The organism is Synechococcus sp. PCC 6716 (assembly GCF_022570815.1).
Classification (GTDB): Bacteria; Cyanobacteriota; Cyanobacteriia; order Thermosynechococcales; family Thermosynechococcaceae; genus Thermosynechococcus; species Thermosynechococcus lividus.
On record NZ_JAKLTU010000023.1, the window covers coordinates 57,672 to 115,183 of the forward strand.

At 54.4% G+C, this 57,512-nt stretch carries 51 protein-coding genes and 1 tRNA gene (1 of these 52 only partly in view); 28 read left to right on the top strand and 24 right to left on the bottom strand.

Annotated features, from left to right (window positions below):
• Positions 1-244, top strand: partial view of an ABC1 kinase family protein gene (locus L5220_RS10060; protein ID WP_499573371.1) — the end only. It extends 1,403 nt beyond the left edge of the window; only the last 244 of its 1,647 coding nucleotides appear in the window; the start codon falls outside the window, past its left edge; its stop codon occupies positions 242-244.
• Here the strand turns inward: L5220_RS10060 and L5220_RS10065 are convergent.
• From L5220_RS10065 to petC, 8 genes are all read right to left on the bottom strand, one after another.
• Positions 236-2,335: a M3 family metallopeptidase gene (locus tag L5220_RS10065; protein WP_499573373.1), complete on the bottom strand. Its 2,100-nt coding sequence runs from the start codon at positions 2,333-2,335 to the stop codon at positions 236-238. The genes L5220_RS10060 and L5220_RS10065 overlap by 9 nt on opposite strands.
• A gap of 63 nt (positions 2,336-2,398) precedes the next feature.
• Positions 2,399-2,926, bottom strand: a complete 528-nt coding sequence (gene mreD, locus L5220_RS10070; protein WP_499573375.1) for a rod shape-determining protein MreD — start codon at positions 2,924-2,926, stop codon at positions 2,399-2,401.
• Positions 2,892-3,656 carry a rod shape-determining protein MreC gene (gene mreC, locus L5220_RS10075; RefSeq protein WP_099799237.1) on the bottom strand — a complete coding sequence of 255 codons (765 nt, stop codon included), beginning with the start codon at positions 3,654-3,656 and terminating at the stop codon, positions 2,892-2,894. The genes mreD and mreC overlap by 35 nt, the downstream gene beginning before the upstream one ends.
• A 13-nt stretch (positions 3,657-3,669) precedes the next feature.
• Complete coding sequence (locus L5220_RS10080) at positions 3,670-4,710, bottom strand: rod shape-determining protein (RefSeq protein WP_448515341.1); 1,041 nt, start codon at positions 4,708-4,710, stop codon at positions 3,670-3,672.
• 130 nt (positions 4,711-4,840) lie between these two features.
• Positions 4,841-6,571, bottom strand: coding sequence for an ABC transporter ATP-binding protein (locus L5220_RS10085; RefSeq protein ID WP_499573377.1), 1,731 nt, complete (start codon positions 6,569-6,571; stop codon positions 4,841-4,843).
• A gap of 4 nt (positions 6,572-6,575) precedes the next feature.
• Complete coding sequence (gene mnmE / locus L5220_RS10090; protein WP_448527358.1) at positions 6,576-7,982, bottom strand: tRNA uridine-5-carboxymethylaminomethyl(34) synthesis GTPase MnmE; 1,407 nt, start codon at positions 7,980-7,982, stop codon at positions 6,576-6,578.
• A gap of 24 nt (positions 7,983-8,006) precedes the next feature.
• Entirely contained in the window at positions 8,007-8,942 is a 936-nt protein-coding gene (gene petA, locus L5220_RS10095) for a cytochrome f (protein ID WP_099799240.1), read from the bottom strand.
• 17 nt (positions 8,943-8,959) lie between these two features.
• Positions 8,960-9,502 (bottom strand): cytochrome b6-f complex iron-sulfur subunit, encoded by a 543-nt coding sequence (gene petC / locus L5220_RS10100; RefSeq protein WP_448526026.1) that lies wholly within the window; start codon positions 9,500-9,502, stop codon positions 8,960-8,962.
• 135 nt (positions 9,503-9,637) lie between these two features.
• Between petC and L5220_RS10105 the strand changes: the two genes are divergently transcribed.
• The 6 genes from L5220_RS10105 to L5220_RS10130 all read left to right on the top strand — a co-directional run bounded on the left by L5220_RS10105 (position 9,638) and on the right by L5220_RS10130 (position 14,040).
• Positions 9,638-9,955 (top strand): DUF3067 family protein, encoded by a 318-nt coding sequence (locus L5220_RS10105; protein ID WP_099799242.1) that lies wholly within the window; start codon positions 9,638-9,640, stop codon positions 9,953-9,955.
• A gap of 236 nt (positions 9,956-10,191) precedes the next feature.
• A complete protein-coding gene (apcA, locus tag L5220_RS10110) occupies positions 10,192-10,677 on the top strand; it encodes an allophycocyanin subunit alpha (protein WP_099799243.1) in 486 nt (161 codons plus the stop codon).
• 56 nt (positions 10,678-10,733) lie between these two features.
• Entirely contained in the window at positions 10,734-11,219 is a 486-nt protein-coding gene (gene apcB / locus L5220_RS10115) for an allophycocyanin subunit beta (protein ID WP_099799244.1), read from the top strand.
• Positions 11,220-11,363: 144 nt separating this feature from the next.
• A complete protein-coding gene (locus L5220_RS10120) occupies positions 11,364-11,567 on the top strand; it encodes a phycobilisome linker polypeptide (protein WP_099799245.1) in 204 nt (67 codons plus the stop codon).
• Between the two features lie 139 nt (positions 11,568-11,706).
• Complete coding sequence (locus L5220_RS10125) at positions 11,707-13,389, top strand: hypothetical protein (protein WP_448527338.1); 1,683 nt, start codon at positions 11,707-11,709, stop codon at positions 13,387-13,389.
• Positions 13,390-13,530: 141 nt separating this feature from the next.
• The gene (locus tag L5220_RS10130) at positions 13,531-14,040 is read left to right on the top strand and encodes a pentapeptide repeat-containing protein (protein ID WP_499573381.1); all 510 of its coding nucleotides are present in this window, start codon (positions 13,531-13,533) and stop codon (positions 14,038-14,040) included.
• Here the strand turns inward: L5220_RS10130 and gltX are convergent.
• Positions 14,037-15,494: a glutamate--tRNA ligase gene (gene gltX, locus L5220_RS10135; protein ID WP_448527339.1), complete on the bottom strand. Its 1,458-nt coding sequence runs from the start codon at positions 15,492-15,494 to the stop codon at positions 14,037-14,039. The two genes, L5220_RS10130 and gltX, sit on opposite strands and share 4 nt — an antisense overlap.
• A gap of 146 nt (positions 15,495-15,640) precedes the next feature.
• On the opposite strand from gltX, the gene L5220_RS10140 reads away from it, so the two are divergent.
• Positions 15,641-17,239, top strand: coding sequence for a trypsin-like peptidase domain-containing protein (locus tag L5220_RS10140; protein ID WP_499573383.1), 1,599 nt, complete (start codon positions 15,641-15,643; stop codon positions 17,237-17,239).
• Positions 17,240-17,293: 54 nt separating this feature from the next.
• Positions 17,294-18,322, top strand: a complete 1,029-nt coding sequence (gene fni / locus L5220_RS10145) for a type 2 isopentenyl-diphosphate Delta-isomerase (protein WP_227517353.1) — start codon at positions 17,294-17,296, stop codon at positions 18,320-18,322.
• Here fni and L5220_RS10150 read toward each other — a convergent pair.
• Positions 18,319-19,029, bottom strand: a complete 711-nt coding sequence (locus L5220_RS10150; RefSeq protein WP_499498791.1) for a DUF2232 domain-containing protein — start codon at positions 19,027-19,029, stop codon at positions 18,319-18,321. The genes fni and L5220_RS10150 overlap by 4 nt on opposite strands.
• A 107-nt stretch (positions 19,030-19,136) precedes the next feature.
• Between L5220_RS10150 and egtC the strand changes: the two genes are divergently transcribed.
• The 7 genes from egtC to L5220_RS10185 all read left to right on the top strand — a co-directional run bounded on the left by egtC (position 19,137) and on the right by L5220_RS10185 (position 29,615).
• Positions 19,137-19,991, top strand: a complete 855-nt coding sequence (gene egtC, locus L5220_RS10155) for an ergothioneine biosynthesis protein EgtC (RefSeq protein ID WP_499573385.1) — start codon at positions 19,137-19,139, stop codon at positions 19,989-19,991.
• A 441-nt stretch (positions 19,992-20,432) separates the two neighbouring features.
• Positions 20,433-22,034 carry a ferredoxin--nitrite reductase gene (locus tag L5220_RS10160; protein WP_448515449.1) on the top strand — a complete coding sequence of 534 codons (1,602 nt, stop codon included), beginning with the start codon at positions 20,433-20,435 and terminating at the stop codon, positions 22,032-22,034.
• 63 nt (positions 22,035-22,097) lie between these two features.
• Complete coding sequence (locus L5220_RS10165) at positions 22,098-23,399, top strand: CmpA/NrtA family ABC transporter substrate-binding protein (RefSeq protein WP_448515424.1); 1,302 nt, start codon at positions 22,098-22,100, stop codon at positions 23,397-23,399.
• A 57-nt stretch (positions 23,400-23,456) separates the two neighbouring features.
• Positions 23,457-24,296, top strand: coding sequence for a nitrate ABC transporter permease (gene ntrB / locus L5220_RS10170; RefSeq protein ID WP_099799252.1), 840 nt, complete (start codon positions 23,457-23,459; stop codon positions 24,294-24,296).
• A gap of 20 nt (positions 24,297-24,316) precedes the next feature.
• Positions 24,317-26,320 (top strand): ABC transporter ATP-binding/substrate-binding protein, encoded by a 2,004-nt coding sequence (locus L5220_RS10175; protein WP_499573388.1) that lies wholly within the window; start codon positions 24,317-24,319, stop codon positions 26,318-26,320.
• Between the two features lie 33 nt (positions 26,321-26,353).
• A complete protein-coding gene (locus tag L5220_RS10180) occupies positions 26,354-27,169 on the top strand; it encodes an ABC transporter ATP-binding protein (RefSeq protein ID WP_499573390.1) in 816 nt (271 codons plus the stop codon).
• 7 nt (positions 27,170-27,176) lie between these two features.
• Entirely contained in the window at positions 27,177-29,615 is a 2,439-nt protein-coding gene (locus L5220_RS10185; RefSeq protein WP_499573391.1) for a molybdopterin-dependent oxidoreductase, read from the top strand.
• A 45-nt stretch (positions 29,616-29,660) separates the two neighbouring features.
• Here the strand turns inward: L5220_RS10185 and ureG are convergent, their stop codons facing one another.
• From ureG to L5220_RS10200, 3 genes are read right to left on the bottom strand one after another with little or no spacing between them, the layout of a single operon-like run.
• Positions 29,661-30,263 (bottom strand): urease accessory protein UreG, encoded by a 603-nt coding sequence (gene ureG / locus L5220_RS10190; RefSeq protein WP_099799255.1) that lies wholly within the window; start codon positions 30,261-30,263, stop codon positions 29,661-29,663.
• Between the two features lie 4 nt (positions 30,264-30,267).
• On the bottom strand, positions 30,268-31,191 hold the full coding sequence (gene era / locus L5220_RS10195) for a GTPase Era (protein ID WP_499573393.1): 924 nt from the start codon (positions 31,189-31,191) through the stop codon (positions 30,268-30,270).
• A 12-nt stretch (positions 31,192-31,203) separates the two neighbouring features.
• The gene (locus tag L5220_RS10200; protein ID WP_499573394.1) at positions 31,204-31,695 is read right to left on the bottom strand and encodes an ExbD/TolR family protein; all 492 of its coding nucleotides are present in this window, start codon (positions 31,693-31,695) and stop codon (positions 31,204-31,206) included.
• A gap of 82 nt (positions 31,696-31,777) precedes the next feature.
• On the opposite strand from L5220_RS10200, the gene gmk reads away from it, so the two are divergent.
• Positions 31,778-32,353, top strand: coding sequence for a guanylate kinase (gene gmk / locus L5220_RS10205; RefSeq protein WP_448515430.1), 576 nt, complete (start codon positions 31,778-31,780; stop codon positions 32,351-32,353).
• On the opposite strand, the gene L5220_RS10210 is transcribed toward gmk, so the two are convergent.
• On the bottom strand, positions 32,350-33,072 hold the full coding sequence (locus L5220_RS10210; protein ID WP_099799256.1) for an ABC transporter ATP-binding protein: 723 nt from the start codon (positions 33,070-33,072) through the stop codon (positions 32,350-32,352). The genes gmk and L5220_RS10210 overlap by 4 nt on opposite strands.
• A gap of 109 nt (positions 33,073-33,181) precedes the next feature.
• Between L5220_RS10210 and L5220_RS10215 the strand changes: the two genes are divergently transcribed.
• The 4 genes from L5220_RS10215 to L5220_RS10230 all read left to right on the top strand — a co-directional run bounded on the left by L5220_RS10215 (position 33,182) and on the right by L5220_RS10230 (position 38,309).
• On the top strand, positions 33,182-35,011 hold the full coding sequence (locus tag L5220_RS10215; RefSeq protein WP_499573397.1) for an NAD(P)H-quinone oxidoreductase subunit F: 1,830 nt from the start codon (positions 33,182-33,184) through the stop codon (positions 35,009-35,011).
• Positions 34,996-36,492: an NADH-quinone oxidoreductase subunit M gene (locus L5220_RS10220; RefSeq protein ID WP_499498777.1), complete on the top strand. Its 1,497-nt coding sequence runs from the start codon at positions 34,996-34,998 to the stop codon at positions 36,490-36,492. The genes L5220_RS10215 and L5220_RS10220 overlap by 16 nt, the downstream gene beginning before the upstream one ends.
• Complete coding sequence (locus L5220_RS10225) at positions 36,489-37,628, top strand: CO2 hydration protein (protein ID WP_448527349.1); 1,140 nt, start codon at positions 36,489-36,491, stop codon at positions 37,626-37,628. Before L5220_RS10220 ends, L5220_RS10225 begins: the two co-directional genes overlap by 4 nt.
• A gap of 117 nt (positions 37,629-37,745) precedes the next feature.
• Positions 37,746-38,309, top strand: a complete 564-nt coding sequence (locus L5220_RS10230; protein ID WP_499573399.1) for a J domain-containing protein — start codon at positions 37,746-37,748, stop codon at positions 38,307-38,309.
• Here L5220_RS10230 and L5220_RS10235 read toward each other — a convergent pair.
• The 3 genes from L5220_RS10235 to clpS all read right to left on the bottom strand — a co-directional run bounded on the left by L5220_RS10235 (position 38,306) and on the right by clpS (position 42,269).
• Positions 38,306-40,039, bottom strand: coding sequence for a diflavin flavoprotein (locus tag L5220_RS10235; RefSeq protein ID WP_099799261.1), 1,734 nt, complete (start codon positions 40,037-40,039; stop codon positions 38,306-38,308). The two genes, L5220_RS10230 and L5220_RS10235, sit on opposite strands and share 4 nt — an antisense overlap.
• 109 nt (positions 40,040-40,148) lie before the next feature.
• Complete coding sequence (locus tag L5220_RS10240; protein ID WP_499573400.1) at positions 40,149-41,864, bottom strand: diflavin flavoprotein; 1,716 nt, start codon at positions 41,862-41,864, stop codon at positions 40,149-40,151.
• 114 nt (positions 41,865-41,978) lie between these two features.
• Entirely contained in the window at positions 41,979-42,269 is a 291-nt protein-coding gene (clpS, locus tag L5220_RS10245; protein ID WP_099799263.1) for an ATP-dependent Clp protease adapter ClpS, read from the bottom strand.
• Between the two features lie 169 nt (positions 42,270-42,438).
• Here clpS and L5220_RS10250 point away from each other — a divergent pair, with 169 nt between their 5' ends.
• Complete coding sequence (locus tag L5220_RS10250; protein ID WP_499573402.1) at positions 42,439-43,980, top strand: bifunctional pantoate--beta-alanine ligase/(d)CMP kinase; 1,542 nt, start codon at positions 42,439-42,441, stop codon at positions 43,978-43,980.
• A gap of 77 nt (positions 43,981-44,057) precedes the next feature.
• Positions 44,058-44,411 carry a hypothetical protein gene (locus L5220_RS10255; RefSeq protein WP_499573403.1) on the top strand — a complete coding sequence of 118 codons (354 nt, stop codon included), beginning with the start codon at positions 44,058-44,060 and terminating at the stop codon, positions 44,409-44,411.
• An 82-nt stretch (positions 44,412-44,493) separates the two neighbouring features.
• On the opposite strand, the gene L5220_RS10260 is transcribed toward L5220_RS10255, so the two are convergent.
• Positions 44,494-44,715 (bottom strand): DUF4327 family protein, encoded by a 222-nt coding sequence (locus tag L5220_RS10260; RefSeq protein ID WP_448515440.1) that lies wholly within the window; start codon positions 44,713-44,715, stop codon positions 44,494-44,496.
• 390 nt (positions 44,716-45,105) lie between these two features.
• On the opposite strand from L5220_RS10260, the gene L5220_RS10265 reads away from it, so the two are divergent.
• The 3 genes from L5220_RS10265 (at position 45,106) to L5220_RS10275 (ending at position 47,052) form a co-directional block, all read left to right on the top strand.
• Entirely contained in the window at positions 45,106-46,122 is a 1,017-nt protein-coding gene (locus L5220_RS10265) for a sulfate/molybdate ABC transporter ATP-binding protein (RefSeq protein WP_499573405.1), read from the top strand.
• Between the two features lie 73 nt (positions 46,123-46,195).
• Positions 46,196-46,267 (top strand) — tRNA-Gln (locus L5220_RS10270).
• Positions 46,268-46,287: 20 nt separating this feature from the next.
• Positions 46,288-47,052, top strand: a complete 765-nt coding sequence (locus L5220_RS10275) for an HAD family hydrolase (RefSeq protein WP_448515442.1) — start codon at positions 46,288-46,290, stop codon at positions 47,050-47,052.
• On the opposite strand, the gene L5220_RS10280 is transcribed toward L5220_RS10275, so the two are convergent.
• From L5220_RS10280 to L5220_RS10290, 3 genes are all read right to left on the bottom strand, one after another.
• Positions 47,041-47,406: a YtxH domain-containing protein gene (locus L5220_RS10280; protein WP_448515443.1), complete on the bottom strand. Its 366-nt coding sequence runs from the start codon at positions 47,404-47,406 to the stop codon at positions 47,041-47,043. The two genes, L5220_RS10275 and L5220_RS10280, sit on opposite strands and share 12 nt — an antisense overlap.
• 2 nt (positions 47,407-47,408) lie before the next feature.
• Complete coding sequence (locus L5220_RS10285; RefSeq protein WP_448515444.1) at positions 47,409-47,735, bottom strand: hypothetical protein; 327 nt, start codon at positions 47,733-47,735, stop codon at positions 47,409-47,411.
• 69 nt (positions 47,736-47,804) lie between these two features.
• A complete protein-coding gene (locus L5220_RS10290; RefSeq protein WP_499573410.1) occupies positions 47,805-50,744 on the bottom strand; it encodes a CHASE2 domain-containing protein in 2,940 nt (979 codons plus the stop codon).
• A 302-nt stretch (positions 50,745-51,046) separates the two neighbouring features.
• Between L5220_RS10290 and L5220_RS10295 the strand changes: the two genes are divergently transcribed.
• A complete protein-coding gene (locus L5220_RS10295) occupies positions 51,047-55,033 on the top strand; it encodes a magnesium chelatase subunit H (protein ID WP_448515446.1) in 3,987 nt (1,328 codons plus the stop codon).
• A gap of 254 nt (positions 55,034-55,287) precedes the next feature.
• The gene (locus L5220_RS10300) at positions 55,288-55,683 is read left to right on the top strand and encodes a hypothetical protein (RefSeq protein WP_499573412.1); all 396 of its coding nucleotides are present in this window, start codon (positions 55,288-55,290) and stop codon (positions 55,681-55,683) included.
• Between the two features lie 6 nt (positions 55,684-55,689).
• Here the strand turns inward: L5220_RS10300 and L5220_RS10305 are convergent, their stop codons facing one another.
• From L5220_RS10305 to L5220_RS10315, 3 genes are all read right to left on the bottom strand, one after another.
• On the bottom strand, positions 55,690-56,586 hold the full coding sequence (locus tag L5220_RS10305) for a CoB--CoM heterodisulfide reductase iron-sulfur subunit B family protein (protein WP_499573414.1): 897 nt from the start codon (positions 56,584-56,586) through the stop codon (positions 55,690-55,692).
• A gap of 124 nt (positions 56,587-56,710) precedes the next feature.
• Positions 56,711-57,013: a carbon dioxide-concentrating mechanism protein CcmK gene (locus L5220_RS10310; RefSeq protein WP_099799273.1), complete on the bottom strand. Its 303-nt coding sequence runs from the start codon at positions 57,011-57,013 to the stop codon at positions 56,711-56,713.
• A gap of 174 nt (positions 57,014-57,187) precedes the next feature.
• Positions 57,188-57,328 (bottom strand): hypothetical protein, encoded by a 141-nt coding sequence (locus L5220_RS10315; RefSeq protein ID WP_448527357.1) that lies wholly within the window; start codon positions 57,326-57,328, stop codon positions 57,188-57,190.
• Positions 57,329-57,512: the final 184 nt, after the last annotated feature.

Consider the following 57,512-nt stretch of genomic DNA (forward strand, 5'->3'; position numbering starts at 1 on the left):
GCGCGGCGAGCTACAGATCTCGGTGCGCACGCCAACCACCGATCGCCAACTACGCCGTATTGAATGCTTACTGGTGTGCCTCCTCTACCTAGGCTTGAGTGGCTTTACCCTCCTAGCGGGGATGGTGCTATGGTTCGCTCAAGCGCCTGGGGGGGCGATCGCCTGTTTTACCCTAGCGGGTTTAGCTAGCGTGGGTCTGCTGCGCAACTGGCTACGCTTTCTCTGGCTACAGGGACTACAGTAAGCCGCGATGGCGCAGCAGCGGCGCTGTCATCGGTTCCCGCCCTCGAAACGCCTTAAAAACCTCCATCGGCGGGCGACTTCCCCCTAGCGCCAAGACAGTATCGCGATAGCGGCGCCCCAGAGCCCGGATCGCTACTTCGTTCTCCAGCCCCACCTCTTCAAAGGCAGCAAAGGCATCTGCACTCAGAACCTCAGCCCAAAGGTAGCTATAGTAACCCGCCGCATAGCCTCCGGCAAAAATATGGCCAAAGCTACACAAAAACGCATCTTCCGGGAGGGGAGGCAAAATTGTTGTGGTCTGAGCAAGGCGATCGCGCACCTGCTGAGGGGTTTCATTGCCATCCGGGCGATACCGATGGTGGAGTTCCAGATCCAACAAGCTAAAGTGCAGCTGTCGCAGCAGCGCACTGCCCGCCCGATAGGTGCGAGCCGCCACCAGTTTTTCATAGTAGTGCTCTGGCAGGGGGTCTCCCGTTTCGTAATGGCGAGCCATCCCAAAGAGGGTGGGGCGATGGTAGCACCAATTTTCCATGAACTGGCTGGGTAACTCCACCGCATCCCACTCAACATTATTAATGCCAGCCGCCCCCGCCTCGTCCACTTGGGTCAGCATGTGGTGCAACCCATGGCCAAACTCATGGAAGAGCGTTTCCACCTCCGCAAACGTCATTAAGCTAGGCTGACCATCCACGGGCGGGGTTTGATTGCAGACCAAGTATGCCACCGGTAAACGAGTGCGCCACTCCCCTTGGTAGCGGTACTTAGCACGCCCTAGGCAATCATCCATCCATGCCCCACCCCGTTTCTCGGCTGGACGGCTGTAGGGGTCTAGGTAAAAGTGGGCAATAGTGAGGTTATTTTCATCCAGAATGGCAAAAAAGCGGACATCGGGATGCCACACCGGCGCTTGACCATCGGCAGGGACAACCGTGACCCCAAAGAGTCGTTGCACCAAACTAAATAGTCCCTCAAGTACCTGGGGCAAGGGGAAGTAGGGACGCAACTCCTCATCGTTGAAGGCAAACAAGGCTTCCCGCTGCCGCTCAGCCCAGTAGGCTATATCCCAGTGTTGCAGTTCCTTGGCCTCAGGTGCCCCTTGTGCCGCCGCAAAGGCCTGTAATTCCTCTAGTTCACGGGCTGCTGCGGCATAGCTTGCTTGGCGGAGTTCCTCCAGCAGGGTTTCAACACTGGCCACACTGTCCGCCATTTTACTAGCCAGACTCAGCTCGGCATAGGTCTCGAACCCTAACAGCGTTGCTTCTTCGAGCCGCAGGGCTAAAATGCGCTCCAAGATCGGACGGTTGTCCCACTCGCCACTGCTAGCACGGGAAATATAGGCACGATAGACCTGCTCCCGCAGATCGCGGCGTTGGCTATACTGCATAAATGGGCCAAAGCTGGGAAAGTCGAGTGTAATATGCCATGGTCCTTGGGCTGGGGTTGCGGTTTCCTCGCCATCCTGCCGCGCTGTTTGGGCTGCCAAGGCCAACAGACTGGGGGGCAGCCCCGCCACCTCCTCTGGTTGCGTGAGCTTGAGGCGAAAGGCTTTGGTGGCATCCAGTAGGTTGTTGGAAAATTGGGTCGAAAGCTCTGCTAGTTCTAATTGAATGGCATTAAACCGCTCCTTGGCCTCACCGCTTAGGCTCACACCACTGTGCTCCGCATTGCGGATGGCAGCCGTCACAATGCGCTGACGCGCAGGAGTCATCTCTTTGAACTCTGGGCTGGCGGCAATGGCCTTAAAGCCTTCATAGATCGGGCGCGATTGCCCCATGCGGGTGTAGAACTCCACGACCTGCGGCTGAACCCTTTCGTAGGCCTGTCGCAGTTCTGGACTATTTTTCACCCCCGTTAGGTGACTGATAATTCCCCACGTCCAGCCGAGGCGATCGCCCAGCCGTTCCAAGGGTTCAACTAACCCGTCCCAAGTGGGGGTCAGCGATTGTTCAAGAGTTTCTAACGCTTGGCTGAGTTCTTGCAGGAGTTGAGTCACCGCTGGCTCAACATGGCTCACCTGAATTTGATCAAAGGGGGGGAACCCATCCCCACGCAATAGAGGATTTTCAGTGTGAGGCGTGGTTGCAACGATCATGCCAAAACCTTTCCAGAGTATTCATGCTATCGACACTTTCCCCATGATAACCTTGGTCTGGCCTTACTCTTGCTCCTGCAGCCACGACCACCAGCGGTTGAGAGGCGCATAGACCAACGGTGCCCACAGGCTACTCATAATTGCCGAACTGAGGGCAACTTGGCGATGGTGCTGCCAAATATCCTGTAAAGGCAAGTCAGTACTAACGCTCATTTGCATCGCTATGACCGTTTGGTTGATCATCGCCATGGCAAAGGTAATCAGGGCAATCGAAATAAAATCTTCGGAGACAAACCGCTGCTTCTGCATCAGTGCCGTAAGGCCACCCACCAGCGCCAAGGCAACGGCATGACTCGGGTGAGGACTTGTCAGGCCATCTTGGATCCAGCCGAGGGCAACACCTGCAATCACCCCTTGCCAAACGGTACGCTTGACACTCCAAACCACAACCCAAATCAAAAACCAGTCAGGCGCTAATACCTCTAGAGCAGGCACATGAATCAGGCTCAGCAGCGTGCAAACGCCCACCGACCCGGTAATCACTAACCAGTTAAGGCTAGTTTGGCGTAAATGTGTCTGTCGATTCAGCATAGGGAATCACAGTGACCCATTCCAAACGATCAATCGGCGCCCCCAATATCACAGTGGCATGGGGACGGGTGGGATCCTCTAGCTCGACCGACTGCACCTCACCTACGGGAATACCTGCCGGAAAAAGGCTACTGAGGGCAGAGGTAAAGAGGGTATCTTTCGGCTGTACTTTCGGATCTTTCTCCAAAAATTCAACAATCACCTGCTGATTGAGTTGTCCGCGCAGAATCCCCATCTGCCGCGTGCGGCCAACCACCACGCCAATGCGACTGGCAGGATCCGTGAGTAACATCACGCGACTGGTATTAGGGGTAATGCTAGTAATGCGACCCACCAGACCGCCATTGCCAATGACCACGCCACCAATGCTCAGCCCTTGACGACTGCCTTCCCCCAACAGCAGGAATCGCCACCACTGATCTGAACTACGGCCAATCACCGGTACAATGCGCCCCTCTAAGTTAGGCAGCATCGGTGTATTTAAGAGTTGCCGCAGTCGCGCATTTTCTGCCTGTAGCTCCGCCAATTGCTGCTCTAACTGCCATGTGCGAGCTTGGATCAATGATTGCTGCTCATCCCCACGCTGTTGCAAGGGCAAATTGAGCAGACGGTAAAATTCGCGGATGGCGGCACCATTGGTTTCCCGTAAAATCCATGCCCCTATTAAAATCAGCACGGTCAGCAACAGCCCCCCCGCATATCGTCCCCACCAACGCCAAAAAACGGCCATGATGACTTCATCCTTAACCGATAATGGCGGGTTGAGCCGAAAAAACGCGTCCGAGGTCTTTAAAGTTTTCCAACACACGCCCCGTTCCCATAACAACGCAACGGAGTGGGTCGGCGGCCACGTGCACCACAATGCCGGTTTCATGGCTAATGAGCGTATCCAGACCACGCAGCAGTGCCCCACCCCCTGCCAGCATGATCCCGCGATCAACAATATCTGCAGCCAACTCGGGGGGGGTTCGCTCAAGGGTGCGCTTAATGGCCTCGATAATCACGAGTAACGGCTCCGCCATGCTTTCGCGGATTTCTTCGGATTTGACCACTACGGTACGCGGTAGCCCTGACAGCTGATGCAGGCCACGTACTTCCATCGCTTCAGAGTCGTAACTGTCGTTGGGGTAGGCAGAGCCAATGCGGATTTTGATGTCTTCGGCGGTGCGCTCGCCAATGATCAGGTTGTGAACTTTTTTCAGGTATTGGACAATTGCCTCGGAAATTTCATCGCCGGCCACACGGACGGACTCACTGAGTACAGTGCCTTGCAAGCTGAGAACGGCAACTTCTGTGGTGCCACCGCCAATATCCACAATCATGTTACCGGTGGGTTCCTCGACCGGCAGACCGGCACCAAAGGCAGCGGCCACTGGCTCATCAATGAGATATACCTCACGAGCACCTGCGCCTCGAGCGGCATCTTCAATGGCACGCCGTTCAACCCCGGTCACGCCACTGGGGATGCCAATCACCACCCGGGGGGCAAAGAGATTCTTGCCGCCGTGGACTTGGCGCATGAAGTGTTTGAGCATTAACTCGGCACGTTCAAAGTCGGCAATCACCCCGTCGCGCAGGGGGCGCACGGCGACCACATTTCCGGGGGTACGCCCTAGCATCCGTTTGGCTTCGGTACCTACAGCCAAGGCTTGCTTACTATTTTGGTCAATAGCCACCACCGACGGCTCTTCTAAGACTACCCCGCGACCAGAAACGTAAACTAGTGTATTGGCTGTCCCTAAATCAATGCCAATATCCCGTGATAGCCGACTAAATATTCCCACAATGGTACACCTCTTCTATTGAACGCGCTAATTCTAACAGGATTGTTACCAAGACGTGTGATGGCAAGATTGTATTACGTTTTGTTGGGAAAATTGCCGCGGGTCAACTGCCTCCAAAGACTGTTTCAGGCTATCCATGAAAATACTGGTGGGCATAAAACTGGGCATAGCGAGAGGGGCTGGCCATGAGTTCGTGGTGAGTACCGGATTCAATGACGCGCCCTTGCTCAATCACCAGAATGCGATCGGCGCGGCGCACGGTGGCAAGGCGATGGGCAATGATAAATACGGTTCGACCTTTCATGGCACGCTCAAGGGCATCTTGTACTAAGGCTTCGGATTCGGAGTCAAGGGCAGAGGTGGCTTCATCTAAAATTAAGATGCGTGGATCGGCATAGACGGCACGGGCGATCGCCAACCGTTGCCGCTGCCCCCCGGATAAGTTCACCCCGCGCTCCCCTACCCACGTTTGGTACCCATCGGGAAACGTCGAAATAAAGTCATGGGCATTGGCAATTTTTGCCGCTTCAATGAGTAGGTCATGATCCGTTTGATTGTGACCAAAGGCAATATTGTCGGCAATGGTGCCCGAAAAGAGGATGGTTTCTTGGGGGACAATGCCAATCTGTTGCCGCAAACTTTTTAGGGTAACGGTTTTAACATCAATGCCATCCACCAGTACTGTACCAGCTTGGGGATCGTAAAAGCGGGGTAGAAGGTTGACAATGGTGGATTTACCCGCGCCAGAGTGCCCCACCAAGGCAATTACCTCTCCCGGAAAGGCCATCAAGCTAAAGTGCTGCAGCACCTGTTGTCCGGGCTGATAGGCAAAGGTAATGTCGCGGTACTCGACTTTTCCGGAAATAGCGGGTAAGGGTTGGGCATTGGTGGCCTCTTTGATGGTCGGCTCGATCGCCAGTAGGCCAAAACTGCGATCTACGGAGGCTTGCGCCACCTTCAGTTCGTTGTAGTCGGTTGAAACCATATTAATGGGTTCCATCAGCAGCGCTACCGCCGCCACAAAACTAAGGAATTCAGGACCGGTGAGGTGGCCAGCGTTGATTTGCCATGCCCCAAGGATAAATAGCAGCATGATGCTCAAGGCTTCGAGAAACCCAATCACGGGATACTGCATGGCTTTGATGCGATCGGCGCGGTAACGGGCACGGCGGTTTTTGTCCGCTTGCTGCTCAAACTGTTGCACTGCATAGTCTTCGGCGGCAAAGGCTTTGATTAGACGGATCCCGGAAAAGACCTCGGTTAAATGGGAGGCTAAACTGGCAATTCGATCTTGACTCAGCCGCGACTGGCGCATGAGGCGATTGCCAAACCAACCAATGAGAAAGGTCATCAACGGGGCAATGATCATGGTGCCTAGGGTTAGTTGCCAGTTGAGCAAAAACATGTAGCCAATGACGGCAATGGTGGTTAGGGCTGAGGGCAGGAGGCGATGAAAGCTGCGGTTAATGACCTCACCAATGCGATCTACATCTTCGGTGAGCCGATAGGTGAGATCCCCGGTGGCAGCGGTTTCAAAATAGTCCACTCCTAAGCGGTGCAGGTGCCGGTAGAGGCGAAGGCGAATATCATAGACAATGCGCAGAGAAATATCGGCCATTAAGACATCCTGGCCAAACTGGCAAACGCTGCGACCAATAAACAACAGTGAGGAGGCGGCACACCACTGGATCAGCCCCCGGAGATCTCCTGCACCAATGAGTTTGGCTGCTTGGCCAATGAGGTAGGCGATCGCCGGCATGGTGGAGACATAGCCCAAGGTACAGAGGAAGGCCACTGCCAACCGTCGCCGATGGGGAAGGATGTAGGGAAACAGCGGACGGTAGCTGGCATTCCAGAGCATGGGGCTATTTTCCAATGCAAAAACGGCTAAAGATTTGTTCTAACACGGATTCAGTCACATCTTCCCCCGTCAGTGTGCCCAAGGCGCGTACCGCTGCGTGCAGGTCAATGGTCCAAAAATCGAGGGGCAGTTGCTCATCAATGGCCTGTAATACATGGGTTAATGAATGCTGAACGTGTTGCAGTAGGGCGGCTTGGCGTTGATTGAGGGCAAACTCTAAGTTGGCAGCGTGCAGGTTATGGCCGTGCACTAAGTCTAAGATCGCTGTTTCTAGATGGTTGATGCCGGTTTGGGTAAGGGCAGACAGGAACACTGTGGGAATGGGTGCCATGGGTAGGTGCAGATCATGGCAGTTCGCCGCAGCGGGCAGTAAATCCTCTTTGTTGGCAACCATGAGGACAGCGTTGGGGGACTGTTGGCGGCGCTCAGCTAACTTTAACTGATCGTAGATCTCCTGATCCGCTGCGGTCCACCCTTGGCTGGCATCTAGGACAAATAGAACAATGTCGGCACTCAAGGCGGCTTGGCGCGATCGCTCCACACCAAGCTGCTCCACCACGTTCTCTGTGACTCGAATTCCGGCTGTGTCAAGTACCTGAATGGGAATCCCCCCCACGACCAACTGCGACTCGACAATATCGCGGGTCGTACCTGGCAAGTCGGTGACAATGGCGCGATCGCAGCGACTCCACGCATTCAGCAGACTAGATTTCCCCACGTTGGGGCGACCGACGATGGCCACCTTCAACCCCGTGCGCAGGAGTTGGCCGCCCTCTGCGGTTGCTAACAATTGCTCTACTTGGCGTTGTACGTGATGGATTTGCTCAGCAATGGCACCAGCGTCAAGCGGTGGCAGGTCATCGGCAAAGTCAAGGCGGGCCTCAATGTCAGCCAGTAGCGCTAAACAGGTCTGGCGAAGTTGTTTGAGGGGGCGGGCAAGTTTCCCCTCCAACCCGGCAAGGGCAATTCGTGCAGCGGCTGTGGATTGCGCTGCTACGAGCTCAGCAACACTTTCGGCTTGGGTGAGATCCAGCCGACCGTTCAAAAAGGCTCGCAGGGTAAACTCCCCRGGCTCCGCTAAGCGTGCTCCCGCCGCGACACAGAGTTGTACAACCCGCTGTACGGGAATCATGCCGCCGTGGCAATGAAACTCCACAACATCTTCGCGGGTATAGGAGCGGGGTGCCAACATTAGCAGCAGCAGGGCTTCATCCACCTGCTCCTGAGTCATTGGATCCCGAATATGGCCGTAGAGAATGCGATGGGAGTCCCACGGCTGTTTACCGGGGGCGACAAATAAACACCGAGCGATCGCAACCGCTTTGGCGCCTGAGAGACGAACAATGCCGATACTCCCTTGCTGGGGCACAATAGCCGTGGCGATCGCTACAATGGTGTCACTGAGAGGCAGCACAAAGGGCGCGCAATAGAACTCCTAGAGATTCATTTCCGCCGCTTGCACTTTCTCCACCTGTTTCTTCTTCAGAACCAAGAGGATTTGCGAGAGGGTAATGGCGGCAAAGAAGACTAGTAACCACTTAATCCGGTTGGGGTCTTGCAGCACAATTTCGGTATCCTTCTGACCAAACCCTCCCACATTCGGGTTGGTGGTAAGAGCCTCCCCTGCCGCAACGGCTTGACCTTCACTAACGATGAGCTCTGGCCCTGGGGGAACGGTTTCAGTAACGGTGTCACCACTGTCCGCGGTAATGACCACGGCACTGCTGCCATCCCCATTGGTACTGATGCTGGTAATGGTACCCGCGATCGGTGCAGTAAAGACATTGTTATTGCTCTTTTCGCCCGTGGGATAAATCTGACCGCGGCCGCGGTTCCCCCCCGCATGCACAGAGTACTTGCCAAAGTGGATGGACTTGTCATTGGCGGGGTTGGGAGCTAGCACCGGAAAGACAATTTCTTGGTACTGCTCACCCGGCAGCGGGCCAACCAAGATAATGTTCTGCTTATCCTCGCTGTAGGGCTGGTAGAACACACCGCTGGTTTTGGCCTTGAGGTCTTCAGGAATGCGATCCGGAGGGGCAATGGTGAAGCCTTCAGGCAGCATCAACACTGCTCCAACATTTAAGCCTCCTTTAGACCCATCCCCCAACACCTGCTGCACACTGGTGTCGTAGGGGATTTTGACCACCGCTTCAAAGACCGAATCAGGGGTTACCGCCTGGGGCACTTCCACGTCAGTGGGTTTAGCCGCTAGGTGGCAGTTGGCACAAACAATCCGCCCTGTGGCTTCACGGGGGCTGTCATAGCCCTGCTGCGCGTAGAACGGGTAGGCATCGGCGCGGGGTGCCCACAGCAATAAACTGGCGGCAAGGGCGATCGCCAGTGTGCAAGATTGCAAGAAACGTTTCATACCACTCCCTAAGTCTTTTAAGTCCACCACGGTTCTTTACCCGTGCGAAAATCGGTGTCTGTCCATACCGAAAAGACAAGTTTGTCGTCTTCGGTAATGCTCGTGTTGACCAAGGCCAACGAGAGGGGAGCCGGACCGCGCACTACTTTGCCGGTGCTATCGTACTGCGAACCATGGCAGGGGCAAATGAATTTATTTTCACTGACGTTCCAAGGCACCACGCAGCCAAGGTGGGTGCAAACGGCGTTGAGACCGTAGTTAGCAATTTGGTGATCCTCGGTAATGATGATGTAGGTGGGATCCCCTTTAATGCCCTGGGCGAGGGAGCGATCGCCCGCAATATGCTTACTCAGATAGTCAGATACCTTAATATCATTGCCCAAGGCATCCTTGGCGACAACGCCACCCCCCGTGCCGCCACTGGAGGGCGGAATGAAGTACTTCACAACCGGATACAACGCTCCCAACGCTGTACCAGTGATGGTACCAAAGGTCAGGAGGTTCATAAACTGCCGTCGCCCCATATCGGGCACATCAGACATTCCAGAAACTTGAGCCATGGTTTACGCTTATTTACTAAGGAATCGAAATAGACAGCCGTAAAATAATTACGTTTGTTAACTATTATCACACTCCCGCCGATCGAATGCCGATCAATTCCGCAAACATTACCCTTTAGGTTTTTGCTGCTGGCGATGACTCTCCTCACTGGCGAAGCACTGCACGCTCTACTGTTACGCAAATGGGGGCGCTCCTTCGATCTACAGTTCCGCCGCGCCGGCGATCGCATTTTCCTGCAGGTGATGTGGCGCTACCTTGAGCAAGCCTCCTACCCCGATAGCCCCGAAGATTATGCTGCTCATTTGGCGGCGATCGCCCAGCATCTCAACGATTGGGGCTGCACCGAGCAGGTGTGCCACTACCTCGAAACAACCCGCGAAAAACCCCGCCTTGGGAAAGCCGTGAGTATTCCCCTTGAACTGGGAACCCGCATCATCGAATGGCTGGAGTAGGTCGAGCTGGCTTGGCCGTATAAGTTTGAAAAAATGTTAAAAATGTTAAAAAGGATTGCGATGATGTGAGACATGTCCCCGCTATGCCTGAGAATGTTTGCGGAAGGTTACGTCAGCCCTAGGGGGGCAGTGCCACAGCCAACCTCGCAGGAGGTCAGTGGTTACCGTAGCATTCCGATGGCAGATGCCACATTATCAAGCCCCTTGTTTTACAATTCCAACTTTGGAGGAACTCAATGAGCGTCGTCACGAAATCGATCGTGAATGCTGATGCCGAGGCCCGTTACCTCAGCCCCGGCGAACTGGATCGCATCAAAAGCTTTGTCAGTACTGGTGAGCGTCGTCTGCGCATTGCCCAAACCCTGACGGAAAACCGCGAGCGGATTGTTAAGCAAGCTGGCGATCAACTGTTCCAAAAACGTCCTGATGTGGTCTCCCCCGGTGGCAATGCCTACGGTGAAGAAATGACCGCCACCTGTCTGCGCGACCTTGACTACTACCTGCGGTTAGTCACCTACGGTATCGTTGCTGGCGATGTGACCCCCATCGAAGAAATTGGCTTGGTGGGCGTGCGGGAAATGTACAACTCCTTGGGCACCCCCATTCCGGCGGTTGCAGAAGGGGTACGGGCGATGAAAAACGTTGCTGCCTCCTTGCTCTCTGCTGAAGATGCTGCCGAAGCTGGTTCTTACTTTGACTTCGTCATTGGGGCCATGCAGTAGGTCTCGTGCGCTTGAACTGTATCCATCACTAGAAAATCTTCTGAGGAAAACGAACCATGCAAGACGCGATTACCGCTGTCATCAACTCGTCTGACGTTCAGGGCAAATACCTTGATACCGCTGCTCTGGAAAAACTGAAAGCCTACTTCGCCACTGGCGAGCTGCGCGTTCGTGCAGCCACGGTGATCAGTGCTAACGCGGCTGGTATCGTCAAAGAAGCTGTAGCCAAGTCGCTGCTGTACTCTGACATCACCCGCCCCGGTGGCAACATGTACACCACCCGTCGTTATGCCGCCTGTATCCGCGACCTTGACTACTACCTCCGCTATGCCACCTATGCGATGCTGGCAGGTGATCCCTCGATTCTCGATGAGCGGGTACTCAATGGTCTGAAAGAGACCTACAACTCCTTGGGTGTGCCTATTGCTGCCACCGTGCAAGCCATCCAAGCCATGAAAGAAGTTACCGCCAGCTTGGTGGGTGCCGATGCCGGTAAGGAAATGGGCATCTACTTCGACTACATCTGCTCTGGTTTAAGCTAATTACGGCTCTCCAGTAGCACGCCTGTCTGGGAGTTAGGGGTTAGGGTGTCAGCCTGTCATGGCAATTCTGCTTAAACAGTCTGATTCTGGCCTTTAGCTCCCAGACGTGTAATCACCCTACGCAGATTTGGAGTCACTGATCCCATGCGCATGTTCAAAATCACCGCCTGCGTTCCGAGCCAGACTCGCATTCGTACGCAGCGCGAGTTACAGAATACCTACTTCACGAAGCTGGTGCCCTACGAAAACTGGTTCCGCGAGCAGCAACGCATCCAGAAAATGGGTGGCAAAATTGTGAAAGTGGAGCTTTCGACCGGTAAGCCGGGCATCAACACGGGTCTGGCCTAAACTTGCCCCTTGCCCACGCCTAGTAGAGACTTCACCGCTAGGATAGTCATCTGAGCAGTGCAAAACATTGCTTTGACGATCATCACAGCGGTGGAGTTTTTGCTTTTTATGATGCAGTCAACACCACTGAGAACTATTGATGGGTTTGCGCCATTGGCTCCTCAGCTATGCCATTGATGGCTTACCACGCTCCCTTGTGGCGTTTGTCATTAGCTTCGGGGCGATCGCCGGTTTGGATGTGGCCGTGAATCGCCTTTTAGTTATTCTCAGTGCCTATCATCCCGGCCTTGCACACCTCTTAGGCAGCTCTAGTGTTGAGATGGATATTGGCTTTGCCCCAGAGGTATGGCTAGCGGTCATTGGCCTGACCCTTGGCACCCTGATTATTGTCATTTCCATTGCAGCTCAAAACATTCCTAAAATTACCGAGCTGTACCTGAATGATTGGATCAGCCTTATTTATGTCTGGTGCCTAGCCCTCAGTGGTGCCCATATTCTCTACGTTAACGTGTTGTGGGATCTCGGTGCCCATCCCGTTGGTAGCACGCTGCTGAATCTCTATGGGTTACTTCCCCTTGCGATTATTACGGCTCTACCCTATATCTTCTACATTCTCAAGTCCATTCAACCAGAAAGTGTTGTGCAGCAGATCTATCAACGCCAACATCACTTTATGACACGGTTAAAAGGGGTCTTAGGGCAGCAGCAGTATCAACCGCGACTGGTGCGGCGTAGCCAATCCTACTTAATCGAAGGGCTAAACCAACTGGATGCTCTGCTCACCTACGTTGCCTTTCGCGGGCCGCAAGCAGAAATTATTGAGGCGATGAGTGGCTTACTACAGCACTATATTTGCCTAAAGCAGAGCTATACGCCCTATTTTTTTCGCCTCAGTAGCTCTGTGGCGGCTGATATTTCCTTCAAGACGATGTTTGATCAGTTTAAGCAAATTGAAGAGCAGCATAGTTTCTATGAACAAAAATGCTTTCGCCTTTTGGGCAATGCCTACGTCCGCTTTCTAGAGGAAAACGAGTTTAATTTAGCCTCACTGTGTGGCTCAGAAATGTGTGCGATCGCCCAAGCCATTCTCAACGAAGGTGATGATGATCTGCTGGAGTTAATGGTTATTCGCTTTAATACGATGCTGCGGTTCACCATCAAGCACGGTAACCGCCATAATGAAGCCCGTAACCTGTACAATCTTGCCTTTCATTATCGCCGATTCATTGAAAGTTTAGTGTATTATCGCCGCCCTTACATTGTCCAAAAAAGTGTGCACTATCTGCGGCAGTATGGCAATGAAATTTACCAGCTTGCCCACCATAGCCCTGCCCTTTTCTTTATTGTTGATGTGTTTGCAGCTGAGCTAAAGAAAATTTTGATTCTTGTGAACGAAGAGGAGTGGGATGAGGCGCTGCAACTAGAATTGCTTGAAGAAATGCTGCGCCTTGACAACCCACCAGAGTTGAGTCAGCCCCAAAATGGCGATCGCCCCAGCAGTAAAAGTACTGGTGTGAGACTGTTACAAATGGGCTTGGCCTTATTTTATCTAGAGCGGCAGCAGCTACGCCTAGCAGAGCGCATCGTGGCCGATATTGTTGAAGATGCGAGTATTCTTGGCACCGAAACCTTTAGGCGGGCGTTTTTACAAAACTGCGATCGCCTGCGGCAGGCCCAACCTAAGTTTTGGGAAGATACCGATCGCGGCAACGTCAACCTTTACTACTGCCCCCATACCCAGCAGCTACCCACCCTACAAGCCTTAGTCAACCGCGCCCTTGCAACACCTCCCCCTAGTAGCCCCATCGATTCTGAGGGTTGAGGCTCATCCAGCCCATGTTTTGCAGCTGGAAGCTCCCCGTTCACAGCGTCCTCGGAGCGCCAGTTGGCATAGGCAAGGGGCGTGATTTGCTATACACTGCGACTTGGCGCAAGCCGAGGGGAGCATTACGAGGACTCAGTCATGGGCAAAATGATTCTAGTGACGCTTATCGGTAGTCTGTCTCTGGGAATTGCGTCTAGGGCTACTGCTGAAAACCCGGCTCATGTGCGCCAATTGCTACAGACGCGCCAGTGCCCCAACTGCGACCTGCGGGGGGCGAATTTGATGGATACCAATCTCTTTAAGGCAAATTTGGCGGGGGCAAATTTGGAAGGTGCTTACCTTGCTGGGGTAAACCTGTTTGGGGCGAACCTGCAAAATGCCAACCTCAGCCGTGCCAGCTTTTACCTTGCTATTTTGGTGAATGCCGACCTATCGGGTGCCCAGTTAGTGGGGACACGCCTGACGCTGAGCAATTTGGTGAACGCCAACCTTGCGGGTGCCAACCTTGAAAACGCGGTGCTGAAAGGGGCAAACATGATTGATGTTAACCTCAGCGGCGCTAATTTGAAGGGTGCCGACCTAGATCGCGCCAACCTCAGCGGTGCCAATCTCAGTCAGACCCTGTTTGATGAATCAAGGCAGCCCTAGGCAGTGGTTGCTCCATCTTGAAGGACGGCGCTGAGGCGAGACTGATCCCAACCCCGCAGGTGCAGGATTTGCCAAGTCACCATTAAGTCTGGGCCGTGTACCGCACCCGTTAAGGCGGCTCGCAGCGATCGCATCACCGCACCTTTTTTTACCCCCAGTGCCTTGGTGGTCTGCTGCACAAGGTGTTGACCGAGTTCCACACTAAAAGAGGTTTGTTGGCTCAGTTGGCTGGCAATGGCAGCAATAATTTCGGTGCTTTGGGGTTGCGCCAGTTGTGTGGTTGCCTCGCTATCTAGCGTCACCTCAGGGACAAAAAACAGCGCTGCTTGGGACACGGCCTCCTGTAGCGTATTCAAGCTGGGTTGCAAGAGTTCTGCTAGCAGTAGCAGCCACGGGCGATCGCCTTGGGGGTCAAAGGTGTAGCCTGCCTCTTGCCAAAAGGGAATCAACATCTGCAACAGAGACTCACGATCCAGTTGTTGAATGTACTGACGATTCAGCCAGTTCAATTTATCCCAGTCGAACTTAGCCCCCGCTTTGTTAATGCGCTCAAAACTAAAGTGCTGCGCTGCTACCTCTAGGCTAAACAGCTCGCCAATACCCTCTGGGGGAGACCAGCCCAGCAGGGTCATATAGTTCACCATGGCGGGKGCGAGATAGCCCATGGCACGAAATTCTGAGATAGAGGTCACCCCATCTCGCTTAGACAGCTTTTGACCCGTTTGGTTCAAGATCAAAGGGGTATGGGCAAAGGTTGGCGGTGGTGCCCCCAACGCTTCGTACAGTAGAAGTTGCTTTGGCGTGTTGCCAATGTGATCTTCACCGCGAATCACATCGGTGATCCCCATGGCAATGTCATCCACAACCACCACTAAGTTATAGAGGGGGTAACCAATCTCCCCGCGGGGTGCCGCCCGGGCAATGACCATGTCACCGCCTAGATCCGCACCTTGCCATGACACCAGCCCCCGCACTCGATCCTGCCATTGGATAACCCGATCATCGTCAATTTTGAAGCGGATCACTGGCATCCGTCCTTCTGCATCAAAGGCAGCCTGCTGCTCAGGGGTTAAGTGGCGGTGGCGGTTATCGTAGCGAGGCGCTACCCCCTTTGCCTTTTGCTCTGCCCGTAGGGCATCGAGTTCTGCGGGGGTGCAGTAGCAATAGTAGGCGTAGCCTTGGTCGAGGAGAGATTGAATCGCCGTACGGTAATGCGCGAGGCGATCGCTCTGAAAGATGGGGCCTTCATCCCACTGCAAGCCTAGCCACTGCAGGCCATCGAGAATATTTTGGGTATAGGCGGGGTGAGAGCGCTCGCGATCGGTATCTTCCACCCGCAGTATAAAGGTTCCCCCCTCATGGCGAGCATAGAGCCAGTTAAACACGGCGGTGCGTGCTGTGCCAATGTGGAGATGTCCCGTAGGACTAGGTGCTAAGCGAACCCGAACTGTCACGGCTAACCTCAAGACCACGTGCCTTTTTGATCCTATCAGTACCGTGCACAGCCCTTAGGACTTGTGCCACACCGCGTCTTAGCGTCTGCCAAATCAAGGCGGTAAGATAGGGGTGACATACCTTTAGATGGCTTGGGAGTGCTGGTATGGCTCGCTGGACCGTGTGGGCAGTTCTGGGGATGGCGATCGCCAGTGTAGAGATTGTGCAGCCACGGACAAGTCACGCGGCATCCGTAACCGAAGTGGCTCGCATTGCCAAAAATATCACCGTCCTCATTGAGGGCAAGGGCAGCCATGGCTCTGGTATTTTACTCAAGCGCAGCGGCAATACCTATACCATCCTCACCGCGCACCACGTTGTCGAAAAGCCCGGCGAGTATGCGGTCAAAACCGCTGATGGCCAGCGCCATACCATTAAACCCAACTCCATTCGACCATTGCCGGGGGTTGATCTAGCAACCCTAGAAATTGAAACCAACCGGGAGTATGCCCTAGCCACCCTCGGCAACTCTACGGAGGCCATTGAAGGCATGACCGTTTTTGTGGCTGGGTTTCCCTCCCAAAGTGCCTCCGTTCTCGGTGGCATTTACCAATTTACGGAGGGGCGACTTACCGCCAATGCCTCACGCCCGATCCAAGATGGGTATGCATTGGTCTATAGCAATGCCACTCTGCCGGGGATGAGCGGTGGGCCTGTGCTGGATGAAAATGGCCGACTCATTGGGGTGCACGGCAGCGGCGATGTCGCCTCGACCCTGATTCAAGAGGGCAGCAAGACCAATAGTGTGTTTGTGAAGCGGGGCTTTAACTTAGGGATTCCCATCAACACCTACGTCAGCCTTGCTACACCACCCTCCTTGCCTAGAACCGGCGGTTCACCGGCGATCGCCACTGCAAACACCCCCCCCAGTTTGCCCATGAAGCCAGCGGACTACTTCCTAGCCGCTGAAGCTCGCTTTCAGAAAAAAGACTTTGCTGGGGCTGTCGAAGCCTACACTCAGGCGATCGCCCTGAATCCCAACTACGCCGAAGCCTACCTTGGCCGTGCCGTTGCCCAGTTTTTTGCCCTTGTACCCAACCAAGACTTTACCCAACTGGGCGAAGAGCTGGGGGTTAAACACCTCAGCCGCCTCACCCAAGGCAACCCCATCCTCAAAGATGCCTTTCCACCGAACCCACCAACCCCCCTGCTAGAAACCTTTAGCCGCAATGTCGCCCAGCGACCCGGAACCCTACAGCAGGATATTGCCAAAGCCATAGCGTTGAACCCCAGCTATGCGGAAGCCTATGGTGTCAGTAGCTTTTTGAATTTGCTGCTGGGTAACTTTGGCAACGCAGTCGCCGATATTGATCGCAGTCTAGCCATTAGCCCCAATAACAATGATCTTCAAGTCATTCGCTCCTTGGCACTCTTTTTAAGTGGTGATTTTCGCCAAAGCATTCCTGCCTTTGATCAGCTGATTGCCGCCAACCCCAATAGCACCGACTACCATTTGCTCCGAGGTGTCGCCGCCTTTTTGATGGGCGACTATGCCCTCAGCCGCCCGAGTTGGGCAGCGCTAGCGCGGCTCACCCCCAACGATCCGATGCCCTTTGCCGTACGCGGAGTCACCTACCTGCTGGAAGAAAACCCGCGGGCAAGCTTGCCGGATCTGCGCCAAGCGGCGGAGTTGTATCGCCGCCAAGGCAATCGCGAATCCTATGAAGAATTGATGAGTGTGATTCGTGAGATTGAACGCCTCTAGGGCTACCATAACTGCACAATTGCCAGGACAACCAGCCATAAGGAACAACCCACGGTGGACAGCCCCATAGAGCAACGGAAAGCAGAGCACCTCCAGCTTTGTATGAGTGATGATGTAGCCGCCAAGGAGAGCACCACAGGGCTGGAGCGCTACCGTTTTCGCCACTGCGCCCTGCCGGAACTGGACTTTGCCGATATTGACCTGCGGGTCACCTTCTTAGGGTGGCCCCTGGCGGCTCCCCTCCTGATTTCCTCCATGACCGGCGGCACCCCCGACGCTGGGGAAATTAACCGACGGCTAGCACGGGTTGCCCAACAGATTGGCATTCCCATGGGGGTAGGGTCACAGCGGGTTATGCTGGAGCAACCCCAGGTGCGCGACACCTTTGCGATTCGCCAAGACGCCCCAACCATCCCCCTCTTGGCAAATTTAGGGGCAGTGCAGTTGAACTATGGCTGTGGGGTGGCAGAGTGCCAAAAAATTGTTGAGATGCTGGAAGCGAATGCCTTGATCTTGCACTTAAATCCCCTGCAGGAGGCGGTGCAAACCGAGGGCGATCGCAACTTTAAGGGGCTACTGCCGAAAATTGCCATGCTCTGCCAGACCTTACCCGTCCCCATCATCGTTAAAGAGGTAGGGAATGGCATCAGTGGTGAGGTGGCACAGCGGCTCATAGACGTAGGGGTTGCTGCCATTGATGTTGCTGGCGCTGGCGGTACCTCTTGGGCGAAAGTGGAAGCTGCCCGTGCTCACGATCAACGGCAACGCTACCTCGGCCAAGCCTTTGGAGAATGGGGTATTCCCACAGCGACCTGTATTGAGCAAATTCGTGCTAGGTTGCCGCAGGTTCCCCTGATTGCCTCTGGTGGGCTACAGCACGGAACTGATGTGGCCAAGGTCTTAGCCTTAGGAGCGAATCTAGCGGGTTTGGCACGACCCTTTTTGCAAGCTGCCCACCAATCAGAGAACGCTCTTTACGAACGCATTGAGCTAATTTTGGCTGAGTTAAAAACCATCTTGTTTTGTACGGGGAACCAGAGTATTGCCCACCTGCAGCAACGCCCTTGCCTTGAGCGTTGCTAGCGAGGCTCTTCCAAAACGGCTCGTAGCCACGGGGGCGGATCCGGAATGGGGTTGCCAAGGCGCTCTAGAAGTGTCCATGCCAAAATGTGGACAACCAAGGCATAGACCGTGGACTGCAAAAAGACAAGCAGCAGCGCAACCACTTGGATAAGGGTGACCGTTGGTTCCAGCATTAGATTGAGGTTCACCAGTACCCAATCGATAAAATTTGTTACCTGTTGATTAAAGTAAATCCACAGGTTCTCTCCTAAAAGGATTGAGACTAGCGTAATTTGAAARAAAAMCCCCGCCGTGCCGATCGCCGCCCCACTCAGGATAGACCGTCCCCAGCCTTGTTGTTTTGCCCAGCAGCCGCCAAAGATCACCCCCATGATGCCGTGGGGCAGCAAAAATTGCAGACTGCGCGGCGGCCCCATCAACACCGACAACAGCAGCGCACTGACGATGGCGGCCATCCATGCGGCACGCCGCCCCCAGCGTAGATACACCAAGGCAATGGGGATGGGGAAAAAGAGGCGCAGCACCGGACCGACCGGCAGATAAAAGTTAATCACCCACATCAAGGCAGCGGTACTCGCCAGAAAGGCAGTTTCAGTAATGACCAAGGTACGCTGTACCTGCGATCGCCCTAGGGCTTGAGCGTGCTCATGGGAAGCGATGGGGGGCACTGCCGGAAAATCATCATCCAAGGGATCGGTGGGTTTCATCCAAAGGTGTCGTCAGGGTTACAACGCTGTGTTAACACTCTAGCAAGTCCTGTTGCCAGCTACCAAACTGGATGCATCCTATCCCCCACAGGCATTGGTGTCTGGTTATGATCAACGATGACCCCCTCGCGCTTCAGCCTAGCCACGTCCGACCTTTAATAGATTTTACGATTGAACCTATGTGTCGTCTCTACGCCTATATGGGGCGCAAAACAAGCCTTGCCTACGCCCTTGTGGATGCGCCCCATTCCTTACTGGTGCAAAGTTATCACCCCCGCGAGATGACCTCGGGACTCCTGAATGCCGATGGCTTTGGAGTTGGCTGGTACCACACCCGTCAGGATCTGCTGCCTTTTCTATATCGGCAAGTGATGCCCATGTGGCACGATGTTAACTTTTTAGAGCATCTGAGCCGTTTCATCGACGCTCCCTGTTTTCTGGCCAATGTCCGCAGTGCCACCGTCGGCCAGCCTGTACAGATCACCAATACCCAACCGTTTCGTTGGGGACGCTGGCTGGGGGTTCACAATGGCTTTATCGATAACTTTCGCCAGACCTTGTATCGGCCAATGCGCGATCGCCTCTCGGATATTTGCTACAACATTGTCGAAGGCTCGACAGATTCAGAACACATCTTTGCTCTCTTTTGCAATGAGCTTGTCTTGAACCCGCAACTGTCGCCCGTGATGGTGCTACGGCAAACCCTACAGATTATTTTTTCCCTTGCCCAAGCAGCGCGTACCAGTGTGAGTGCCGCCATTATTCTCACCGATGGCATGTATGTTTTGGCGGGGCGCTGTGCGCGATCGGTGCCTCCCCCCACCCTCTACTGGAGTCAGGATGCCGAAAAACTGCAAGTAGCCTCTGAGCCGCTAGATCAGGAAAACCAGTGGTACCCGCTACCGGAAAATAAGCTGCTGTTGATGAGCTTGCAAAGTGAACCGGAAACCTACTCCTTCTAGCACAAATGATAACGTTTTCCTGATTAAAGGCCTGCGTGCCATTATGGATGTTGCCGTTCTTGACGATATGAGTGGAGTGACAGCAAGGGCAGGTCAGCGAAGTCGTTGCCAAGATGTAATTGAGATAACGCCGCCTTCCCTATCCTCACATCTTTAGAACTACCACATTAGGTTTTGTTGCAGGAGGACAGGTATTACGAACAGACGTATCAAAACCCAACATTAGGTACTGCTTTAGGCAAGCATATTTCACCAGAAGCCCTGCCGCTTGTAATTCGTGAACTCTTCGCGTCCCTGAAGCAATAAGTCCATAGCTGGTTGCTGGCCGAGTCGCTGGGTAGAGCCGATTAATACAAGTAACGTATATGCTTAATACATAAGTTGCATAATAGCAAGAAAAATGTAGCTGAATTTACAAAAATTCATGGTCTAGCTCCCTAAATTGGGGGTCAAGTTACCCAACGAGACGCAAAGGCTAAGACCGTGAGCAACAAAATTGAAACCATCAAACGTGAGAAAGATGGCCTTGCCGTCAAAAATGAGTTAGAGCACTTTGCTGCCATTGGCTGGGAAAACATTCCCGAAGCCGATCGCGATGTGCGCTTGAAGTGGTTGGGGGTTTTCTTTCGCCCCGTCACCCCAGGCAAGTTCATGATGCGGCTGCGGGTACCCAACGGCATTCTCACCAGTCAACAATTGCACACCCTCGGCAACATTGTGGATCGCTATGGTGAGCACGGCAACGGCGACATTACCACCCGCCAAAATATTCAGATTCGCGGCGTGCCCATTGAGGATATTCCCAGCATTCTTCAGCAGTTGCACGAGTGCGGCCTAACATCTGTGCAATCAGGGATGGATAACGTCCGCAACTTGACCGGTTCACCTGTTGCGGGCATTGATGCTGCCGAACTCATTGATACTCGCCCGCTGATCATGAAGTTGCAGGCCATGATCACCAACAACGGCCAAGGGAATCCTGAGTTCACGAACCTACCGCGCAAGTTCAACATTGCCATCGAGGGGGGGCGGGATAATTCCGTCCACGCGGAAATTAATGATGTTGCCTTTGTTCCTGCCTACCGCGAAGGGCGGCTGGGGTTTAATGTCTTAGTGGGTGGCTTTTTCTCTGCCCGGCGCTGCGCTGCGGCTATTCCCCTCAATGCTTGGGTTCCCCCCGATGAGTCCGTTGTCGAACTGTGCCGAGTTATTTTAGAACTCTTCCGGGATCATGGGCTGCGCGGCAACCGCCAAAAAGCTCGCCTGATGTGGCTCATCGATGAATGGGGGATCGATCGATTCCGCGCTGAAGTGGCGGCGAAACTGCCCTTTGAGCTATTGAGTGCCGCTCCTAACGATGAAATTGACTGGGACAAACGGGATCACTTGGGAGTACACCGTCAGAAACAGCGAGGACTTAATTATGTTGGCCTGCATGTGCCCGTAGGGCGGCTCTATGCCCCAGACTTTTACGAATTGGCGCGCCTTGCCCAAACCTACGGCCAAAAGGAAGTCCGCCTCACCGTTGAGCAAAACATTCTCATCCCCCATATTCCCGATGCGGTGCTACCTAGCCTACTTAAAGAACCCCTGTTACAAAAATTTCAGTTAGAACCGCCACCCTTGCAGCGATCGTTGGTGTCGTGCACCGGGGCGCAATTCTGTAACTTTGCCCTCATTGAAACCAAAAACCGTGCCCTTGCGTTAGCTCGCTGGCTGGATCAACAACTGGTGCTGCCGCAACCGGTGCGCATCCACTGGACAGGGTGCCCCAACTCCTGTGGCCAGCCCCAAGTTGCCGACATTGGCCTGATGGGCACCAAAACCCGCCGGAATGGCGAAACCGTTGATGCGGTCGATCTGTACATGGGAGGCAAAGTAGGCAAAGACGCCCAGTTAGGAACCTGTGTCAAAAAAGCCATCCCCTGCGATGAGCTACCCGACGTCCTACGGCAACTGTTAATTGAGCACTTTGGGGCGCGACCCATTACCTCGGATACCCCGCCTGCTACTACCCCTGCGGTGGCCATGGTGGTGCACTAAAGATACCGCACCCAGTTCATGAATTCCCCTCTTGCAATGTAGAACATAAGGACTGAACACACTATGACTCATTTTTCCCGTCGCCGTTTTCTAGTAACTGCCGCCGCCACCACCGCCGTCACTCTCCTCTCCCATGGTTGTAGTAGCAACCAACAAACCGCTGGCGAGGGACAGCCCACAACAGTGGCGGAAACGCCTGAGGTCACCACTGCCAAACTGGGCTTTATTGCCCTCACCGATGCGGCACCCTTAATCATTGCTAAGGAAAAGGGCTATTTTGCCAAGTACGGGATGCCGGATGTGGAGGTGCTCAAGCAAGCCTCGTGGGGGGTAACTCGGGATAACCTCGTCCTTGGTTCTGCAGGCGGTGGCATTGACGGTGCCCATATCCTTACCCCCATGCCTTACCTAATGACCGCAGGCACCATTACTGATGGCAAAAAAGTGCCTATGTATATCTTGGCGCGCCTCAACACCAATGGCCAAGGGATTCTTCTGGCCAATACCTACAAAGACCTAAAGGTTGGTACAGACAGTAGCCCCCTCAAGGAAGCCTTTGCCAAGACGAAGGCACAGGGCAAAGAGGTCAAAGTGGCCGTCACCTTTCCGGGGGGAACCCATGATTTGTGGATGCGTTATTGGCTGGCAGCAGGCGGTATTGACCCCAACAAGGATGTGTCGTTAATTGTGGTGCCCCCGCCCCAGATGGTGGCCAACATGAAAACGGGAACCATGGAAGCCTTCTGTGTCGGTGAACCTTGGCCTCTGCAAACGGTGAATCAACAGGTGGGGGTAGGTGCCATTACCACAGGGGAACTCTGGCAAGATCATCCGGAAAAATCCTTTGCGTTGCGAGCCGACTGGGTCGATCAACATCCCAAAGCAGCCAAGGCGCTCTTAATGGCGGTTATGGAGGCGCAGCAGTGGTGCGATCAAGATAGCAACAAGCCAGAAATGGCGCAGATTCTCTCGAAGCGGGAGTGGTTTAAGGTGCCGGTGGAGGACATTTTGGATCGATCGCTAGGCAAATTTAACTTTGGCAATGGTCGCACCCTTGAGGATACGAACCTGATGCAAAAGTACTGGCGGGATTCTGCCTCCTACCCTTATCAAAGTCACGATCTGTGGTTTCTCACGGAAGACATTCGCTGGGGCTACCTACCTGCTGATACGGATACAGCCGCCCTAATTAAGGCGGTCAATCGCGAAGATCTGTGGCGAGAGGCAGCAAAAGCGCTTGGAGTACCCGCAGCGGAGATTCCCACGACCACTTCCCGTGGGGTGGAGACATTCTTCAATGGGGTGGCCTTTGATCCCCAGAATCCTCAAGCTTATCTGAGCAGTTTGACGTTCAAGAAGGTTTAGCCCAACCCTAGGTAGCTGGTCACAATTAGTGAAACATTAACGACAGGGATACACATCATGACAAGTAGTTCTTTGAGAGTTTCGCGGCGGCAACGGTGGTTCAAACACGTGCAAAGGTTGCCAGTCTTTCGCAAGGTGCTCCTCGGTAGTTTGGGGGTGGTGTGTTTTTTAGCCCTCTGGCAATTGATTTGTATGGTGGGTCTATTAAAATTGCCCACTCCCCTGAAGGTGATTGCGGATACGTGGGAGTTAATCATTGATCCATTTTACACCGGCAGCGGTAATGATGTCGGTTTAGGTTGGCAGATTCTGTCGAGCCTGCGGCGGGTGGCGATTGGTTTTTCTCTAGCAGCGATCGCTGGCGTGGGGTTGGGAATGCTCATTGGCGCTAGCCGGGTGCTTTATGATGCGGTAGATCCCATTTTGCAGGTGCTCCGACCGGTTCCCCCCTTGGCTTGGTTACCGATTTCGCTGGCAGCCATGCGAGACAATGAGCCGGCGGCCATTTTTGTCATTTTTATTACGGCGATTTGGCCGATCATTATCAATACTATTGTTGGCGTGCAGCAAATCCCCAAGGATTACAAAAATGTGGCGCGGGTACTGCGACTTTCCCGGAAGGATTACTTTTTGAACATTCTGGTTCCAGCAACGGTGCCCTACGTGTTCACGGGTCTGCGGATTGGCATTGGCCTGTCATGGTTGGCCATTGTGGCAGCAGAGATGCTCATTGGTGGCGTGGGGATTGGTTTCTTTATTTGGGATGCGTGGAACAGTTCCCTTGTCAGTGAAATTATTGTGGCCGTGATCTATGTCGGTATCGTTGGTTTGGTGCTGGATCGCTCTGTGGCGTTTGCGGGGCGGCTGCTCAGCCACGGCGACGAAGCTCATTCCTAAGCGTACCCTTACTTAAACCTATGTCTAAACCTTTGCCTTTCATTGAAATTGACCACGTGGATCAGGTCTTTGATCTGGGTGGCGGCGATCGCTACATTGCCCTGAAGAATATCCATCTCAAAATCGAAGAAGGTGAGTTTATCTCCCTAGTCGGCCATTCCGGCTGTGGTAAGTCCACTCTCCTCAACATTATTGCTGGGTTTCAGCGTGCCACCAGTGGTGGGGTGGTGATGGCGGGTCGGCAAGTAACGGAGCCGGGGCCGGATCGCATGGTGGTGTTTCAAAACTATTCTCTGCTGCCGTGGAAGACGGTGTACCAGAATGTGGCGCTGGCTGTGGAGGCGGTGCTCACTGATCTGAGTAGGGCGCAGCGGCGGGAGCGGGTTGAACAAGCCATTCAACAGGTACACCTTGGCTCTGCACGGGATAAGTACCCCGCTCAACTGTCGGGGGGGATGAAGCAACGGGTGGCGATCGCCCGGGCGTTGGCGATTCAACCCCAAGTGCTGCTGCTCGATGAACCCTTTGGGGCGCTGGATGCGCTAACGCGCGGCTCGCTTCAGGATGAGTTGATGCAAGTGTGTCAAGCCACGGGAACGACCTGTATTATGGTGACCCACGATGTCGATGAGGCACTGCTGCTCTCGGATCGGGTGGTACTGCTCACTAATGGGCCGGAAGCCCACATCGGCCAAATCTTAAAAATTCCCTTTGCTCGTCCGCGCAACCGCCATGATGTACTGAATCATCCCAGCTACTATGGTCTGCGCAATGAGATGATTTCGTTCTTAAATCAGCAAAAACGCCGTCCCGCTGCGGTGGTGAGTGCTGCGACGACCTCGACCCGTGGCGTGCTGACCCTTGGGTTTATCCCCCTGATGGATTGTGCTCCTCTGGTGGTGGCTAAGGAACTCGGCTTCTTTGCTAAGTATGGTCTGGAAGCGGTGACGCTGCACCGAGAAGAGAGTTGGCAGGACTTGGCAGCGGGGGTGGTGAACGGTCGTTTGGATGGGGCGCACATGTTGGCGGCTATGCCCTTGGCCATTACCCTTGGTCTGAATGGTCAGCCTTCCCAGCCTCTGATGACCTCACTGGTACTCAGCCGCAACGGTAATGCCATCACGTTTAGTCGCCACCTGTGGGAGCAAGGGGTTAGGACGGCTGAAGACCTGCGTGCCTATCTGCGCCCCACGGGCGATCGCCTCCGCTTTGGCATTGTCCATCCAGCTTCCATGCATAACCTGCTGCTGCGCTACTGGTTGGCCGCCGCCGGTATTGATCCGGATCAGGATGTGGAGTTACTGGTGATTCCGCCCCCTCAGATGGTATATCACCTGAGAATGGGGCATATCAGCGGCTTCTGTGTGGGGCAGCCGTGGAACTCCCATGCGGTGCGCGAAGGCATTGGGGTAGTGGTGGCCACGGATCTCGATATTTGGCCGGGGCATCCTGAAAAAGTGCTCGGTGTGCGTCAAGATTGGGCACAGGCGCATCCTCACGAGCATTTAGCCCTCGTCAAGGCTCTCATTGAAGCCTGTGAATACTGCGATACCATCAAGCACCGCCCTGAAATTGCCCAATTGCTATGCCAGCCAGCCTATGTGGGCTGTATGCCTGAAGATGCCCATTCTGGGTTTGTCAGCCCCCTGAACTGGGGGGATGGCATTGCCGCCGCCTTTGAACCCCGCTTTCACCAGTTTTATGTGGATCGCTCCCCCTGTCCCGGACGGGTAGAAGGGCTGTGGATCATGACCCAATTGGCCCGCTGGCAACTCACGCCCTTTCCCCAAAACTGGTTGGAGATCGTTGAGCAGGTGCGCCGGGTCGATCTTTTTGGGGCAGCCGCTCGGGAACTTAAGGTTGTCGATAACGAGCCGGATCGTCGTCCCTTTGCCCTCTTTGATGGGGTGGTGTTTGACCCTGACCATCCCCTCGCCTATATCGAAGCCGCCGCCATTCGCCGTGCACTCGATATTCAAACGATTGTCCCTGAGGCTGGAGCCTCTTCCCCAGTCACGGTTTAAGTCTTGTTCTTTAGGATGCACACGCACAATACTATGGAAACCCTCTACCGCCTTGACCCCCAGCTCACCGCCACCCATCATCTGCTGATTAATGGGGTTAGCAAAGCCTMCCCCACCGCCAATGGTACCCATGTGGTACTCACGGATATTCACCTAGAGGTGCACAGGGGTGAGTTTGTCTGTCTCATTGGCCATTCCGGCTGTGGTAAAACCACGCTGCTGAATATGGTAGCGGGCTTCACCGCTCCCAGTTGTGGCGAGATTTCCCTCAATGGGATGCCTGTGCGCCAGCCAGGGCCGGATCGGATGATGGTCTTTCAGAACTATGCCTTGCTGCCTTGGCTGACGGCTTACCAAAATATTGAGTTAGCCGTGAAGTCAGTGTATCCCCACAAGACCCGCCAACGCCGTCGCCAAATTGTGGCGGAGCACCTCGAACTGGTTGGCCTGACGGCTGCTGCCCATAAGCGTCCTAGTCAACTCTCGGGGGGGATGAAACAGCGGGTGGCGATCGCCCGTGCCCTAGCCATTCGCCCAGAAATGCTGATTTTAGACGAGCCTTTTGGTGCCCTCGATGCCATCACCAAAGAAGAGCTACAGGATGAGCTACTGAAGATTTGGCGCACCCACAAGCTAACGGTGTTGATGATTACCCACGACATTGATGAAGCCCTCTACTTAGCCGATCGCGTGGTCATGATGACCAACGGCCCAGCCGCCCATATCGGCGATATTCTTAACATTCCGTTTCCGCGACCGCGGCGGCGATCGCAACTCCTAGAAGACCCACAGTACTACGATCTGCGCAATCAAGTCGTGGACTTCTTATATACGCGCTTTGGGCACTAGATCAGGGATGAGTACCTCACGGAAGTGGCCCCAACTTGGCTCGCTGGCGGTACAGTCCAGTCGTTACCTGTGCTACTACCGCAATAGCACTACGGCAATCCAGCAGATTACCCTCTCCAATCAGCCGTCATGGCAGCGGGTGCTCTTTCCGGGGCAGCAACTCCTGTTTCATGGCGATGCCACTGCTCAGCTAATTGTTACCACCGAGCAGGGGGTGAGTCACTATGCCTGTGCTGACCTTCAGGTGCAGGAGAAGAATCGCCCGGTGAGTCCTCCCACGGGGTCAGTGACCTCCCTGTGCCCTTACTGTGGCGTGGGGTGTGGCCTCGAAGCGGTGCCCCAAGGGACCACGTTTAAGATCAGGGGCGATCGCCAGCATCCCTCATCCCAAGGCATGGTCTGCGTGAAAGGGGCAACGATTTTGGAGTCTATGGAGCGCGATCGCCTTGCCTATCCCCTGTGGCGAGAGCGGCTGGATCAACCCTTTACGGTCATTTCATGGGATGAGGCCATTACACGATTGGTGCAGCGGCTGAAATGGGTACGGCGCGAACAGGGGGCTGACGCGATCTGCATGTACGGCTCTGGGCAATTCCAGACCGAAGACTACTATGTTGCCCAAAAGCTGATCAAAGGCTGCCTAGGCACCAATAACTTTGATGCTAACTCACGGCTGTGTATGTCCTCCGCCGTCTCTGCCTACATGGGCAGCTTTGGAGCCGATGGCCCCCCCTGCTGCTACGACGATTTAGAGGCCACCGACTGCGCCTTTCTCATTGGCACGAATACGGCAGAGTGTCACCCTATTGTGTTTAACCGGCTGCGGAATCACCATAAGCGCCACCGCCACGTTAAGTTAATTGTGGTGGATCCCCGCCGCACCCCTACCGCCGAGGTAGCGGATCTGCACCTTGCCATTCACCCAGGTACCGACATTGATCTATGCCACGGCATCGGCCATTTACTGCTGAAGTGGGGGCACTTTGATGCTGAATTTATCGAAGAGTGTACCCATGGCTTTGCCGACTACGTCAAACTCCTAGAGGGCTACCCGCCGGAGTGGGTAGCCGATCGCTGCGGCATTGCCCAAAGCGACCTAGAGCAAGCTGCCCGCTACTGGGGACATGCCCAAGCGGTTCTGTCGCTGTGGTCGATGGGAATCAATCAGTCGGCGGAAGGCACGGCTAAAGCGCGCTGTCTGATTAATCTCCACCTTCTCACGGGGCAAATTGGCCGACCGGGTAGTGGCCCGTTTTCCTTGACCGGTCAACCCAACGCTATGGGGGGGCGCGAAGCGGGGGGACTCTCCCACCTGTTACCGGGCTATCGCCATGTCACCAATCCGCGCCATCGGCAGGAAGTGGAAGACTTTTGGGGGTTGCCCCGGGGGCAAATTAGCGATCGCCCCGGTCGCACCGCGTGGCAAATGGTCGAAGGACTAGAGCGCGGCGAAATCGGGCTGTTTTGGATTGCGGCAACCAATCCGGCGGTCAGCTTTCCCCACCTTGAGCGAGCCAAGGCCGCCTTCCTCAAGTCGCCGTTTACCGTCTATCAAGATGCCTACTTCCCTACCGAAACCGCCGCCTATGCGCACCTCATTTTACCGGCAGCGCAGTGGAGCGAGAAAACCGGCGTGATGACCAACTCAGAGCGGCGCGTGACCCTTGCGCGTGCCTTTCGTTCACCGCCGGGTCTGGCGCGGGCAGACTGGGAAATTTTTGCAGAAGTTGGGCGACGACTGGGCTATGGCCGTCTTTTTGACTTTGCGGATGCCGCCGCAGTCTATGCCGAGTTTGCGCAACTCACCGCGGGTCGCCCCTGCGATCACTCAGGGCTGAGCCATGAACGCTTGGCGCGCTTAGGTGCTCTGCAATGGCCTTGCCCGGCAGGCTGTAGTGATGATGAAGCGCGTGCCCCCAAACGACTCTACACCGACTGGCGGTTTGCAACTGCCGATGGCCGTGCCCACTTCTGTGTCGAGCACAGTCACGGTGTCGCAGAACCCACGGACGCGGTCTATGCCTTTACCTTGACCACAGGGCGTCTTTACGGTCACTGGCACACCCAAACCCGCACAGGGCGCATTGCCAAAATTCAAAAAATGCATCCAGACCCTTTTTTAGAAATTCACCCCACGGATGCGGCAAACCTGCACCTAAACGATGGCGATTGGGTCGAGGTGCGATCGCGCCGGGGGGTTATTTGCCTACCCATCATGATCACCCGCTCGATTCGTCCGGGCACCCTATTTGTACCGATGCATTGGGGTTTTCTCTTTGCTGAGAGTGCGGAAGCCAATCAACTGACTCATCCCACCGCCTGCCCGAAATCTCACCAACCGGAACTCAAAGCCTGTGCTGTGCAAGTGCTCCCCCTGCGCTTGCGCCACTTGCCCCACACCGAGGCACAGCAAGGGCAGCAAACAGGCATTTTACTGAAACCCTGAGCCGTTTTGATGCTGTTGGCGCATGGGTGACAGTTAGTGATTAATTTAGAGGTACTGACACAAAAAGCGTATGATAGACTCCACCCCGATCCCTGCTTTCAGATTGGTCATCACGTAGGGGCGATCGCCACGCATTTTTTTTGTATCTCGCTCCATCACGGCTAAATCTGCGCCGACGTAGGGGGCAAGGTCAATTTTGTTAATCACCAGCAGATCCGACTTCGTGATGCCGGGCCCCCCTTTGCGGGGAATTTTATCGCCAGCGGCCACATCAATCACGTAGAGCGTCACATCCACCAGCTCTGGGCTAAAGGTAGCCGCCAAGTTGTCGCCCCCGCTCTCAACAAAAATCAGATCAAGGGGATACAGCGCCGTTTCCAGTTGGCGAATGGCCGCTAAATTGAGGGAGGCATCTTCGCGAATAGCGGTGTGGGGGCAGCCCCCGGTTTCCACCCCCAGGATGCGCTCCGGGGGCAAGGCTTGGGAGCGCACCAAAAATTGGGCATCTTCCTGGGTATAAATATCATTGGTAACTACAGCAAGGCGATAGCGATCGCGCAGATGTTTGCAGAGACGATCGACCAACGCGGTTTTCCCTGACCCAACAGGGCCAGCCACACCAACCCGCAACACCTCTGTTGTTCCCATAGGCTTAATCGTTGTCCAGACGATACCCTAATTCTGCCAAACGCGAGCGATCCTGCCGCCAGCGGGGGCGCACTTTTATAAACAACTCTAGGTAGAGGTTGCCACCAATGAGGGTTTCAATTTCCTGCCGGGCAGCGGTTCCCATTTGCTTGAGTCGTTGCCCCCCTTTGCCAATGAGAATGGCTTTTTGGCTAGGACGCTCGACATAAATGGCCGCATTAACCCGGGTGATGTTGCCCTGCTGCTGCATGTGCTCGATGGTGACTGCGACGGAATGGGGGACTTCTTCACGGGTGTGGTGCAAAATTTGCTCGCGAATGAGTTCCGCCATAATAAACCGCTCCGGCTGATCGGTGACCATCTCTGGTGGATAGTAGTAGGGGCCAAGGGGCAAAAGATGGGCGATCGCCCCCTGCAAGCGTTCAACCCCCTCTCCCGTCATGGCAGAGCAGCCATAGACAGGCCATCCCCCCAAAGCTTGGTAAGCTTGGAGGCGCGCGGCACGATCCTTGGCAGACACCTGATCAATCTTATTCACGACCATGAGGACGCTGCTTTTGGCGGTCGTTAGCAGTTGTGCCACATAGCGATCGCCCGTGCCGGGTGGCGCAGTGCCATCCACAACACACACAACAGCATCCACCCGATTCAGTATTCCCTTCGCATTCTGAACCAGCACCTCTCCCAAACGGTGGTGGGGTTTATGGATGCCGGGGGTGTCCACAAAAATAAATTGCGCCGTAGGCGTGGTGAGAATGCCCCGCAGCCGATTGCGCGTGGTTTGAGCCACAGGGGAGGTAATGGCCACCTTCTGCCCCAGTAACCGATTAAACAGCGTGGACTTCCCCACATTGGGTCGCCCCACCAAGGCCACAAACCCAGAGCGAAACTCTGGCGGCGGCGTAGGAAAGCTCGCTAGGAACTCCACCGCAAAGACTCCTCAGTTGGCCGTTGGGTTAGGGCTGGCATTCGGCGTTCCCTGTGGCAAACTCTCCATAGGAGCTGGATCGGTGCCTAGGATGGGCTGCTCCACCGGCTGAGTGGCAAGGGCAACCCGGTTACCGCCAACGGAGCGAAGGAGATCGAGCACTTGGATCACCTCGTTATAGCTCACCACTTGGGAGGCGCGCAAAATAACCACACCGTCAGGATTAGTTTTTAGGTAAGTGCCCAGCTTTTCAAACAGTTCAGTGCGGTTTACCAGGTCTTTGTCCACGTAAAGCTGCCCTGCCGGATCGATGCTCACCACCAGCATTTTCTGGGATTGGGCTTGACTGGTGCTGGCTTGGGGCAAGTTCAGGGTAATCGCCTGCTGCCGCGTCAAGCTCACGGCTGCCAAAATAAAAAATGTCAGAATGCAAAAGACCACATCAATGAGGGGCAGCATTTCAATGCGGGCACTATCACTGTCGCTCGGCACGTGAATCTTCACACCGGATCCTCAACCACGCTGCTCTCAATGATAAATCCCCCAGCAACAGAGTAGGATGAAAACGTTTCGGATGTGTTGACCTATGACCCTTAGCGTGCCCCAACCCGGACAACTGATTGTCATTACTGGCCCTAGCGGGGTTGGGAAAGGGACGCTGCTGCGGCAATTGCGGCAACGTCATCCCGCGCTAGCCGTATCGATTTCCGCCACGACGCGCCCCCCCCGGCCAACGGAAACCAATGGCGTAGATTATTACTTTGTCTCCGTGCCAGACTTTCAAGCCATGCTTCAGGCTGGCGAATTACTGGAGTGGGCAGAGTTTGCCGGTCATTACTACGGCACCCCAAGGGAACCGCTTGTACGGCTCATTGAGCAGGGCAAAACAGTGATTCTGGAAATTGAACTGCAAGGGGCGCGCCAAGTCCGCCAATCTTACCCGCAAGCACGGCACATCTTTATTTTGCCGCCGTCTATGGCTGAACTGGAACGTCGCTTGTACAGCCGTGGCCAAGATACGGCAGCGGCGATCGCCCGGCGGCTGGCGCAAGCAGAAACCGAAATTGCCGCTGCTTCAGAATTTGATGTCCAAATTGTCAACGATGACCTAGAAAAGAGTTTGACTGCCTTGGAAACAGCGATTTTCAGCTCTGGAAGTTAGGCCTGCGCCCGCGTAATCCCAAGGTAGAGTTCCCCCACCTTCGGGTCATTAAGGAGATCCGTCCCTAAGCCTTCATAGCGATCTTTGCCCATTTCAAGAACGTAGCCGCGATCGCTCATGGCTAAAGCCTTACGGGCATTTTGCTCCACAAGGATAATGGCGGTTCCTTGGGCATTAATCTCCTTGATTTTGGCAAACACATCACTCACCAGAGCTGGGGAGAGAGCCGCCGAAGGTTCATCCAGAACCAGAATACGCGGGTTGAGCATCATGGCTCGCCCCATCGCCAGCATTTGCCGCTCTCCCCCTGAGAGCGTGCCCGCCCGCTGCTGACGGCGCTCCCAAAGGCGGGGAAACGTATCATACACCCGCTGCTTCAGGGCTGTGATGTTGCCAGACGTAATGAATGCGCCCATGTCTAAGTTTTCCTCAACCGTGAGACTGCGGAACACATTGGCAATTTGTGGCACATAGCCGATGCCTTTTTTGACCACTTGGTTAGGGCGCAGGTAAGTGATGTCTTCCCCCTCTAGGGTAATAGTGCCGCGGCGAGGGGTGAGCAGCCCAGCAATGGTTTTGGCCAACGTGGACTTACCCGCACCGTTGGGGCCAATAAGGGCAATCAGTTCTCCGGCTTCGAGGCGAACGTTAACGCCCCGCAGGATATCGACATCGGGAATATAGCCCGCATAGACATCGCAAACCTGTAGCAAGCTCATGGTACAAGGGGACGCATCCTAACAGGCAACATCTTACACCTTAACCACAAGTTATACTTAAGGATGCTTCTGCCCAGATGTTCACAAAACTGCAAGGGTCATTGTTGCCATGCCAAGTTCACTTTTAGAAACCAGTTGGTGGGTGCCCTGCTATGGCTTGGTGGGCGCAGCCTTGACCTTACCGTGGGCAACGGGCTATGTGCGGCGCACTGGGCCTCGACCTGCCGCCTACTTTAATCTATTAATGACTCTTGCTGCCTTTGTGCATGGGTTTTTGTTGTTGCAACATACTCGCAATGGTGCCACTGCAACCATTGTGTGGCATTGGCTGCAAGCGCCGGGGCTGGATTTATCTTTTTCTCTACTTATTAATAGCGTCACGACCAGTGCCATGGAATTGGTGACTGGCCTGAGTATTCTGGCGCAGATCTTTGCCCTTGGTTATCTCGAAAAGGACTGGGGACTGGCGCGATTCTTTGCCTTGATGGGTTTTTTTGAGGCGGCATTGAGTGGTATTGCCCTCAGTGACTCCTTGCTGTTGAGCTATGGCTTACTGGAGGTATTAACCCTTTCTACCTATTTGCTGATTGGTTTTTGGTATGCGCAGCCACTGGTGGTGAAGGCGGCACGGGATGCTTTTTTGACGAAACGGGTGGGGGATATTCTTCTGCTGATGGGGGTGGTGGCGGTGGGCAGTTTGGCGGGGAGTTATGACTTCCCTGCGCTTTACGACTGGGCAGAAACCGCTCACCTCCCCGAAGGCTGGGGACTGTTACTGGGGTTAGCCTTAATTGCTGGCCCCACGGGTAAATGTGCCCAAGTGCCGTTACACCTGTGGTTAGATGAGGCCATGGAAGGGCCAAATCCGGCGTCAATTATGCGCAACTCGGTGGTGGTTGCAGCGGGTGCCTATATCCTTATTAAGCTACAACCTATCCTCGTTATCTGCCCAGGAGCCAATGCGGCTCTGATCCTAATTGGGGCAGTAACCGCCATTAGTGAGTCGTTGGTGGCGATCGCCCAGATTGATATTAAGCGTGCCCTCTCCCACTCGACAAGTGTGTATTTAGGTCTTGTCTTTATTGGCGTGGGCACCAACTGGACAGATTTTGCCCTCTTTGTACTCCTCACCCATGCCATTGCCAAAGCCTTGCTGTTTATGAGTATTGGCAGTGTCATTATGACAACGAATTGCCAAGATCTCACCGAGTTGGGGGGGCTAGGCGGGCGGATGCCAGCCACCAGTTCTGGCTTTGTCATTGGTGGCTTATCTCTTATTGGCCTGTTACCCTTGGGGGCGTTCTGGTCGTTCTATCGCGGTATCAACCACTATTGGTCAACGATGCCTGCGTTGGTTGTGTTGATTTTGGTGGTCAATATTTTGACGGCGGTGAACCTAACGCGGGTCTTTCGGCTGGTGTTTTTAGGCGCTGCCCAGCCCAAAACCCGCCGTGCGCCGGAAGTGCCTTGGCCGCTCGCGGTTCCGATTGTGACTCTCTCAATTTTGAATTTGCTGGTGCCCATTATCCTACAGCGGGTGCAATTGCTGCCCACTACCATTAATTGGACGATTGTGGCGCTTTTAGTCACCTCCGGACTCTTTGGGGTGCTGCTGGGGGGCTTTGTTACCCTGAAGCGCAGTTGGACTCGTCCGATCAAGGTGCCCTTGCGTTTCGTGCAGGATCTGTTGGCTTACGATTTCTACATTGAAGAACTCTATCGCTATACGGTGATCTGGGCAGTGCGATCGCTCTCGCAATGCAGCGCTTGGGTGGATCGCCACATTGTGGATCGGATTGTCAATACAACGGGCGTGGCCTCGTTAGTGGGTGGAGAGTTGCTGAAGTACAGCGCAACGGGGCAGTCCCAAGCCTATCTGCTACTGGTTTTTGTTGGGGTGGCAATTCTTGGAGGGGCGATCGCATGGCTACTCCTGTAATGCCCCTATTGAGCATCGTGTTGCTGGTGCCGTTACTCGGTGCCCTAGCGCTCAGTTTGCTCCCGCAAACCAGTGGGGGTCGCACCTATCGCAGTTTAGCCGCCGTGGTGATGGCGATCGCCCTTGTGGTAAGCCTCGCCATTGCCCGCCTCTTTGACCCCAGTAATGCCGCTCCCCAGCTGACAGAGGCCTTACCGTGGTTAGACACCCTAGGGTTAAGTTACCGCCTGAGTGTGGATGGTCTATCCTTGCCCTTAGTGGTGCTGAATAACTTCTTGACCCTGATTGCCCTGTGGGCAACCTCGGTCAATCTACCGCGCCCGCGCCTGTACTATCCCCTTGTTCTTTTGCTGAATGCGGGGGTCAATGGGGCTTTCTTGGCCGATAATCTGCTGCTGTTTTTCCTGTTTTACGAACTGGAATTAATTCCTCTATATTTGCTGATTGCAATTTGGGGGGGGGCACGCCGTAGCTATGCCGCAACAAAGTTCTTAATCTACACCGCAATTTCCGGAGTTCTGCTCCTAGCAGGCTTTCTGGGGTTAGTCTGGTTGGCTGGAGCCAGCTCCTTTGACTTCGATCCTCAGCGTTCGACGCTGTTGCCCCTGACCTCGCAATTGATTCTCCTCGGCTTGATTTTGGTGGGGTTTGGCATCAAAATTCCGCTGGTGCCCTTTCACACGTGGCTACCCGATGCCCACGTTGAAGCGTCAACCCCAATTTCTGTGCTTTTGGCGGGGGKGCTCTTAAAGTTGGGCACCTATGGTCTGGTGCGCTTTGGGGTGCAACTGTTCCCCCACGCATGGCAAGTTGTCGCGCCCGTTCTAGCCACCTGGGCGGTGGTGAGTGTCCTGTACGGCTCACTGATGGCGATCGCCCAAACCGACATGAAAAAAATGGTGGCCTACAGTTCCATCGGCCACATGGGATTTGTCCTTTTAGCAACCGCTACCGCCACTCCCCTCAGCATTTTGGCGGCCATTGCCCAAATGGTTAGCCATGGCCTCATTTCTGCCCTTCTCTTTCTGCTGGTGGGGGTGGTCTATGAAAAAACCGGCAGCCGCAACATTGAAACCCTGCGGGGACTGCTGAACCCAGAGCGGGGCTTGCCCCTCATTGGCAGCCTGATGATTGTGGGGGTGATGGCCAGTGGTGGTATTCCAGGAATGGTGGGCTTTGTCGCAGAGTTTCTCATCTTTCGCAGTAGCTTTCTCACGTTTCCGGTGCAAACCTTACTGTGTCTTGTGGGCACCGGCTTGACCGCTGTCTATTTCCTGCTGTTAGTGAACCGCGTCTTTTTTGGCCGCCTGTCCAACGACCTAACGGAACTCCCCCCCGTTGCGTGGGGCGATCGCCTGCCAGGACTCGTTTTGGCCGCGCTAATCTTGATCCTAGGGATTGTGCCCAACTGGCTCATCCACTGGAGTGAATCCACCGTTAGCCTGCTCACCCCTACTGTTGCCACCCTAATGCCGCTATGACTCCCTTGACCGCTGTCACTGGTGCCCGTGCTACTGAACTCCGCGCTGCGATCATTGAACGACTGCTCAACAACCAAGCCCTGCTGCCGGATAGCCCCACCCACGTGATGGAAGTGGTGGGAATTCTCAAAAGCTATGGCATTGTGCTCAAGGCTTACGCCGAAACTCTCTGTGATATTAGTGAGCGGCAATTTTTAGTGCTGTTTCCCTTTTTTAAGTACTTCAACGGCGAGATCACGCTCCCCAAGCTCCTGCGACATTGGTGGCACGACCGCATTAACTACGAGTATGCCGAGTACTGTATGCGAGCTATGATGTGGCACGGCGGCGGTGGCCTAGATGCCTTTTTAGACTCGGCGGAATTTCGGCAACTGGCTGCTAAAGCCATCGCGGCTAAGTTACGGGGCAACCCCTTGATGCAATTGGTCAATGGGCTGTTTCCTGAGTTTTTACTGGAAACGGTACGAATGCTCTGTTACTACAGCGGCCTTGGCCAATTTTGGAGCGTCATGTATCCGATTTTCCTCACCCTGAGCGATCGCTACGATGCCGGAGAGATTCGCAGCATTCCCGATGTCGTGGATCACATTCGCTCAGGACTCATTGCTGATGCCGCTCGTCCCATCACCTATCGTGTACAAATCCGCGGTAACAGCTACGATATTGTCCCCGCCAGTGCCGAACTCACCTTTTTGCCCGATACGGCCATTCCCTACGTCGAAGCTGTATTTCTGCGGGGCACCCCCTTCTTTGGCCTTGTTTCCTTTAATGCCCAAGCACAGCAAATCTCACGCGATCAAGGGGAGTTTGGTTATGGTGCCCTCTTTGCAGATCCCATTCCTACTGGTGCTGCGGGCATTCCTCCCACGCTGCTCATGCAGGATATGCGCCACTATTTGCCCCCGTACCTGCACGAGTTTTACCGTCATCAAGGACGCGGTGAAGACGATCTGCGGGTCAAAATCTGCCAAACGTTCCAAAAGTCAATGTTTTGTGTCACCACTGCTGCAATCACTGCCCTAGCACCCTATCCATGGACGACCCGCCACCCTGCTGAGCAGGCAGCTAACCGTGAATTTTACGAGCAGTGGCTAGAGCGACTAGCAACCTCGCGATTGTGGGCTGTTCAAACCTGAATTGAAATTGCATAAAGCTCAAAAAAACTGCCCGACTTTCTATGTCCATCTGCTACTTGCAGGGGCAATCTAAACATTGCACAATGCTTAAAAGGTTGGGTTGTGCCGTGGGTTCCAATGAATTTAGCAGACTGCTATCGGGTGCTGAACCTCCCAGAAGGAGCCTCCTTAGCGCAGGTAAAGTCTGCCTACCGGCAGTTGGCACGTCGCTATCATCCCGATGTTAATCCGGGCGATCGCTCTGCCCACGATAAGTTTATTCTGCTGCAACAAGCTTACGAGAAACTCACACGGGTGCTGCCCACCTTTCAGCCAGCTCCGAAAGCCACTGCCCCAGAACCAGCGCCAGCATCACCAATCACTGCCTTTGAAATAGAGCTCAAGCACGCCAGCTATCGCCAACTACAGGAATTTCTGAAGTACCGCTGTTATGGTCGTGCGCTGACCCTAGTGGAGGGGTTAGCAAGCCGTTTACCGCAAGATGCGGAAGTACGGCAGTGGCAAGCGGTCACCTATCAGTGCTGGGCACGGCAGCTCATTCGCGATCGCCAACCCCAAACTGCCCGGGACTATCTACACCGCGCCTTAAAAGCAGATCCCGACAATCGTAGCCTCTGGCAGGAAGCAGAAAAGGATTTTCGTACCCTTGATCGCCTCTACGGCAAAGCCCCCAGCACCTAACTGGTTTTACGGTGCTGAATAGCGGTCAGGCCAGTTGTTTGCAGCAGTTCCCCACTATCGACAACAGCGTAGATGAGCCAGTGATCGCCACACTTCATGCGGGATTCGACGGTGCATTCAATGTAGGCGAGGGCATCCAGTAGAATGGGGGCACCACTGCTAGCACTTTTCAAGCCTAAGGTGGCCAGTTGCTGTTCCCCCAGCCGTTGCGCCTGCTGGAACTGGCGGACAAGGGGACTCCCTTCCTTGAGAATATTCAAAACAAAGCGATCGCCCACAAGGCAGAGACTGTCTGCCCACTGCTGCGGCAGGGACACCGTTACGCCGGGGGGGTTAAAAGAGGCTTGGGAGACCGACGACACCAGAATGGCCGCCGCTTGGGTCATGTAGGTGCAACCCTCCGGCAACGTCGTGAGAATACACAAAGAACCAACCACCCGATTCACCGCCTGTGCCGTGCGATTCACCTGTGCTTCTACAAGGCTGGGCTGAAGGACGGTGCGGGATTTCCGTAGTTTTTTCAGGGCTTGGGCAAACTCCTGAGCCGCCGCTTGGCACTTTTCGAGATCTGCTGCGGTGGGGGTAAACTTCACCCGTAGGGTTTCAAAGCCAAGGGTATAGCCAGCATCCAAGAGCTTTTGCTCAATATCATCAATCGCTTCCCCACTCCAGCCATAGGAGCCAAAGACTCCCGCTAACTTGGTTTTATTGCCTTCGGCCAGAATAAAGCCTAGGGCTGTTTGCACCTGCGTGGGCATATGCCCGCCAAGGGTGGGTGAGCCAACAATAAAGCCATCGCTACTGTGGATCAAGGCTTGCATTTCCGCAGGTGGTGTCGTCTCACAGTTAATGGCAGCCACCTGTACCCCCGCTGCGGTCAAGCCTTGGGCAATGGCATTGGCTAAAATGGCGGTATTGCCGTAGGCAGAGGCATAAAAGAGTGCCACCGTTGTTTCCTGCTCTGTTTGGGCATGGCACCAGTCGCGGTAGTCCTGAAAGAGGCGACTACGGCTAAACTTGACTATCGGGCCATGGGCTGGTGCGTAGAGGTGTGGCGGTGGCGTGAGTTCCGCGATCCGATCCAGAATACTTTCTACTTGGCGAGGTTGGGCTGCGTGCAGGCACTCAAAATAGTAGGCGCGGTCTTCATCGAGTTTTTTCCACTGTTCATCGTAAAGGCTATCGCTGCACACATGGGCGCCAAAGAGCTTGTCGGTAAAGACAATGTGATGCTGGCGGTCAACGGTAATCAGGCCATCGGGCCAGCGGGGAGTGGCGGCGGCGATAAACTCCAGTTGCCACCCGTCCCCCACATCGAGGGGCGTATCACTACGGGGAATCCAAAGCTGTAGTTGATCGCCAAGGGCGGCTCGTAGGGTCACAGCGCCTGCTTTGGAGCAGACCAACGTCATCTGGGGCGCACGCTCGAGCAATGCCTTCACCGTCACTAAGCGATTGGAGTTGACGTGGCTGAGAATCAGATAGCGCAGTTGGCGCAGATCAATTTGCTGTGCCAGCTCCTTGAGGTATAACTGACTAAAGGATTCACCCGGCGGATCCAAAAGGGTGGGCTGCGCCGCCTTGAGCAGATAGGAGTTGGAGGTGGTTCCCTGCTGACGACCGTACTCCACTTCAAATTTGAGCCGCTCCCATGTTCGCGATCGCAACACCAGCACCCGTGGCACAAGTTCTGCCACCTGGACATCGCGGGGTCGAGTTTCGGTTAGCATCAGACACTCTCCTAAGAGCAGCAAGGTTATCCTCGGTGTGGACTGGCACAGCAGCCAATCATGGCCTAAGCAGAAAAAATCCTGAGGTTGAGTCAGAGCTTAAGACGACCTAGTAGTGATTCCCCMCCTTGCGATGGTGAACCGCCGTGAGGCCATCGGGCTTCGAGACCCGCCCACTATCCACGGTGCTATAGACAATCCAGTGATCGTGGGCATCTAACCGACTCGCCACAGTACATTCGAGGTAGGCAAGGGCATCGGCCAAAATGGGACTACCGTTAGCGGCGGCGTAGGTTTTGATGTGGGCAAAGCGATCGGCGCCAGGGGGAAAGCGTTTGAGGAAATGCCGCATCAAGGGCTGGTAGTTCTCGTCTTCAAGAACATTGAGCACAAAGGTATCCCCCACATGCAGGAACGACTCAATGGCGCGATCCTTGGCGACAGCGATGGAAACGCCCAAGGGTTCGGTACTGGCTTGGGATACCCATGAGGCCAGCATGGCACTGTTGATGGGACCCTTTTGGGCGGTGATAATGTACAGGCCACCGCTAAGGCGCCCCAAGGCTTTGTCTAGGTCGGTGTCAAGGGCTTTCATTTGCTTAACGGTGCGATCGCGCAGTAGCCATTGCCCCATATCCGTTCCGGCTTCTTCGGCTTCCTGCAGCAGGGCATCGGTGGGGGCAGCGCTGACGCGAATCACGGGAAATGCTGGGGTCAACCCCGCATCCCGGAACTGGTTAAGGAGTGGATAGGCTGGCTCGGCATCAGGCACCCCACTCTCGAACACGCCAATGGCTTGCTTGGCATGGGCTGCGGCACGAATTGTACTCAGTGCAGTTTTGGCCACAGCCGTGGTGGGGGGGGTGCCGATAATCATCCCAGCAGCAATCTCGGCAAGTTCTCGCACGTCTTGGGGTTCTACCGTTAACACATCCATGGTTTCCACCACCACACCGGTTTTGGCGGCACCGCGCTCAATGGCCTCTACTAGGGCATTGGCATAGCCGTACCCCCCTGCATAGAAAATGGCGACAGTGGTGGCTGCCTTGGCCTGCTCTTGGCTCCACGTGCGGTAATTCTCTAACCAGCGGGAGACATGGTGTTTGAGAAATGGACCGTGCCCCGTTGCCACTTGCTGAATCGCTGGTAGGGGTTCCAAGCGCTTAAAGGCTGACAGAACCGAGCGGGCATTCGGCCCCATAAGGCAGTCGTAGTAAAACTTGAAGTCCGGCGCCAGCAATTCTGGTTCACTATCGTAGGGGTCATCATTGCAGTAGTGGGCACCCAATACGTCACAGGTAAACAGAGTTTGGGTGCCGTGGTCAAAGGTGAGGATAGTATCCGGCCAGTGGAGGTTTGGTGCCATGACAAATTCCAAGACGTGCCCGTTGCCCAGATCAAGGCGATCGCCATTTTTGACTTGCCGTTGGCTAAAGGGTTGATGAATGAGATCCGCCAGAAATTGCAGCGCCACCTTAGAGGCCACAACGGTGACGTGGGGCGCTTTAGCTAAGACCGCCTTGACGAGGCCACTGTGATCCGGCTCGGTGTGGCTAACGATGAGATAGGTTAGATCCCTAGGGTTCACCAATTGCCACAGTTGCTCAAGATAGCGATCGCCAAACTTGGCATGGGAAGTATCCACAAGGGCAATCTCCTGCCCCTGAATCAAAAAAGAATTGTAGGTCGTGCCATTTTCAAGGGCGAACTCAATATCAAAGCGATCGCGATCCCAGTCTAGACAGCGAATGGCTGTTGTGTCAGCGGCGATGTCCAACACCTGAAGCGTCAATCGCGCCGGACGCTTAGCTGTAGTGGCGATCATAGGCAGTTCCTCAACCTCTGAAACTACCTATTATCCTGACATATTAAAAAAGGTTAATGGCTTTAGAGTTTCTAATAGGACTAATAATCAAGTTCACCAATCGTAATGATTGTGTTAGTCCGGCTCGAGGGGAGCCATGGTCAACCCAGCCCGCAACAACTGCTCATGGTAGAGTTCCGCCTGCTCTTGCGGCCCAACCCAAACAATTGCTTGGCCATCGTAGTGAACTTGGTTAGTTAACTCCCAAGCGCGATCGCTCGTCATGTTGGGAATGTACTTCATTAAGCACGCAGCCACATGTTGAAACGTATTGAAGTCATCGTTAAGAACAATGATTTTGTAATTGGGGTAGTGCTTGCGAATCACCTGCTGTGATTGGCGCTCTTGCGGTAAGACAGTAGGCATAGGCTAGATACGAATTCAGCACTGTTACCCCCTAGTGTAGCTCAAGCCGTTCCGCAACAGAAAGAGATTTGTTTCTGACAGAAATTTTAGTCAAATGATTAGCGTGACCAATCTGGACTAGGATGGAGAATGTTTTGGCGATCGCCTGCTGTGAACCAGTGATGAACCTATGGGTACCTTTCATCATGTGAACACGATTGTTGGCTTGCAAACAGCACTGCGCCATCTGACTCCTCCCAGAACCATTGGCTTTGTGCCAACCATGGGGGCACTGCACCGTGGGCATCAATCCCTCATTGAGCGGGCACGCCAAGACTGTGATGTGGTAGTTGTGAGTATCTTTGTCAACCCACTTCAGTTTGCCCCCCACGAAGACCTAGAGCGCTACCCGCGGTCACTGACAGCGGATCTGCAACTATGCCGTGACTTGGGTGTGGATATTGTGTTTACCCCTAGTGTTCATGAACTCTACCCCCATGGCTTGGACGGATTGACAACCGTTGACCCCCCAAGAGAGTTAACCACCGGCTTGTGTGGTCGTTCTCGCCCTAGCCATTTTCGCGGCGTTGCCACAGTTATTCTGAAGCTATTGCATATTATCCAACCCGATCGCGCCTACTTTGGCCAAAAGGATGCCCAGCAATTGGCCATCATCCGCCGCTGTGTCGCTGACTTAAACCTTGATGTGGAAATTATTGCCTGCCCAATTGTGCGCGATAGCGATGGCCTCGCCCTCAGTTCTCGGAATCAGTACCTCAGTGAGAGAGAACGCGCCACAGCATTGGCTCTGAGCCAAGCCTTACAACTAGCAACTCAGGCGTTTCGCAACGGCTGTGTTACGGCGGCTATTCTGCGACAGCAGGTGACAAGCCATTTGCAACAGTTTCCTGATCTGCGTCTGGACTATGCCGAATTGGTGCACCCAGATACGCTGGTGCCTTTAGAGCAGGTGGATACCGTTGGCTTGCTGGCGATCGCCGCTTGGGTAGGCAACACCCGGCTCATTGATAACTGTTTGTTAGACCGTCGCCTTGGGATTTTAGCCATTGACGGCCCCGCTGGTGCAGGCAAATCCACCGTCACTCGGCAAGCGGCCCATGCCTTAGGACTGCAGTATCTAGATACGGGTGCAATGTACCGTGCTGCCACATGGTGGTGTTTGCAGCATCACATTGATCTCACGGATGAAGTGGCCGTTGTTGAAGCAGTTGCCCAGTGTCGGATTCGCTTAGACAGCCGCGATCCCAATCAACCGTCCCAAGTATGGCTCAATGACCAAGACATCACAGCAGCCATTCGCTCCCTTGAGGTCACCCAGCGGGTCTCACAGGTGGCTGCCCTGCCAGGAGTCCGCCGCCTGATGGTACAGCAACAGCGGCAGATGGGCGCTCAGGGGGGGGTGGCTGCCGAAGGACGGGATATTGGCACCCACGTCTTTCCGGAGGCGGGCGTGAAAATTTTCCTGACTGCTTCCTCCCAGGAACGGGCAAAGCGTCGCTGGCAGGAACTACAGGAGCAGGGACAACAGGAGATCACCTACGAAGACTTGCTACAGCAAATGATTGAGCGGGACACCGCTGATCAGCAGCGCGCCTATGCGCCCTTTCGCAAAGCAGCGGATGCCATCGAAGTGTGTACCGACAACTTGAGTATTGCCGATGTCATTAGCAAAATTGTTCACCTTTACCGCCGCCGCTATCCACAACCTTGATTCTCAGGCCAATCTTCCCTTACAGTGTCAGGAAGACACCTTCACATCCCCCGTTTTGGGAGATTTCTCACAACACCATGGATCGCAATCCCCTAGAACTGCTACAGCAAGCCTATTATGCTGGTATTGGGGCAGTCACCGCTGCTGTTGAGTCGCTTCAAGATGAAGGCAAGCGCCAAGAAAATCTTGCCCAACTGCGCCTCGATCTTCGCCAACTAGCCAGTCTTTGGGCTGAAAAGGGGCGAGTCACTGAAGCACAAGCTCGCACGTTAATTGATGCATTTGTAGCCCAACAAACAGCCAATTCCAACCCCCCACGAGCCAGCTCTGCCGAAGCGAAGGCCATAGAAGCCGATATTAAGCTTATAATCGAAACCTTGAGGGCTATTCGTGAAGATATGCAGCAGAATCAAAATTCACCTGCCCCCTAAGTCTAGGTTCGCTCTAGACAACAGTTGACTTAGTTTTGTGGAATTGCCTACCCCCCGACGTGGCGGGGTAGGTTACCAAGGTTTAATCGTTATCCCAGCACTCACGACCAATCAGATCACCGATGCGATCTCGCAGCATAAAGTCGCAACGTTCTAGCTCCGCCTCAATCAGAGGCCACTCCCGAACTGGCACGTACTGGCAGAGGGTGTAGATAGGCTGCTGCCGACTGACCACTCCCTTGGCCACCAGTTGACGGGCTTCGTCTTGAACTAGCTCGATGGAGTATTGAAGGGATTGAACCATAACATCCTCGTTTGGCGGAAGATACCCTAGCAGTGCATTCAGAATTAACAGCCAGAATTAACAAACTGTAGTCTGTAATACTGAACCATTCTTATTTTTGCTCTAGGGAACTACTGCTCATAATAACAAATGTTTCCTAGGTCAGGGGGTCTTGACGTAAAATTTTCGAGCTGCTAGGTCAGCAGGACTCAATCAGTTTGCTTGGCTACTCCCCAACCCAAATGCTGGGGGCACATCTCACTAGTGGCTACATCGCCCCTTTGCCACAGCCACGCCTCTACCAGTCTTTTGAAGGTCTTCAGGCAAATTGAGGGTACCGAGGGCGCTATCGTGTAAAAAACTACGGTAATCTTATAGAGAAACTAGAGTATAGCTAGCAGCAGGACAGCGATGGGCATCACCATTGACAATGTTTCCAAGTCGTTTGGTACCTTTCAAGCGGTCAAACAGGTGGATCTTGAAATTGCCAGCGGTTCACTGGTGGCCTTACTTGGGCCTTCAGGCTCCGGCAAGTCAACGCTGCTACGGCTCATTGCTGGCTTAGAAATGCCGGATACAGGACGTATTCTCCTCACCGGTAAAGATGCCACCTACCAGAGTGTGCAGGAGCGCAACATTGGTTTTGTATTTCAGCACTATGCCCTGTTTAAGCACATGACCGTGCGCCAAAATGTCGCCTTTGGCCTTGAGCTGCGCAAAGTGCCCGCTGCTAAAATCAAAGCTCGGGTTGAGGAGCTACTGGATCTCGTTCAGCTTGCTGGGTTGGGCGATCGCTATCCCTCCCAGCTATCTGGTGGGCAGCGGCAGCGGGTGGCCTTAGCGCGGGCATTAGCAGTAGAACCCAAAGTCCTGTTGCTGGATGAACCCTTTGGTGCCCTCGATGCCAAGGTTCGCAAAGAACTACGGGCATGGTTGCGCCACCTCCACGATGATGTCCATGTCACCACGGTATTTGTCACCCACGACCAGGAAGAGGCGATGGAGGTTGCCGATCAGATTGTGGTGATGAACAAAGGCCAAGTGGAGCAAGTAGGCACGCCCGCTGAGATTTATGATCACCCTGCGAGTCCCTTTGTCATGAGCTTTATTGGGCCGGTGAATGTTCTGCGCAGCACCTCCCGCATCTTTGAGCAAAGTGACAATCGTGCGCCGCACTGCGATATTTTTCTGCGCCCCCGCGACATTCTTATTGAAACTCGCCCCAATGGCAACACCGTGCCTGCGCGCATTAGTCGCATTATTCATCTGGGCTGGGAAATTCAAGTGGAATTACGCCTAGACGATGGGCAGGAGTTAATGGCGCACTTATCGCGAGAGCGATTTGATGATCTCACCCTAGAGCCACAGCAGCAGGTGTTTATTAAACTGAAGGAAGCAAAGTCATTTCCGCTCTACTACAGTATTTAGGGCGGCCTGAGAAAAGTGGAGCGATCGCTTGAACAAATTGCGTCAAACTTGCTATGCTAACAAAGCGATGCAATGGGGTGTCGCCAAGCGGTAAGGCAGCGGGTTTTGGTCCCGCCATTCGGGGGTTCGAATCCTCCCGCCCCAGTTCCCTTGTGGTTCGAAGGTATGGATGTCTTGCCGAGTCTGCTGGCTCTAGACTTTGACGGAGTCCTCTGTAATGGCCTGCGGGAGTATTTTCAAACCAGTTGGCGGGTGTATCAACAGGTATGGCAGACCTCTGATGTTGCCCTTGCTGACCTAGAGCAGCAATTTTACCAACTGCGGCCTGTGATTACGGTGGGCTGGGAAATGCCAGTTCTGTTGCGAGCCATCCTTGAGGAAATCCCCACTGCGGAGATCAGCGCCCATTGGCCCCAGGTGCGCGATCGCCTTCTTCACACCTATCACCTTAGTGCAGCGGATCTGGGGCAGCGGGTCGATGGGCTGCGGGATGAGTGGATCCGCAACGACTGGCAACACTGGTTGATGCTCCATGACTTTTATGATGGAGTGGTGGCCGCTGTGCAGCGCTGGCAAGCCCAAGGCCATGCGATGGCCATTGTGACCACCAAAGAACAGCGCTTTGTGACCTATTTGCTAGAGCAGGCGGGGATCACTGTTCCGGCTACGGCTATCTACGGCAAGGAGCAACAGCAGCCCAAGCCGATGATTCTTTCGCAACTGCAAGCAGCCTACGGTACACCACTGTGGTTTGTGGAGGATCGTTTGGGGGCGCTCCTAGAGGTCGCTGCTACCCCAGAGTTGGTATCCACTCGCCTTTTTTTGGCCACGTGGGGCTACACAACCGCAGACGATTGCCAACAGGCGCAGGCGCACCCCCGCATTCAGCCGTTAACCTTGGGCGAATTTTGTGCCCTCTTAACGCCGTAGATCCCCAGAATTTTCCTCATCGAGATCGCTCAGTGCCATGCCATTGGCTTCGCGGCTAAAGGCTTGGCGCTGCTGCTGAGTGACTTCAATGCCGACGGCGATCGCGTCTTTCAGGCGATCGAGGGTGGCCTGCCAACGCTCTTGGGTGGTTTCCGAGAGGCGATCGCGGTGCTGTTCAAAACTGCTGCTAATGTCCTCCAATAGCTCCGGCAGAGCATCGGCAGATTTTTTCAACAGTTGTCGCGTTTCCTTGCCAGAGCGCGGGGCAACCAGCAGACCAACCACTGTGCCAATTGCCCCCCCCAGAAGCAGCCCCCCCAAAAAGGCACCGCCACTTCCTTGCTGATTTGCCATGGTTATCTCCTTCGTTGCCGTAGCCACGGGGTACTATACCGACTTATCCAGCTTATCAAGGTTAAAAACAGGCGGACATTACGCTGCTGCCGTCCCCAGCGGGGCAGTTGCGATCGCAACCCCGCGACCCCACGCTGACCAATCATAATGACCTGTGGCGCTCCCCCCAGTACGCCATGGGTACTGCGCTCGGCATCCAACAGCGCCCGGGCAACCCCCCGCAACGTCTGCCGCAGTTTCACCAATTGCCAAGCCACCCAAAGGGCAATGATCGCAATCAGGCAATTACAACCAACAACAATCCAGACCATGCCGGTGGAGGGTATCATCGTTGCCTTCAACTACTGGTTCATCTTTTCATAGATTGCCACAAGTGTAGGGGCAACTAGCCCGCGAGTCTAGAGACCCGCGGCTGCCAAAGCGGCTAACACCTCTGCGGCGCTCTGGTAGCGATCGCGGAAATTGTACCGAACCATGCGGTTCAAAATAGCCACAAACGCTGGTGCAAGATGCGTCCCAGGCTCCCACACCACATCCCCTGTGGTCGGATCATTGGGCAGATCCATGGGTGCTAACCCCGTTAAGCCTTCAATAATCACCATTCCCAAGGAGTAGAGGTCACTGGCAATGACTGGCCGACCCGCCATCTGTTCGCTGGGGGCGTACCCACGGGTGCCAATCGAGATTGTATATTTGCCGTGCTTTTGTAGATCCTCCGGTTGAACGTGGCGCACCGCACCAAAATCAATGAGAAATAGTTGTTGATCACTGCGGCGGCGCATGATGTTGGCGGGTTTAATATCGCGGTGAATTACCCCTAACTGATGCACGTACTCGAGTAGCTCAAGAATACTTCTGAGGATGGCGATCGCCTCTGCTTGGGACAGAGTTAATTTTTTTTCAAACTCTTCCTTGAGCGATTCCCCCTCCACGTACTCTTGAGTGAGGTAAAAGACCCCCTCCTCCTCAAAGTAAGCCAACAGCCGCGGAATGCGCGGGTGCTGTCCTAGCTGGGCAAGTGCTTCGGCTTCGCGCTGGAACAAGCGGCGGGCAATGGCCAGAAACCGCTCATCCTTGCGGGAGGGCACTAACTGTTTAATCACACAGATCGGATGATCGGGCAAATGCTGGTCTGCGGCTAAGAATGTTCGTCCAAATCCGCCTTCCCCCAACTGGCTGAGCACTTGGTAGCGCCCCCCCAAAATGTGGGGCAGGGACTCGGTTGCCGCCGCTTCACTATCTGTAACCACCGTGGTTTTGGGGACTGGAGACGGGCAAGTGCTAGGGGGTGCAAGGGTGTCGGTGGTATCCGGTGCGGCAACCGGCTCTAGGGTGGCTGGCGTGGCTACAACTCCCAACTGAGTGTCCACCGCATCTGGATCAAGGTTGACCGCTACCTCGCTGACTAGGGTTGGCGACAGGAGATCACTGGAACTGCTGTCAACGGCAACATCAGTGCTGACGGCAGATCCCTCCTCGGGGACAACGACTTGGGTGTCCGGTACCTCAGTAAACCACCGAGTCGTGGTTGGGGCAGAAGTTGGAGGCAGCGGCTCTGGCAGCGATACTTGGGTTTCTGGCAACTCTGCTGCTGAGGGGACTGACACGGGATGCTCTGGTAGCTCTAGCTGGGTTTCTAAGGGAGTTGTTGAGGTTGCGGCAGTGAGCTTGCTTGCAGCGGTCAACGCTGTGTCTGAAGGGTCTAGGGTGAGTTGGGTCTCTGGGATGACATCTTGGATGGCAGTGGGCACACTTTCTGGGTCTGTAGGCTCTACAACGAGAAAGGTTTCCATTTCCGTGGGGTTAGTAGCTGTGCCGGCGGCACTGGGAATCTCGGTAATGGGTACCTCATCCACAACAGGGGTCAAGAGTGTTTCGCGACTCGCTGGCTCAGCAGCGGTCAAATCTGGGTTGACGGTGGTTTCAGCGGCTTGGGGAACAGGGGTAAAGGGAATGCAGGTGTCCGGTTGCACAACGGTGGCATTGGCATCGGGGGTAACATCTGTGTTTTTATCTTCCATCAGGAGCGAATCGGCTGCCGCTTCAGACAAGGCTTGGGGAGCGGTGGAGGGGCGGTCATTAACCAATGCGAAGGGGGGAACAGACATTGGTTCAGGTTCATCCGTCGAGGGCGATCGCGAGCGTTGAGAAGGGGAAACGGCCAAGGCGCGGTACGCCAGCATCAAAACCCCAGCACTGACAAACCCAAGTTCTGGTGCGACCAGAGGAATCCAGCCGGATTGTAAAAATAGCAAAAAGGTGAGCCCCCCTAGGCTAACCCCAGCAGTCACAAAGAGGGGCAGAACCAGCCAGCGCTGACCTTTGAGGGTAATCAGCGCCCCCACGAGTGACCAGCCAAAAATCCACAGGGCGATCGCCCCTTGCGGCCATGTCCAGAGGGGAGGGCGATTGTCAAGGGCAGCAGCTAAAAGGTCGTCTAAAATAGCGGCTTGCACCACCACCCCAGCCGTGAAGCGATTTCCCTGATCAGGTTGGCTAAGGGGCGTTAGGAGCTTATCGTTGCTGCTACTGCCGGTCACCCCAATCAGTACAGCGCGATCGCGCACTTGGGAGGGCAACACCCGCTCGCTCAAGACATCTGTGAGACTCACGGTTTCGTAGGTGCGTGGGCTGGTTCCATAGTTAATGAGGATCTGGAAACCTGCTGCATCTAGGTTGCTGTAGCCTCCCCAGTTAGGGGTCAGTGCCTGAAAGCGAGCCGTCCCCAACGCCAAGCCATCCTTACCGCGACGTTGGGGGGTTGTCCCCAGAAAAATGCTGGCGAGGGCAAGGGCAAAGGACTGCGGTGTATGACAGCGAGCCTTGGCCTCTGGAGTAGTGGCCAGAATGGCACGGCGCACGACACCATCACTATCCACCGGAATATCCGCAAAGCCAATTTGGTTTGGCAAGAGTCCAGCGGGGGGAGCAATATCCGGCTCAGCCCCTTGACCCACTTTACAGACAATGACGGTGTTGGGTTGGGTCATCATTGCTCGCCCTAGGGATGGCAGGGTCTGGGTGGGGGGGCGAAAGCGATCCGGCACGGGGAAGTCCCGGAAAATGTCAATCCCAACGACCTTGGGGCGGTGCTTCTGTAACTCTGCCACGGCTTGGATCAGTACCTCGTCAGGGACAGGATATTGCTTCAGGGCTTGAATATCCTCTTCGCCAATAGCCACAATCAATATTCGATCAGCAGAGGCTGTGGCGGGTCGCCAGCGCAGCCATTGATCATACACCCTGAGTTCCAGCGGCTCTAGTAGAGTCAGTGCCTGTAGCCCCACCACTCCCACCGTGGCGATCGCCGCCGCGATACCAACTGCAAAATACGGCATCAACCTCTGTTGCTGTGGCGAAGGCACCATACTCAACACCAAACTCGATCGCTGCTGCCCAAGCCGTGGCCGGGCACTAACGTTGCTTCCTATAGTGAACCACACCTCTAGCTTTGGCAAATCCACAAACAGCAAGCTCTTGTCAAGGGATGTAATAAGTTTTAATACCTAGGCAGTAAAACTTTGCAATTTGTTACTGAAGCAGCGCAAAGTCTCTCTACAGCTTGATTTTCTGCTACAACCACAAGAGGTACATCCCGCTTCTTGGGTTTGTTATCGGTTGTTACAAGGAGTCCGAACGCATGTTCACCCACGTCAAGTCCACGATTCGGCATATCGCACCAGCGGCGCTAAAGGGGCGATCGCTCTTGCGAGTGGTGTATGTGGTACTTGAAGCGCAGTATCAAAGTGCCCTTTCGGCAGCCGTGCGCAGCATTAACGACAATCATCCCCACGTTGCCATTGAAATTAGTGGTTATCTCCTCGAAGAACTGCGGAATTCCGAGAACTACGCGGCTTTTTGTGAAGATGTGGCGCGGGCGAATGTATTTATTGCGTCATTGATTTTTATTGAGGATTTAGCTGACAAGGTGGTGGAAGCGGTTCAGCCCTACCGCGATCGCCTCGATGTGGCCGTGGTGTTTCCCTCCCTGCCACAGGTAATGCGCCTCAACAAAATGGGCAGCTTTTCCTTAGCGCAGATCGGCCAATCCAAGAGCGTGATTGCCAACTTCATGAAAAAGCGCAAAGAGAAGTCCGGAGCAGGCTTCCAAGATGCCATGCTCAAGCTATTGCGCACCCTGCCACAGGTACTAAAGTATTTGCCCATCGACAAAGCCCAAGATGCGCGCAACTTCATGCTCAGCTTCCAGTACTGGCTGGGAGGCTCCCCCGAAAACCTACAAAACTTCCTCCTGATGCTGGGCGATCGCTACGTCTTCAAAGGACAGTTAGACAGCAGTCATACCCTCACCTACCAAGAACCGGTCACCTATCCGGATACAGGCATTTGGCATCCCCTTGCCCCCCAGATGTTTGAAGACCTGAAGGAATACCTGAACTGGTTCAACAGCCGTGGCGACATTGGCAACGACCTCAAGGATCCCTTGGTGCCCACCATTGGCCTACTGCTGCAGCGCACCCACCTTGTCACCGGCGATGATGCCCACTACGTCGCCATTGTCCAAGAATTTGAGTCCCAAGGAGCACGGGTGATCCCCGTCTTCTCCGGTGGACTGGATTTTTCCACCCCCCTCGAGCAGTTCTTCTACGACCCTCTACAGCCAGAGAAGCCCATTGTCGATACGGTGGTCTCCCTTACGGGGTTTGCCCTTGTCGGTGGCCCTGCCAAGCAGGATCATGGCAAAGCCGTTGCCGCCCTGAAAAAGCTCAATCGCCCCTACATGGTAGCGCTGCCCTTGGTCTTTCAAACCACAGAGGAGTGGGAAGATAGCGATCTGGGGTTACATCCTATCCAAGTGGCCTTGCAAATTGCCCTACCGGAACTGGATGGTGCCATTGAACCGATTATCCTCTCTGGCCGCGATGGCGTGACGGGCAAGGCGATCGCCCTACAGGATCGGGTAGAAATGATTGTCCAGCGTGCCCTGAAGTGGGTTAACCTACGCCGCAAACCCAAAGTCAATAAAAAAATAGCGATCACCATTTTTAGCTTCCCACCAGATAAGGGGAATGTTGGTACAGCCGCCTACCTCGATGTCTTTGGCTCCATCTACAAGGTTATGGAAGCCCTCAAAAATAACGGCTACGACCTACCGGAGCTACCTGAAAATGCCGAAGCCCTCATGCAGGAGGTGCTTCACGATGCCCGCGCCCAAGTGGGCAGCCCCGAACTCAATATTGCCTACCGCATGAGTGTAGCAGAGTACGAGCGGCTCACCCCCTACGCCAAACGCCTAGAAGAGAACTGGGGTAAACCCCCTGGGCATCTCAACAGCGATGGCCAAAACCTCTTGATCTATGGCAAAGCCTACGGCAACGTTTTCATTGGGGTGCAGCCCACCTTTGGCTACGAAGGGGATCCCATGCGGCTACTCTTTTCGCGCTCAGCTAGTCCCCACCATGGCTTTGCGGCCTACTACACATTCTTAAACCACATCTGGAAAGCAGATGCGGTGCTGCACTTTGGCACCCACGGCTCCCTTGAATTCATGCCCGGCAAACAGATGGGGATGTCGGGCGAGTGCTATCCCGATAACTTAATTGGCAGTATTCCCAACCTCTACTACTACGCCGCCAATAACCCATCAGAGGCCACCATTGCGAAGCGACGCAGCTACGCCAACACCATTAGCTATTTAACGCCTCCCGCCGAAAATGCTGGTTTGTATAAAGGGTTGCGGGAACTCAGCGATCTCATTGGCTCTTACCAAAGCCTCAAAGATAGCGGGCGCGGGGTACAAATCGTGAATACGATCATGGATAAATGCCGCTTGGTCAATTTAGATCAGGATGTGGCGCTACCGGATCAGGATGCGGCCAACCTCACTGCCGAAGAGCGCGATACCCTCGTTGGCAAGGTCTATATCAAGTTAATGGAGATTGAAAGTCGGCTGCTGCCCTGTGGTCTGCACGTCATTGGTCAGCCACCGAGCACCGAAGAGGCCGTGGCTACCTTAGTCAATATTGCCAGCTTGGATCGCCCTGAAGAGGAAATCAAGAGCCTCCCGCGTCTGATTGCCGAAAGCTTGGGGCGCGATATTGATGACATTTATCGCGGGAGCGATCGCGGTGTTCTCGCCGATGTGGAACTATTGCAGCAGATTAACCAAGCCACCCGGGCAGCCGTCACCGCACTGGTACAAGCCCAAGCTGATGCCGATGGCCGCGTGTCTAAAGTCTCGAAGCTGAACTTCTTTAATATGGGGCGCAAAGCGCCGTGGATTGAAAGCCTCCATGGATCGGGCTATCCCCACATCGATGTAGGCTCCCTTAAACCCCTGATGGAATACCTCGAGTTCTGTTTGCAGCAAATTGTTGCAGACAATGAACTGGGGGCACTCCTACAAGCCCTCGAAGGGGAATACATTCTCCCCGGGCCTGGGGGCGATCCCATTCGCAATCCCGACGTGTTGCCCACCGGCAAAAACATCCATGCCCTTGACCCTCAAGCCATTCCCACCGCTGCCGCCATTCAATCTGCCAAAGTGGTGGTGGATCGCCTCTTGGCACGGCAAAAAGCTGAGAACAACGACCAATGGCCCGAAAGCATTGCCATGGTGCTGTGGGGAACGGACAACATTAAAACCTACGGTGAATCCCTCGCGCAGGTGCTGTGGTTAGTGGGGGCACGGCCTTTGCCAGATTCCTTGGGCCGTGTCAATAAAGTGGAGCTAATTCCCCTAGAGGAGCTGGGTCGTCCCCGCATTGATGTTGTCGTGAACTGCTCTGGGGTATTTCGGGATCTGTTCATTAACCAGATGGCGCTCATTGACCGTGCCGTGAAGATGGCAGCAGAAGCTGATGAGCCAACGGAACTGAATTTTATCCGCAAACATGCCCTGCAACAGGCCGCAGAATTGGGGATTGACCTGCGCCAAGCTGCCACCCGGGTGTTCACCAATGCCTCTGGTTCCTATGCGGCTAACGTGAATCTTGCGGTTGAAAATAGTTCTTGGGAGCAAGAATCGGAGCTACAGGAGATGTATCTATCGCGCAAGTCCTTTGCGTTTTCTGCGGATTCACCGGGAGCGATGGTTCAGGCGCGAGACCTGTTTGAGACTGCCCTCAAAACCGTTGATGTCACCTTCCAGAACTTGGACTCTGCCGAAATTAGCCTGACGGATGTGAGCCACTATTTTGACTCAGACCCTACCAAACTGGTCGGCTCACTGCGAGGGGACGGCAAGCAGCCTAAGTCCTACATTGCCGATACAACAACAGCTAATGCCCAAGTGCGTACCCTTTCGGAAACTGTGCGTTTAGACAGCCGCACTAAACTCTTGAACCCGAAATGGTACGAGGGAATGCTCTCCCATGGTTACGAGGGGGTACGAGAAATCTCGAAGCGGCTGGTCAATACGATGGGCTGGTCGGCCACGGCGGGGGCGGTGGATAACTGGGTTTACGAAGAGGCCAATGCCACCTTTATCCTTGATGCTGAGATGCGGCAGCGGTTGTTGAATACGAACCCCCACTCTTTCCGCAAGATGGTGAGTACGTTCCTTGAACTGAATGGTCGTGGCTACTGGCAGACGAGTGAAGCCAATCTGGACTTACTGCGCCAGCTTTACCAAGAGGTAGAGGACAAGATCGAAGGGGTGGAGTAGCAGGGATGGGGGGTGTTCCCCCTTTTTTTATGTTGGTGGTGAGTAATATTTACAAAAGTTTATTCACCCTTAAGTCTTGTTGAAAAAGTTGCAATATATTATTGATGTTCTCTACTGTGGGAAATAGAATATCCAACGCTAATTACTAGGCGCATCTTGACAGCCAACAGATAGAGTAATTCTCTTGTGCATCGTCTGGTTGGGGTAACGGCTAACTCAAGTGGTTTGCTTGAGGGAAATGCGAGGTTGGGTTGATGACTGTTACACTCCACAGCAAGAGGACGTGTCCCGTGGATTTACTACATAAGCAGATATTGGTGCTCAGCAACAAAATCGATGCTTTGTACCAGATTGTTGAACAACTGAACCAAAAAGTTGCCCAAGCGCTAGCTGAGGGGCGAATCAAAGCTGCTGCCGGTGCTGCCAATGAGCAGGTGGTGAGGGGAACTGTGCCGGCTCGTGCCCCTGGGGTTATGCCCGAACATAAGGATATTTTAGTGGATGATGACTATAGCCACAGCCGCCATCTGAGTGGCGATCGCCCCTTGAGTGCCGAGGTACAAATCCAGCGGTTAACGGCACAACTCACAGCGGCGTACAATCAAATTGCTGCCTTAGAAGAGCAATTATTATCGCGTCATACCCATTAGCTGAATCTACGCCAGCTTTGCTAGGACTGGTTCTACCGAAACGACGTGTTTTGATAAACCTAAGAGGTGAGGAGCCAACCCCAAGGCTAAGCCAATTAATTGGGGTAGATGTAAAACTGGCAAGTTTAGTTTTTCGCCAATGAGGTGTTCAATGTCTGGCTGCCGGGAATCTAAGTTCAGGTGGCATAGGGGGCAGGGGGTAACAATGCAATCTGCCCCAGCGGCGATCGCCCCTTGGAGGCGTTGTGCTGCCATCCGAAAGGCGGCGGGAGTTGCATAGCTAGAGATTGGCCAGCCACAACATTGGGTACGCCCTGAATACTCAACGGCAGTTGCCCCAAGGGCATCAAAGACATTCTCTAGGGAACTGGGGTGAGTCGGATGATCGAAGGGAAGGGTGCGCTGGGCGCGAAGCAAATAGCAGCCATAAAAAGCAGCACAGCGTAGGTTGGTTAGGGGACGAGTGACCCGTAAGCGCAATTGCTCTAACCCCACATCACCAATGATTGCCCACAGCAAATGTTTGACTTCAGTGGTGCCACGGTAGGGATGGCAACCTTCTGCCTCTAACAGTTGGTTGATGCTATTTACGTAGTCGGGGCGATCGCGCTGGAACTCTTTTAGGCGTTCATCCACATGCCCAATGACTCCTTGGCAGGTACTGCAATGGGTTAATAATGGCAATTCCAACGCTTCAGCAAGGGCAATATTGCGGGCATTCACCGTGTCTTCTAACAACCATGAATTTTCCTTAAAGGTGCCTGAGCCACAACACGCTGCCTGTTTCAGTTCAATGAGTTCTATATCTAAGCGGGGGGCGATCGCTCGGGTGGCAAGATCTAGCTCGCGGCAAGCCCCTTGAGCCACACAGCCCGGATAATAGGCATAGCGAAGAGTGGTCATCGACAGCATTCCTAGCAGGTACTCTTAGTTTATCGAATGTGAGCGGAAAACCCCGTCCGCTTGCGGTGGGGAGGATGTCAAGCGCAATGAGGCCAATATCGAGCAGAAGATCATCCTGCCTCTGCTACAGAAGAAAATCGTCAAGGGGAGCGTGGGGAGAGCGAATGGGCAGCACTTGCTCTAGGTTGGATTGGGGCTGCGCAATAATTTGGTGAGACAGAATCGGTGGCTGCGAGTGCGATCGCACCGCCTGAACTGCTGCATTGACCTCGGCAACTGCGCCACGAATCACCAGCGTCCAGTAGCCACTGCCAATGCCTTCACAACTCACCAGTTGTACGTTAGCTGCTTTCACCAAGGTGTCAGCAACCGCAAGTGCTGCTGGGTACCCCATGACCTGAATCATTCCTACGGCTTGTTGGCTCATGACACCCTATCCCTAAGAGCTAGCACCTTCGGCTGCGATTCTAATCTGTTCCAAGGCAATGCTAACGAGCAGGCGACAGCAGTCTCCCTCGTGCTTGAAGTTGCACAGCCGTCTTATGAGGAAGGTCGTCTCTGGCAAAAGATAATCAAAGATAATCATTAAGGTGCCAGCAGGTCAAGACTTAGGCTGAAAGACAGCAAACCAGTAGAGCGTAAGAACACCCAAGGTGCCAAGGTTCCGAAGCCAACTGCCGCCCCAAGCATAGAGGGCGACTAAGGATACCACGACAGCCACAGTCAGAACCGTAAAGCGCATACTAGCTCCCTGCAAGTATCTTTATTCCCTTATTACTTAATTAAGTTTCCATTCGATCGCCTTCCCCATGAAGAGGAAGGGAGGGAGCGCAAATCGAGATCGACAGCGGTACCGGCCTTACGTTTCCATTCGATYGCCTTCCCCATGAAGAGGAAGGGGGTTGGTGATAAATACTCGCTGTCAA

What these genes read in the sequence shown, in the direction of transcription:
- L5220_RS10065 (WP_499573373.1), bottom strand. Translation starts at nt 2,335, where the DNA reads ATGATCGTTGCAACCACGCCTCACACTGAAAATCCTCTATTGCGTGGG.
- mreD (WP_499573375.1), bottom strand. Translation starts at nt 2,926, where the DNA reads ATGCTGAATCGACAGACACATTTACGCCAAACTAGCCTTAACTGGTTA.
- mreC (WP_099799237.1), bottom strand. Translation starts at nt 3,656, where the DNA reads ATGGCCGTTTTTTGGCGTTGGTGGGGACGATATGCGGGGGGGCTGTTG.
- L5220_RS10085 (WP_499573377.1), bottom strand. Translation starts at nt 6,571, where the DNA reads ATGCTCTGGAATGCCAGCTACCGTCCGCTGTTTCCCTACATCCTTCCC.
- petA (WP_099799240.1), bottom strand. Translation starts at nt 8,942, where the DNA reads ATGAAACGTTTCTTGCAATCTTGCACACTGGCGATCGCCCTTGCCGCC.
- petC (WP_448526026.1), bottom strand. Translation starts at nt 9,502, where the DNA reads ATGGCTCAAGTTTCTGGAATGTCTGATGTGCCCGATATGGGGCGACGG.
- L5220_RS10105 (WP_099799242.1), top strand. Translation starts at nt 9,638, where the DNA reads ATGACTCTCCTCACTGGCGAAGCACTGCACGCTCTACTGTTACGCAAA.
- apcA (WP_099799243.1), top strand. Translation starts at nt 10,192, where the DNA reads ATGAGCGTCGTCACGAAATCGATCGTGAATGCTGATGCCGAGGCCCGT.
- apcB (WP_099799244.1), top strand. Translation starts at nt 10,734, where the DNA reads ATGCAAGACGCGATTACCGCTGTCATCAACTCGTCTGACGTTCAGGGC.
- L5220_RS10120 (WP_099799245.1), top strand. Translation starts at nt 11,364, where the DNA reads ATGCGCATGTTCAAAATCACCGCCTGCGTTCCGAGCCAGACTCGCATT.
- L5220_RS10125 (WP_448527338.1), top strand. Translation starts at nt 11,707, where the DNA reads ATGGGTTTGCGCCATTGGCTCCTCAGCTATGCCATTGATGGCTTACCA.
- L5220_RS10130 (WP_499573381.1), top strand. Translation starts at nt 13,531, where the DNA reads ATGGGCAAAATGATTCTAGTGACGCTTATCGGTAGTCTGTCTCTGGGA.
- L5220_RS10140 (WP_499573383.1), top strand. Translation starts at nt 15,641, where the DNA reads ATGGCTCGCTGGACCGTGTGGGCAGTTCTGGGGATGGCGATCGCCAGT.
- egtC (WP_499573385.1), top strand. Translation starts at nt 19,137, where the DNA reads ATGATCAACGATGACCCCCTCGCGCTTCAGCCTAGCCACGTCCGACCT.
- L5220_RS10165 (WP_448515424.1), top strand. Translation starts at nt 22,098, where the DNA reads ATGACTCATTTTTCCCGTCGCCGTTTTCTAGTAACTGCCGCCGCCACC.
- ntrB (WP_099799252.1), top strand. Translation starts at nt 23,457, where the DNA reads ATGACAAGTAGTTCTTTGAGAGTTTCGCGGCGGCAACGGTGGTTCAAA.
- L5220_RS10175 (WP_499573388.1), top strand. Translation starts at nt 24,317, where the DNA reads ATGTCTAAACCTTTGCCTTTCATTGAAATTGACCACGTGGATCAGGTC.
- L5220_RS10185 (WP_499573391.1), top strand. Translation starts at nt 27,177, where the DNA reads ATGAGTACCTCACGGAAGTGGCCCCAACTTGGCTCGCTGGCGGTACAG.
- ureG (WP_099799255.1), bottom strand. Translation starts at nt 30,263, where the DNA reads ATGGGAACAACAGAGGTGTTGCGGGTTGGTGTGGCTGGCCCTGTTGGG.
- gmk (WP_448515430.1), top strand. Translation starts at nt 31,778, where the DNA reads ATGACCCTTAGCGTGCCCCAACCCGGACAACTGATTGTCATTACTGGC.
- L5220_RS10210 (WP_099799256.1), bottom strand. Translation starts at nt 33,072, where the DNA reads ATGAGCTTGCTACAGGTTTGCGATGTCTATGCGGGCTATATTCCCGAT.
- L5220_RS10215 (WP_499573397.1), top strand. Translation starts at nt 33,182, where the DNA reads ATGCCAAGTTCACTTTTAGAAACCAGTTGGTGGGTGCCCTGCTATGGC.
- L5220_RS10225 (WP_448527349.1), top strand. Translation starts at nt 36,489, where the DNA reads ATGACTCCCTTGACCGCTGTCACTGGTGCCCGTGCTACTGAACTCCGC.
- L5220_RS10230 (WP_499573399.1), top strand. Translation starts at nt 37,746, where the DNA reads ATGAATTTAGCAGACTGCTATCGGGTGCTGAACCTCCCAGAAGGAGCC.
- L5220_RS10235 (WP_099799261.1), bottom strand. Translation starts at nt 40,039, where the DNA reads ATGCTAACCGAAACTCGACCCCGCGATGTCCAGGTGGCAGAACTTGTG.
- clpS (WP_099799263.1), bottom strand. Translation starts at nt 42,269, where the DNA reads ATGCCTACTGTCTTACCGCAAGAGCGCCAATCACAGCAGGTGATTCGC.
- L5220_RS10250 (WP_499573402.1), top strand. Translation starts at nt 42,439, where the DNA reads ATGGGTACCTTTCATCATGTGAACACGATTGTTGGCTTGCAAACAGCA.
- L5220_RS10255 (WP_499573403.1), top strand. Translation starts at nt 44,058, where the DNA reads ATGGATCGCAATCCCCTAGAACTGCTACAGCAAGCCTATTATGCTGGT.
- L5220_RS10260 (WP_448515440.1), bottom strand. Translation starts at nt 44,715, where the DNA reads ATGGTTCAATCCCTTCAATACTCCATCGAGCTAGTTCAAGACGAAGCC.
- L5220_RS10265 (WP_499573405.1), top strand. Translation starts at nt 45,106, where the DNA reads ATGGGCATCACCATTGACAATGTTTCCAAGTCGTTTGGTACCTTTCAA.
- L5220_RS10275 (WP_448515442.1), top strand. Translation starts at nt 46,288, where the DNA reads ATGGATGTCTTGCCGAGTCTGCTGGCTCTAGACTTTGACGGAGTCCTC.
- L5220_RS10280 (WP_448515443.1), bottom strand. Translation starts at nt 47,406, where the DNA reads ATGGCAAATCAGCAAGGAAGTGGCGGTGCCTTTTTGGGGGGGCTGCTT.
- L5220_RS10285 (WP_448515444.1), bottom strand. Translation starts at nt 47,735, where the DNA reads ATGATACCCTCCACCGGCATGGTCTGGATTGTTGTTGGTTGTAATTGC.
- L5220_RS10290 (WP_499573410.1), bottom strand. Translation starts at nt 50,744, where the DNA reads ATGCCGTATTTTGCAGTTGGTATCGCGGCGGCGATCGCCACGGTGGGA.
- L5220_RS10295 (WP_448515446.1), top strand. Translation starts at nt 51,047, where the DNA reads ATGTTCACCCACGTCAAGTCCACGATTCGGCATATCGCACCAGCGGCG.
- L5220_RS10300 (WP_499573412.1), top strand. Translation starts at nt 55,288, where the DNA reads ATGACTGTTACACTCCACAGCAAGAGGACGTGTCCCGTGGATTTACTA.
- L5220_RS10305 (WP_499573414.1), bottom strand. Translation starts at nt 56,586, where the DNA reads ATGACCACTCTTCGCTATGCCTATTATCCGGGCTGTGTGGCTCAAGGG.
- L5220_RS10310 (WP_099799273.1), bottom strand. Translation starts at nt 57,013, where the DNA reads ATGAGCCAACAAGCCGTAGGAATGATTCAGGTCATGGGGTACCCAGCA.
- L5220_RS10315 (WP_448527357.1), bottom strand. Translation starts at nt 57,328, where the DNA reads ATGCGCTTTACGGTTCTGACTGTGGCTGTCGTGGTATCCTTAGTCGCC.